The following is a 57671-nucleotide window of genomic DNA, read 5'->3' as shown; positions in this document are numbered from 1 at the left end:
TCCACGCCGTCAACGCTGCCAGCAGTGGCACCACGGCAAGGGCGAATAAGTGAGCCTTCACCTGGTCACCTCCGGTGCCAGGAGCCCCCTGGCGGGGACACCGTTCACCTGCACAACGAGCGAAACCCCCGATCGGTGTCCCCGATCGGAACAGAACGGCTGTTTGGGCCTCCGGTACCGGGGTAGGAACTGAGGGATCGAAACCGAGTACACCTACCGGGACGATCCGTACCCGCCGAAGGGCTGACATCGCGCCCGCCGTCGAGGGCAGGGAAAAGGGCCTCATTCTCGTACGTGAGTGAGGCCCTTTCCGTACGCCGGTGTTCGTGTTTCTAGGTCGGCCAGCTGCCGGTGACCCGGCGGACGCCGACGGCGCCGCCCCGGTCGACGGTTGCCTTGACCACCGCGAAGATCGCCCCCTGAAGGGCCGCCGCGGCGAGGATCTCGCCCCAGCCGCGGTCCTCGTCGGTGGCGTTCGGCGCGTCGTCGTCACCGGCCGCCGTCTTCCAGACCTGCTTGAACACCATGCCGGCAAGCGCACCGGCGGCGACGCCGAGCAGAATCCCCACCGGCTTGTACGCCAGCTTGTTGACCTTCTTGCCCATCGTGTCTGTCCTCCCTCGGGGTCGATCAGCGCCGTTGGTTCCGCAGCGCGGGCAGTACGTGCTCGGCGTACAGGTCGAACAGGCCCTGGTAGTGCGGACCGGTGTTGGCGACGTAGATCTCGTCGAAACCCGCCTTGGCGTACAGGTCGATCTGCTCCAGATGGGCATCGGGATCGCTGCCGCAGACGAACGCCTTGCGCACCATGTCCTCGGTGACCAGCTCGGCGGCCTGCTCGAAGTGCCGGGGCGACGGCAGCACCTGGGACAACTCACCCGGCACACCGGCGTTCGGCCACCGCTCGTACGCGATCCGCGCGCCCTCGTCCTCGGTCGCCGCGTACGCCGCCTTGAAACCGGCCTGGCACGGCTTGTCGCCACCACCACCGTCCCGGAACCGCTTGACCAGGTCGCCGTCGGGCGAGGTGCTCATGTAACCGTCACCGATCCGGGCCGCCAGGTCCACCGACTTCGGGCCGAACCCGGAGACGTAGATGGCCGGCGGCTGCTCCGGCATCGTATAGATCCGGGCGTTCTCCACTGTGTAGTGCTTGCCGTGGTGGTCGGTGAATCCGCCCTTCCACAACTCGCGGATCACCTCCACCGACTCCTCCAACATCTCCAGCCGTACGCCCGCGCTCGGCCAGGCGTCGCCGAAGATGTGTTCGTTGAGCGCCTCGCCGCTGCCGACCCCGAGCACGAACCGGCCCTCGTGCATCACCGCGCTCGTCGCCGCCGCCTGGGCGATGACCGCCGGGTGGATGCGTACGGTGGGGCAGGTCACAGCGGTGGTGACCGGCAGTGTGCACACCTGGCTCAGCGCGCCGATGGTCGACCAGACGAACGGGCTCTGCCCCTGCGCGTCCACCCACGGGTGGTAGTGGTCGGAGATCCACAGTGCCTCGAAGCCCGCCCGCTCGGCGCCTCGCGCCTGCTCCAACAGTTCGGCGGGGGTGTACTCCTCGCTGGAAAGGAAATACCCGATGCGCATCGTCCACTCCTTCGTGTTGCGAAACCCGTACGGGGATCAGGCGGTGACCGCGTCCACGGCCTTCTTCATCGCCTTCGGTTCGGTCGGCTTCCGGGGCGCCTTCTCCTTCATCTCCAGCATGCGTTCGCCGATCTCCTGGAGCTTCTTGCGACCGAGCCCCTCACGGACCTTGGGGAACCACTCCTCTTCCTCTTCCTCGATGTGGTGCGTCACGTTCTCGATGAGCACCATCGTCTTGGCGTCGAAGCGCTCGTCGTCGGGCTTCATCGCGGCGAGTTCGAGGCAGAGCACGTCCGCCACGTGGTGTTCCTCGTACGACTCCAACACGTCGTCCTCAAGGTCCGGCAGCAGCTCACGGGTCTCCGGGTACATGCACTCGTTCTCGATGTACGTGTGCACGGTCAGCGCTTCCAGAATACGGCCGACGATGTCACCCTTCTTCTTGGTGGCCTTTTCGCCGGCCTGTTGAAATTCGTTGAACAGTGCCCGGATCTCCCTGTGGTCCTGCTTCAACAAAACGATCGCGTCGGTGGACATCTGAGCCTCCTCTGGCTGGTCGAAGATGCTGCTACCCCCCGGCTTCCGACGGGAAACGTCGGCCGACGCCACCGACCCGGATAGCGCGGACACGACCCGCCATCGGGAGTCACGACGGCAGGTCGTAAATGGTTGTGCTCGGCTCAGGCGGTGGCTGCGACCGGCTTCAGGGACCGGAACCGGTCGGCCAGGACCCGGTCGTCGAGGAACCCGTCCGGGTCCGAACCGGCGTTCATCTCCACGAGGTCGAACCCGACCTGCTCCGATGCGCAGGTCACCGGCTCTGCGGCCGTATCGATGGGGCTTGGATCGACGGGGTGGGATAAGGTGTCGTGCCTTGTCGAAAGAACCTCATTACTCTCGGGGGAAGTTTTCTCGTGTCACGTTGGAAGAGTTCCGCAGCCCTGACCGTCGCCGCAGTCGCGGTGTTCGGCCTCACCGCCTGCGGATCGAAGGATGCCCCGTCGACCACGGAGCAGCAGCAGCCGAGCGGGCTGGCGCTGCTGGCCAGCGACGCCAAGGGCTCGCTGCAAAAGACGGCGGACACCGCCGGTAAGACCACCTCGCTCACCCTCACCATGGAGGGCAAGCAGGACGGCGACGCGGTCAAGGGCAGCGGTCAGGTGGTCCTCGGCGCCGAGCGCAAGGCCGAGGTCACGATCGAGGATCCGAAGGACGGTCCGACCACCGTACGGGTCATCGGCACCGCCTTCTACGTCCAGGTGCCGCCGGCGGACCAGGCCGACATGGACGGCAAGAAGTGGCTGAAGCTGGACGCTTCGGCCGGCGACGCCGGGGCCGACTCGTTCGCGGGCCTGATCGACGACATCGACCCGGCCGTGCAGATCAAGCCGCTGCTCGGCGCCGAGACGATCACCGTCGTCGGCGAGGAGGCGGTGAACGGCGTGCAGACCGTTCACTACACCATCGTGATGCCGACCGCTCCGTACCTGGCGGCGCTGCCGGAGACGGTCCGGGCGGAGACCGAGAAGCAGCTGACGAAGCTCGCCGTCAAGGAGGTCAAGACCGAGCTCTGGATCGACGAGCAGTACCAGGTTCGTCGCGGTCGTACGTTCATGAACGACGCCAACGACATCATCGTGAACTTCACCGACTTCAACAAGCCGGTGACCGTCGACGTCCCGCCGGCGGCCGAGACGGCCGACTTCGCCGAACTGCTCAAGGGCATCCAGGGCTGATCCACCGAACGACACGTACGGCTCCGGGTTCGCCCGGAGCCGTACGGCGTTTCGGGGCTCGGGTCAGGCGAGCTGGCCGCCGTCGTGCAGCCGGTCGAAAATGATCTGGTCGACCGGGGAGACCCGGTGGCGGTCGGCGTAACCGAGCCAGGCCAACTCCGCGATCTCGTTACTGACCGTGGGCACGCCCCGGTAGTCGGCGGCGTAGCAGGTCATCCGGACTGTCGTACCGTCGGCGTGGCCGTGCGCCCGAGCCTCGAAGGTGCCGACCGGGGTGACGCTCTCCGGCACGATCTCCACCCGGAGTTCCTCGTCGATCTCGCGGACCAGGGTGGCCAGATCGCTCTCGCCGGGCTCGCGTTTGCCTCCCGGCAGGTAGTAGACGTCCCTGCCGTGGCTGCGGGTGCTGAGAATCGCGCCGTTCTCGATCCGGATCCACGCGATCTTGTCAATGACCTTCACGCTCGGCATCCTAGGCTTGCGTCCCGCTCCAGACCGTTCGGACCCGGTCCGCGATCGACGCGGCCTGGACGAGTCCGGCGAGGGCCGCCGCCGGGCGTCGGGCGGGGTCGAACACGTTGGTCCCGATCGCGGCGCGGGCCTCGGCGTCCGGTGTCACGACGACATGTGGCACCCCGAGCGCCGCCGCCTGGGTCTGCGGGCGGTCGCAGCGGCGCAGGGCCGAGGTGGTGGGTGCGACCACGACCACCCGGCCGTGACCGGCGGCCAGGTCGACGTTGGCGACCGAGCGTACGCCGCCGTCCATGTACCGCCGTCCGTCGATGGTGACGGGTGGCCAGACCAGCGGAACGGCGCAACTGGCCGCGACCGCGTCGATCAGGGGTACGCCGCTGTCGGCGTCGAAGACGACGTCCGTACCGGTTTCGGTGTCGACGGCGGTCACCAGCAGCCGGCGGTCGGGCCACCGCCGGTCGGGTACCCGTCGTTCGATGACCGCGCGCCGTTCGGCTTCGGGCATGGTCTCCGCGCGTAGTGCGGCTCGGCCGAGCCAGGCGCGGCCGAGCCGCCGGTCGCCCGGCCACGCGGACGCGACCAGGAGACGGACGAGAGCTCCCGCACCGAGCCGGGCGGGTATCTCGCCGGGCTGGGCGTTGATCTGGGCGGCGTAGATGTCCGCCAGGGCGGTGCTGCCGGTCAGTTGCGCGGCGACCGCCGCGCCCGCGGAGGTGCCGATGACGGTGTCGGCGGCGGACAGGTCGACACCGTGCCGGGCGAGGCCGTGCAGCAGGCCGATCTCCCACGCGACGCCGGTGACGCCCCCGCCGCCCAGAACCAGGGCCCGCCCATCGATCAGCATCCACGCATCCTCTCACGGGCCCCGCGCCGGGAGCAGTCGAAGCCGGCTAAAGGCGGGTGGGTGTGAATTGCTCGGCGGATACCACGGGCAGTTCCGTGCCAACGGCATCCCGGAGGTAGGCGGAGGAACGGAAACGGGAACGGGTCCGGGATGGCCGCAAGGAACGCCGTCACCGTGGCCGTAAGGAACGCCGTCACCGTGGCCGGACGTCGCCGGGGCCGGTAACCCGAACATCCCGATGGCACTCCTGCGTCACGATAGCGACCGGCGTGTGGCAGAAAATGTTTTGATCCACTAATGTGGGCGTCCAAAGCAGAACGCGGTGCGCGATCATTGCCGAATGCTGTTGTCCATTGCGCGACCATGATCACGAGGAGTGACTCCGTGGCAAAGCAAATCATCACCGTGTTGACCGATGACCTTGACGGTGGCGACGCCGATCGGACTGTGGAGTTCGCTCTCGACGGCATCAGCTACACGATCGATCTCTCCGAGGGGAACGCGGGCAGCCTCCGGAAGCTGCTCGACCCCTACATCGCCGCAGGTACCCGTGTCGGTCGCGGTGGCGTCGGCCCCCGTCGCCCGGTGACGGGTGCCACGCCCACCCGCAGCGACCGCGAGGAGAACAGGGCCATTCGCGAGTGGGCCGTCAGTAACGGTCACGAGGTTTCGGAGCGCGGGCGCATCCCCGGTGCGGTCGTCGAGGCGTACAAGGCCCGCTGAGAACGTCTTCCACCTTTCCGGGGACGGCTGGTGTTCGCCTGCCGGCCCCGGCCTGCTTCCGATGCCATTTCAGCGCCGCTTCAGGGCCGGGTCAGCGCCTGTTGTGACGGTAGTGGCATGAATTTTCTCACCAAAGCACTCAGGATCTCGGTAGCCGTCGTCGCGCTCGGAGCCGGCACCGCCGTGATGGCGCCCGCCGCCAGTGCGCAACCGGCGGCTCCGCTCGCGATCGTCTACTACCAACTGGTCGCTCGACACAGCGGCAAGTGCATGGACGTCACCGATGTGAGCATGTCCAACAACGCGAAGCTCCAGCAGTACGCCTGCCACGGGCGGGGTAACCAATTGTTCACCCCGTACTTCTACGACGGGTATTCGCGCTGGACAGCGGCACACAGAGGCAGGTGCGTCACCGTCAGGGCCGGCTCACTAGCAAACAACGCCCAGATCATCCAAGACCCCTGCATCGGCGTACACGAACAGCAGTGGCGCCAAACCCAACCCCCACCCCACCCCGCCCCGGTTCTGTCGACGATCTTGCACTTGTGGTGCCCGAGTTGGGACACTCATCCTGATTTGTGTGCGACCACAAGTGCAAGATCGTCGCGCTGGTTGGTTAGGGGGTTCGGGGGGTTCGGGGGGTTCGGGGGGTGCGGCGGTAGGCCAGTAGGGCGGTGACTAGTGCGGTTAGGGCGAGGAGGATGCCGGCGAGGGCGTACGGGGGGTCGGTGTCGTTGCTTTCGCCGTCGGCGATCGGGGCGGCGGGGGCGGGGGGCGCGGTTGGGGGTGTTCCGGCGGGGGCCAGGGTGAGTACGGGGGCGGGGTGTTCGGGCTCGGTGCCGGGGGCGGGGTCGTCGATCCAGCGGACGGTGTCGCCGTCGGAGTAGGTCTGGAGTGCCTTGAAGACGAGTTGATCGGTCACGGGTAGCGGGCCGAGGGAGACCTCGAACTCCTGGAACTGGCCGGGCCTGATCCCGGCCCCGGCCCCGGCGGTCCAGGTGATCCTGGTGACGGCCTCGGTGAGCTCGACGCCGTTGACCGTCACCGGGTTGGCCAGTTTTGTCGTCTCGCTCTGCGCGGTCCAGCCGGCGACGGGCTTCAGTGACACCGACGCGATCGGCTGCTCGGCCGGAAGACTGATCTCCACTTTGGTGGTCTCGGCGCTGTCCCTCTCGTTGGGTACGCGGAAGGCCACCTTGGTGTGGCCGCCCTGGGCGGCGCTGCTCGGGTTCACCGTCACGTGCGCCGATGCGGGCAGGGCCAGGCCGAGGATCAGGGTGGCGCCGCCGGCGATCACCGTGGCTGCCCGCAGGAGCGGAGCGCGGTTCATGAGAGGGCCTTCTTCCGGTGGTGGCCGGGGCGACGGCGCGCCCATGGCCGGGCACCATCGGCGGCACCCGGTTGTTGGTCGCTGCGATGGTCGGGAAAGTTCCTCGGCGAGCGTGTCCCGGGCGGCCGGCCGGGTTACTTCGGCCGCGGTGGGCGGCACCGGGAACTTATGGCGTGCGGTTGTCGACTACTTGGGCGGATACCGGTCGCGTACCGGGGTCCGGCGACGTCACGGCGGGTGGGGACCTGCGGCGGCGCCTTCGACCAGGTTCATAGTCCGGTGTACGACGCCGGGCGCGAGTTCGATCGAGGAGCCGATGTCCATCACCTCCGCCCAGGCCGAGCAGCCTCGGCAAGCGCCGTCCCCCGTCACAGCGGAGGTGCCGGTACCGGCACGTCGCGCCACGGGGCTGGGCGCGCTGCTGCTGCGGCTGCATTTCTACGCCGGTGTGCTGGTGGCACCGTTCCTGGTCGTGGCGGCGCTGACCGGGCTGGCGTACACGATCACGCCGCAACTGGACGCGGTCGTCTACGGCACCGAGTTGCGCGCCGAGCCGGCGGGCCGGGCGGCGAAGCCGCTGTCGGAGCAGGTGGCCGCCGCCAGGGCGACCCACCCCGACGGAACACTGTCGTACGTGGCCGTCGGCGCGGACGACGCCACCACCCAGGTGGTGTTCACCTCGCCCGAACTGGGGGAAAAGCAGCACAGCGTGTACGTCGATCCGTACACGGCGGAGGTGACGGGGCAGTTGACCACCTGGTTCGGTTACACGCCGGTGCGTACCTGGCTGGACGACCTGCATCGCAACCTGCACCTGGGGGTGCTGGGGCGGCACTACTCCGAGTTCGCGGCGAGCTGGCTGTGGGTGATCGCCCTCGGCGGGTTGGCGCTGTGGTGGCGCCGCCACCGGGGCAGCCGGGGCAGGGCCCGCCGGTTGCTGCTGCCGGACCTCGCCGCCCGCAGGGGCGTGCGCCGTACCCGTGGCTGGCACGCCAGCACCGGCGTGTGGCTGGTGGTCGGCCTGCTGTTCCTGTCCGCGACGGGGTTGACCTGGTCACGGTACGCCGGAGCGAACTTCAGTACGGGTCTGGACGCGGTGGACGCCCGTACCCCGGAGTTGTCGACCTCGCTGACCGCGGACGGTGAGCCGCCGGCCGGCGGTGGGCACCACGGCGGGGGTCAGGCCGCCGCCCCCGAATCGGTTGATCCGGCCGCGATCGACCGGGTGCTGCGGGTGGCCCGGGACAACCGGCTGACCGGCCCGGTCGAGGTGGGCCTGCCCGAGGACGCGTCGTCGGCGTGGACCGTGACGCAGGTCGACGACACCTGGCCGGTGCACAAGGACCGGGCCGCGATCGACCCGGTCGCCGGTACGGTCGTGGCCCGCAGCGACTTCGCCGACTGGCCGCTGCTGGCGAAGCTGAGCAGCCTGGGGATCAGCGCGCACATGGCGATCCTGTTCGGCCCGGCGAACCAGGTCCTGCTGGCCGCCCTCGCGCTCGGCCTGCTCTGCGTGATCGTCTGGGGTTACCGGATGTGGTGGCAGCGGCGGCCGACCCGAGCCGACCGTCGCGCCCTCGTCGGTACGCCGCCGGTCGACCGTGGTGCCTGGCAGCAGCTTCCGTCCTGGGCGATCGCCGTCGGCGTGCCCGTTGTCTTCGCGATCGGCTGGGTGCTGCCGCTGTTCGGTATCCCGCTGCTCGGGTTCCTCGCCGTCGACCTGATCGTCGGGGCGGTACGCGGCCGGGGCTGACGGACGCCGCCCGTCGTAGACCTGTGCCCCTCATCGATGTCGGGACGCAGGTCACAGCGGGCGGCGAAATAACCGGGGAGGTTTTCCCCGTTTGACTCTTCGGGTGAAGCGGGGAAGATCTCCCCGGTTTCAGTGAGGAGCGTCGTCGTGGCTGGTACTGCCGTACAACAGCGGTTGCCCCGGCAGCGAGCCGACGCGTCCCGGAACTTCGACCGGATCATCGCCGCCGCGAGCGAACTCTTCGTCGAGCAGGGCGCCGAGGTGCCGTTGGACGAGATCGCCCAGCGGGCGGGGGTGGGTAACGCCACCCTCTACCGGCATTTCGCCAACCGGCGGGAGCTGATCCGGGTTGTGGTTCTCACCCTGATGTCCGGTCTGACCGAACAGGCGGAGCGGGCGTTGGTCGAGGAACCGGACGCCTTCGCGGCGTTGCGGCGATTCGTGCACGTGTCGGCGGACCTGCTGATCGGGGGGCTCTGTCCGATTTTCTCCAACTGGTTGGACCATACCGATCCCGAGCTGAAGCTACAGCGGGAGCGGATGGAGGACGTGTTGGAGACCATCCTGCGGCGGGCCAGGGAGTCCGGCCAGCTGCGTCCGGATGTTGCCATCGGCGACGTGATCGTCCCGATCGTCCAGCTCACCCGACCGATGCCCGGCACGGGGCGGGCAACGGTCGACCGGTTCGCCCACCGCCACCTGGAAATCCTGCTCGACGGGCTGCGTACGCCGCAGCGGTCCGTACTGCCGGGGTGCACGGTGACCCTGGCAGACCTGCGCAGCTCGGCCTCGGAGTGCATCTCGTTCGGCGGAGCCGATCCGTCCACGGAGCGGGGAGCGCGCTGACCGAGCGGCGCCCCTCCGGCGTCGACCAACCAACCACCACCGCCATGTACGGGTGACCTGCGTCCACAGGCTGCCGTTTCCATCCATATTTGCGAAAATTGCGGGGACCCTCATGTCCACAGAAGTAGAAGCTAATCCGAGGCGCTGGACAGCGCTGATATTCATCTCGCTGGCGCAGTTGATGGTCGTGCTGGACGCGACCGTGGTGAACATCGCCCTGCCGGCGGCCCAGCACGACCTGGGCATCTCCGACGGCAACCGGCAGTGGGTCATCACCGCCTACACGCTCGCCTTCGGTGGTCTACTGCTCTTCGGCGGCCGGCTCGCCGACATCGCCGGCCGAAAGCGGATCTTCACCATCGGCCTGCTCGGCTTCGCCGCCGCCTCGGCCATCGGCGGGATCGCGGCCAACACCGGCATGCTGCTCGGTGCCCGCGCCCTCCAGGGTGTGTTCGGCGCGATGCTCGCCCCGGCCGCGTTGTCGCTGCTGGCGGTCACCTTCACCGAGGCCAAGGAGCGCGCCAAGGCGTTCGGTGTGTTCGGTGCGATCGCGGGTGGTGGTGGCGCCCTCGGCCTGATCCTCGGCGGTGTGCTCACCGAGTACCTGAACTGGCGCTGGGCGCTGTTCGTCAACATCCCGATCGCCCTGATCGCCGCCGCCGGGGCGTACCTGGTGATCCGCGACGTGCCGGGTGCCCGTAACCGCAACCGGCTCGACATCCCCGGCGTGCTGCTGTCCACCACCGGCCTGGTCTCCCTGGTCTACGGCTTCACCCGGGCCGAGACCGACGGCTGGACCGCCAGCTGGACGCTGGGTTCGTTCGTCGCGGCCGCCGTGCTGCTGGCGGCGTTCGTGCTGGTCGAATCCAGGGTCGCGCACCCGCTGCTGCCGCTGCGCGTACTCACCGAGCGCAACCGGGCCGGCGTGTACTCGGCGCTGGGCATCGCGGTGATCGGCATGTTCGGCCTGTTCCTCTTCCTCACCTACTACCTTCAGGTGGTCAAGGGCTGGTCGCCGGTTGTCACCGGGGTGGCCTTCCTGCCGATGATCGTCGGCATGATCACCGGTTCGACCCAGATCGGTGCCCGGTTGATGAACCGGGTGGCACCCCGACTGCTGATGGGACCGGGCTTCCTGGTCGCCGGAATCGGTCTGCTGATCCTGACCCAGATGGAGGTCGACAGCTCGTACACCGGGCTGATCCTGCCGGGTCTGGTCCTGCTCGGCCTGGGCATGGGCACCGCGTTCATGCCGGCGATGAGCCTGGCCACCTACGGTGTCGAAGCGCGTGACGCGGGTGTCGCCTCCGCGATGATCAACACGTCGCAGCAGGTCGGCGGCTCGATCGGCACCGCGTTGCTGAACACCGTCGCGGCCAGCGCCACCGCGGCCTGGTTGCTCGACCGGGGTGGCAACCCGGCGCTGATCAACGAGGCGGCGGTGCACGGCTACGCCACCGCGATCTGGTGGGCGGTCGGACTGATGGGCCTCGCGGCGCTGATCGCGTTCACGTTCATCAACACCGGACGTCAGGACGGCGCAGGGGCGGCCGGGTCCGGTGCCACCGACGACGAGAACGCCGGGGACGTCCCGGTACCGGTGATGATGCACTGACCGGCCACGGGCGCGAGAGTGCGCCCGACCGACTGGCGGTCCTGCCCCACCGGCAGGGCCGCCAGTTTTGTCATCTCCGGCCCCACGCGGCGTCGTGCGCGGCGCGGGCTTCGAGCAGCTCCGGCAGGTGCTGCCTGCTCCAGGCGCGAGCGGCGTCGACCAGCGTCAACAGGCTGCGGCCGAGCGCCGTGAGTTCGTACTCCACCCGGGGCGGATTCTCGGCGTACGCGGTGCGGGTCAGCAGGCCGTCGCGTTCCATCGCCCGCAGGGTCTGGGTGAGCACCTTCGGTGTGATCGCGCGCAGGGGCAGCCGGATCTCACCGAACCGCCGTCGCCCGTGTTCCAGGCAGAGCAGCACCATCCCGGTCCACTTGTCACCGATCTGGAAGGGCAGGGCACTGCTCGGACACATCGGGTCGAACATCTCCGCGTCCAGTGGCTCGGCCATGGGCCGGACCCTATCCCGGTACCTTTGAAGTAACCAGTATCCCGTGGATACCGTCTCCGCACACGGAACCGACAACCAGGGACGGGACGGGATTATGAGCGACATCGTCATCTTCGGCGCGGGTGGCCGAGCCGGTCGGGCGGTAACCGCCGAGGCGCGCGAGCGTGGGCACCGGGTGAGCGCGGCCGTCCGGGATCCGCAACGGTACGGACACCTGTCGGCCGACGGGGTACGCGTGCTGCGTGGCGACGTGACCGACGTACACGCGGTCTCCGAGATCTCGCGCCACCACGACGCCGTCGTGCACGCGGTGTCCCCGGCATCCGGACCGGAGGCACTGGCCGCCCTCGACCACTTCGACGGACAGTTCTTCGTCCGGGCCGCCGACGCGCTGCAACGGGGAATGGCCGAGGCCGGCGTGCCCCGACTCGTCGTCATCGGTCTCTTCGCGAACCTCGACGACCGCGACGGGCATCCGATCATGGACGACCCCGCGCTCTTTCCCACCGCCCTCCGGCCGTTCGCCCGCGCCCACGCGGACGGCCTGGACCGGCTGCGGTCGACGGCCGGGGCGCTCGACTGGGTGATGCTCACCCCGCCGGCGATGCTGGACGCGGACGGCCCACGCACCGGCCGCTACCGGGTAGGTGGCGACACCCTGCCGTCGTCGGAGTCCGTGCGGCTCTCCTACGCCGACCTCGCCGTGGCGGTGCTGGACGAGATCGAGTCGCCCCGCCACCACCGCACCCGCATCTCCGTCCACAACTGACCCAACGGGCCGGAATTGGCCCGGTCGGGCGAAGGGTGAATGGTTGACGGTCAGCCAGCGGAGCGAATGCGTTTGTCGCAAACCTTACAAGCCTGGTAGTAGACCGGGGAGTCGAAGCCGCCGGGGCCGATGTCCACGTGCTCGGTGCCGCCGACCATCGAGGGCCCCATGTCGTGCCAGACGCGGTAGTTGGTGTTCTCCAACCTGCCGCAGTGGTCGCACAACGAGAATTGCTTGCAGGGGCCCTGGAACATCACCCGGCCGAGTTTGCTCTTGGCGGGGAAATCGGGAAGATCCGGCAGGGCGCTGAAATAGTGCCAGGTGAACTCGTGTTCCGGCCTGAACGTGACCTCCCGGCAGACGCGGCACGTCCGGACCATCCCGCAGGTCGCCTCGTCGCAGGGCGTACGCCGGTGCCACTCGTCGAACGAGTGCCGGGTACGGGTCCGGACGCTCGCGCATCCCGTGCAGGAAAACGTCTGATCGCAACGCTTCTCGGCGTCGTACGTCCATTCGCCGGTGTGCAAGCCGAGCCTGTGTCGGGCCTCGCTGAGAAAACTCATGTGCGCTCCGTGGGGTAGCGAACCGCCGAGGGCATGCCCTGCGGAAAGCATGGCAGCGTCGTCTCGCGACTGTCCACGTACGCCTGTTCAGATTGTCGACGCCACATGGCGACCGGCGAACGACTCTTCGGGCACGGCGTTCCGATTCACGACGGAAGCCGACCTCGATCCGTTTTCTCAACCGGCCCGGACGGCCCCGGCGAGCGCGTCGGCCGTGGCGGCGCGGGCCGGGTCCGGGTTGGCCCAACTCCAGTTGGGATGGGCGCGGTTGGTCAACAGGGCGAGGACCAGCCTGCGGCCGGGGTCGACCACGAGTGACGGGCCGGCGAAGCCGGTGTGGCCGAAGGTGCGGGGGCCGGCGAGGCGGCCCATGAACCACGGCTGGTCGAGCACGACGCCGAGACCGTGCGCCGAGGTGCGGTTCGGGCGCTCCGGGTCGACGGCGGGTTTGCCGGCGTTGGCATTGGTCAGCATCCTGCGTACGGTCGTCTCGGCCAGGATGCGTTTGCCCCGGTAGGTGCCGCCGTCCAGGAGCAGTTGCCCGATCGCGGCCAGGTCGGCGGCGGTGGCGAAGATGCCGGCGTGCCCGGCGATCCCGCCGAGGTGGTTGGCGACGTCGTCGTGCACGGTGCCGCGCAGCAGACCGCGTGAGGAGCGGGCGTCGGTGGCGACGAGGCGGGTGCTCTTCGCCGTGGCGGACAGCCAGCCGTTCGGGACGAAACCGGTGTCACGCAGGCCGAGCGGCCCGCTGAGGTTGGTCCTGAGGGCCTGGTCGAGGCGCTGCCCGGTGACCTTCTCGACGATCTTCCCGGCCACCATCAGGCCGACGCTGGAGTAGCGGAAGGTGTCGCCGGGGGTGGCGCCGGAGACCAGCGGGGTGGTCATCACCGCCTTCCACCGGGCGGTGTTGTCGGGCAGACCGGTGACCTTGGCGCCGACGGGCAGGCCGCCGGTGTGGGTGAGCAGCATGGCGACGGTGATCGCCGGCTTGCCGGTGCCGGTGAACTCGGGCAGGTACTCGACCACCGGGGCGTCGAGGTCGACCCTGCCCCGGTCCACCTGTTGGAGGAGCAGGATCGCGGTGTAGACCTTGGTGACCGAGGCCAGGTCGAAGATCGAGTCGGGGCGCATGGGCACCCGCTGACCGGCCGGCAGCAGCTTCGGACCGGCGCCGTAGCGCAGCGCCTCCCCGACGGCGGTGTGGACCGTGGTTTTGCCGTCGACCAGGACCAGGGCCACCGCGCCGGGGAAACCGGAGTGTTGCACGGTCTGCGGGGTCGCCGGCAGGTAACGCTGGAGAACCTTCGTCACCTCGGCCGCGTACGGCGCCTGGTTCGCGGCACCGGACGCGGCAGCCGGAGTCGCCCCCGCGCTCGGGGAGCCGTCCGGCGCCGGGCCGAGCCTCGCGGTGTCGCCCAGCGCGTCGGCGGCACCCGGTGCACCGGTCGGGCCGGTCGAGGCGGTCTCGGCCGCAGTGTTACCGGCGCCGTCGCCGCGACCGCAGCCGGCCACGGTCACGCCGGCCGTGGCAAGACCGGCTCCGAGCAGCGTACGACGCGAGACATGCATGCCGTGATGGTGGCACCAGCCGTCCGACCTGCGTGATCCGGGTCGCCCTGACCGTGGCCCCGATCAGGCGAGCAGGCGGATGGCGTCCTCCGCGCGGCCCTCGGTGTAGGCGGCGAGCACCTCGGCGAACAGGTCGGCGGGCAGGGTCCGTACGCCCAGCTCCTCGGCCTTGGTCGCCTTGGAGCCGGCGCCCTCGCCGACCACCACCAGGTCGGTGCGCTTGGACACCGAGCCCGACGACTTGCCGCCGAGCCGCTCGACCGCCTCGTTGCCCTCGTTGCGGGACAGGCCGGGCACCGAGCCGGTGACGACCACCGTCATCGGACTGCCGTCGGCCCGTTGCAGCGGCAGGACCGGGGCCGCCGGATCCGGCTCTGTCGGGTCGGACCCGGTGTCGGGGGCGGCCGGCGGCGCGACCCGGCCGGAACTGCCCGGCTCGGTCATGTTGACGCCCCGGGCGATGAGCTTGTCGATGACGGGGGAGAGGTCGGCCAGTTCGGCGGCGATCGTGACCGCCCGTTCCGGGCCGACGCCCTCGACCTCCTGGAGCTGCTCGACGCCGGCCAGGCGCAACGCCCCCATCTCGCCGAAGTGGCGGGCCAGGCGACGGGACATCGACCGGCCGGTCATCCGGACGCCGAGCCCGGTCAGCACCCGCGACAGCGGTTGGGCCTTGGACCGTTCGAGGTTCGCCACCAGCTTCGTCGCCGAGGTCTCGCCCATCCGCTCCAGCTTCGCCAGGGTCGCCGCGTCGAGGTCGTACAGGTCGGCCGGGTCGGTCACCAGACCGGCCGCCACCACCGCGTTGATGATTTTGTCGCCGACGCCCTCGATGTCCATCGAGTCGCGGGCGGCGAAGTACGCCAGCGACTCGGCCGCCCCGCAGGCCCGGCCCAGCGTGCACCGCCACCGCTTCTGGGACCGGTCGATCTCGCCACCGCAGCGCGGGCAGTGCGTCGGCGGCTCGAACGGCACCGAGTCCGCCGGCCGCTCGTCAAGCTTCGCCCCGGTCACCTCCGGGATCACCTCGCCCGCCCGACGGACGAACACGGTGTCGCCCGCCCGTACGTTGCGCCGGGCCAGGTCCTCGAAGTTGTGCAACGTGGCCGAGGTGACCACCACCCCGCCGACCTGGACCGGCGCCAACACCGCGACCGGGGTGATCAGCCCCGTCCGGCCGACCTGCACCTCGATCCGCAGCAACGTCGTGGTGCGGGTGTCGGCCGGGAACTTGTAGGCGATCCCCCAGCGGGGTGCCCGGCTGGAGAAGCCGGCCAGGTCACGGTCGGCCGCCGCGTCCGCCTTGATCACCGCGCCGTCGACGGCGAACCCGAGCTGCCCGCGCCGCGCGTTGAGCACCTCCACGGCGGCGAGCGCGTCGTCGATCGTTTCGCAGAGCGGCATGCCGGCCGGTGAACCGGCGGTGGTGGCGACACCGAGACCGCCGACGTACGCCATCTCCGCGGAGTGGCGCCCGTCGGCGCCCACCACGTCGCCCAGCACGCCGTACGCGTAGAAGGACAACGGCACCTCGTACGCCCGGTCCTGCGCCCGCAGGCTGCCGGCGGCGGCGCTGCGCGGATTGGCGAACGCCGGCTCGCCGTGCCCGGTGCGCAGCTCGTTGGCGCGCTCGAAGTCTGCGTCGGTCATGAAGACCTCACCACGGATCTCCACGGTGACCGGCTCGGTCAGCCGCTGCGGCAGGCCCACCACCAGGCGAGCCTGGGTGGTGACATCCTCACCCGCGCGCCCGTCGCCACGGGTGACCAGCAGGTTCAGTCGACCGTGCAGGTAGCGGGCCGAGACCGCGAGACCGTCGATCTTCGGCTCGACGGTGAAACCACCGGCCGGCCGGCCGAGCAGCTTCTCCAACCTGGCCCCCCAGGTGCGCAGCTCGTCGGCGCCGAAGACGTTGTCCAGGCTCAGCATCGGCACCGTGTGCTCGACGTCGCCGTTGATCCCGACCCCGGCGGCGACCAGGCCGGTCGGTGAGTCGTCGAGGCGCCACTCGGGCCGGTCCGCCTCGGTGGCACTCACCCGGGCCATCAGCGCGTCGTAGCTCGCGTCGTCCATCGCCAGGTCGGTGCCGTTGTAGTAGCTCACCGCCGCGGCCCGGATGACCTCGATCGCCGCGTGGTAGTCGGCCACCGTCTCGAAGGGTGCGGCGTGGCCGGCGTCGACGATCGGATCGACGGTGTCGATCATCTCGGTCACCTGGTCGCCACCGGAACTCTCCATCGACGTGGACCTCTTCCCCGTGTCGGTCGGCGCCGCGGGTCGGCGCCGGCTCGGCCCACCACCGACAACGCCCGACCGGGCGTCGCGGTGGATACTGGGCCAGCCTAGAGGCCGGGTACGACAGGTACGACCGACCGGCCAACGCCCAGCTCGCCCGGGTACGCGCCGAGCCCGGACCCGCCCCCGGCGGGCCGGATGAACCGACCCGACCCGAATCCGTAGTAGGGGAGACCTCCCCGGTCGAGCGCCGAGCGCCGACGAGCCGGGCGGGACGGGCCGGTTTCACGAGGAGAGGTCCCACGATGGGCGGTGGCGCGCAACGGTGGCGCGGACGGTCGGCACCGGTCCGTACGGTGCGTGCGTTGACCGGGTTGGTGCTGCTGGTGCCGCTCGGCCCGGCGGTGCAGCCGGCGGGCCCCGCCGCGCATGCGACGTGGGCGGTGACCGAACCGACCTCGCCGACCGACCGCTACTACGTGGTCGGTCCGGGGGTGGGCGCACAGAAGGAGTACCTGTACGCGATCGCGGTGCAGACCCTCGGTGACGGCAACCGGTATCGGGAGATCTTCGAGCTGAACCGGGACCGGCCACAGCCGGACGGCGGGCGGATGACCGACACGCTCGAACTGCGGCCGGGATGGATCCTGCTGCTGCCGCCCGACGCCGACGGGGCCGGCGTGCGGCTGGGCAGCCCACCGGCCGTACCGGAGCGGACCCGGGACGCCGTGGCCGAGCCGGCCCGCGTACCGCCGCCGCGGGCGGTTGCCGACAACTCTCGGGGCAGCTTCGCCGGTTACCTGCTCCGGCTGGGCGCCTTCGGGCTGATGGTGCTGCTGCTCGCGGTCGCCCTGGTCGCGCTGCGCCGCCGGCGGCGTACCCCGCTCACCGCCGCCGCCCCGGCCGAGGCGGTGGCGGGTCCGGCGGAGGTGGTGGCGGGTCCGGCGGGAGTGGTGGCGGGTCCGGCGGAGGTGGGGGAGGTGCGGGCGGAGCTGGGCCAGGGGGCGGACCGGGTCGAGGTCCGGCTGACCGGCGCCGGCCGGACGGGGGACGTGCCGGCGTACGGGTGGTTGCCCGCCGGTGAGCCGTTGCCCGGCGCCACGATGCCGGTGATCCTGGGTCGGCAGGAAAACCGGTGGCTCTGGGCGGACCTGGCCCGGACACCGGACGTGCTGACCATCACCGGGTCACCGGCGGCGAGCGCCCGGCAGGCGCTCGGCATCGTGGAGCAGTTGCGGGCGGCGGGGTTCGGCGTCACCGTCGTCGGCACAGTGCTCGGCGACGACGTACCGGACGGCTGTCGCCGGGTCGACACCTTCCCGCAGACACCGGGCGACGCGGGCGGACCGGCGGGTACGGCGAACGGGCCGGGCCTCGTGGTCAGCGGCGGACTGCGTGGCGCGGACCTGCGGGTCGCGCGGGGAATGGCGGCGGCCAGCGGCGGGCGGACGGTGCCGATGCTGGTCGGGAAGGTGCTCCGGGCCCGCTGGTCGCTACTGGCCCTCGATCCGGTGGCCGCGCCGCCGCCCGACGAGCGAGATTGAACCGGAGTGCCCGTCGTGCCGTAGTGCGGGCGGGCGCCGGTCGGCGCACGGTGCGGACGGATCGCGCCCGAGCGAAGGAGAATGCCGGTGGCGGTGCGGCGGCGGTCCTCGACCCGGCGACGGTGGTTCCCGGTCCTCGTGGTCGCGATGATGTTGACACTGCCGGCGCCGGCAGTCGCCGCCCCGGTCGCACCGGGGGAGAGCTACCTCAAGTACTACGTGGTGACCTCGTCGTACCAGGGCGAGCCGGAGACCCTGGAGCGGATCTCGTTCCGCTTCCTCGGTACGGCGCAACGGGCCGACGACATCTTCGCCCTCAACGTCGGGCGTCGACAGGCCGACGGCGGCACCCTGACCGGGCCCGGCCCGCTCGCTCCGGGCTGGTTGATCGTGCTGCCCTGGGACGCGGTCGGCGAGGGGGTCCGCTACGGCCTGCTCTCCGCCGCCCAACTCGGCACCGGACCCGGTCCCGGACCGGGAACCGGGTCAGCACCTGATGGCTCCGCCGGTTCCCCGGATGCCCCGCCGGTCGGTGGGTCCACGGCGGGCAACCCGGCCGGACAGTGCCCGGCCGTCAACCGGGTCACCGGTCCGGCGCGTACCGACCGTTGGCCGGATCCGGGGCCGGCGTGGGCCCGTACCGAGGGCGAGGGTGTCATGGTCGCCGTGCTGGACTCCGGCGTGGACGGCGGTCGGGCCGGGTTGACCGGTCGGCTGGCGGTCGGCGTCGACATCACCGCCGGCAGCGCGCGGGGCGACGTGGACTGCCTGGGTACGGGTACCGCGATGGCCGGGATCATCGCCGGACGCGGCGGCGAGGGCGGTGGCGGCATCGCCCCGGCGGCCACCGTGCTGCCGGTCCGGCTGGTCACCGACACCCCGCCGGCCCGGTCCACCGACGTCGAGACCGGCATCCGGGTGGCGATCTCGGCCGGGGCCGGCGTGATCGCGCTCGGCGGCCACGTCGCGCTCGACGACCCGGTGGTGGTGGCGGCGGTCGAATCCGCGCTCCGCCACGATGTGGTGGTGGTCGCCGGTGCGGCCACCGGTGACGGGTCCAGTGCCGCCGAGCACACCGACGACCAGGCGGCCACGACCGAGCCGTCGAGAGAGCCGGCGACGGCACTGCTGCGGGTCGGCGGGATGGGCGCCGACGGACAGCCGGCCACCGGCTACCGTCCGGGAGCGGTGCAGCTGCTCGCCCCCGGCGCGGGTACGACCGCCGCCGTTGGCACCCCGTACGCGGTCGCGTACGTGGCCGGCACGGCGGCGCTGGTCCGGTCCGCCTTCCCGAACCTCAGCGCCGCGCAGGTGGCCCACCGGATCAGGACGACCGCCGACCCGGTCGGGGCGAGCACACCGGATCCCGGCACCGGCCGGCGGGTGCTGGATCCGGCCGCCGCCGTCACCGCCGTACTGCCCGAGGAGGGGCGGCCGGCCGGGGCGGCACCCGACGACGGCGATCCGGGGCCGGTCCGGGTCGCGGTTGTCGTCGTACTCGTGCTGCTGCTGGCCGCCGCCGCGGCGGTGCTGGCCCGGCGGGCCCGCCGCCCGACCACCCCCGCCGACCGCACCCCCACCCCCGCCGACGTGCCGGTCGGGTCCGGTGCGCCCGGATCTCGGCAGTAGCGCCGAACAACCCGAGGGAGCTGTCATGGCGGTACGTGTCCGCAAGCGGCCGGTCGGGCGGGTGCTCGGCTCGGCGACCTGCACGGTCCTGCTGGTGCTCGGCCTGCCGGCCGGAGCCGGGTACGCCGCCGCCGACGAGCCGCCGGCCCTGCCCACGGTGACCAACAGTTGCGTCGGGCCGTCCCCGGTCCCGTTCGCCGGGATCCCCTGGCCGGTCGCCCGGCTGGCACCGCAGGCGGTGTGGCCGCTGAGCCGGGGCGCGGGCGTGACGGTGGCGGTGGTCGACACCGGGGTCAGCGCCGTGGCGAGCGGGCTGGCCGGTGCGGTGCTGCCCGGTCGGGACGTGGTCGCCGGCGGCCCGGCCGACCGGGACTGCCGGGGCCGGGGCACCGCACTCGCCGGGATCGTGGCCGCCCGCCCGGTCACCGGCACCGGGGTCGTCGGACTGGCACCGGCGGTGTCGGTGCTGCCGGTACGGATAGTCGACGGCCAGGGGCGGTTGCAGCCGAGGTACCTGGCCGACGGCATCCGGGCGGCGGTGGCCCTGGGAGCCGAGGTGATCCTGGTCGGCACCGGGGTCGACGTCGCCGACGCCAACCTGCGGGCCGCCGTCAACGAGGCGGTGGCCCGAGACATCGTCCTGGTCGCCGCGATCAGCGACCAGCGTGGGGCGAGCCAGGCCGGTACCCCGGTGGTCTGGTACCCGGCCGGCTTCGAGCAGGTTGTCGCCGTCGGCGGGATCGACGCCGACGGCAAGCCCACCGAGCCGGTCGTGGAGAAGTCCGGGGTGGACCTGGTAGCACCGGGGGTGGCGGCGGTCAGCGTCGGGCCGAGCGGCCCCGGGCACTACCGGATCGGCGGCGCCGCCGTGGCCGCCGCGTACGTGGCGGGTGCGGCGGCACTGGTCCGGTCGTACCGGCCGGCGATGACCTCCGCCGAGATCCGGGCGCGGCTGGAGCTGACCGCCGAGCACCCGCCCGGAGTGGCGCGTACCCCGGCGCTCGGGGCGGGCGTGCTCGACCCGTACGGCGCGGTTTCGGTGCTCGACCCCGGCCAGGCGGCACGGCCGGTCGCGCCCCGACCGGCGCCGGCGGTGTTGCCGGTCGTGCCCCCGGCGGACCCGGCGGTCGGCCGCGCCGCCGGAGTCGGCGCGGCCGTCGGCGTCGGTACGCTGCTCGCCCTCGCCGCCGCAGTCACGATCCGGGCCGGCCGGCGGCGTCGCTGGCGGGTACGCTGACCGCCCCCTGGTCGGCCGGCGGTTCCACCCACGCGGTCTGGATCAGGCGGCTGCCCCGGCGGGTGCAGAGCAGTGCCCGGCCCGGTGGCAGGATGCGCGGCTTGGTGTTGCCGAGCAGCGGGCCCTCCGACGGCGGGCAGGACAGCGCCACGTCCGGGCTGTTCGTCTCCTGCAACCGCCGGATCAGCGGGTCCATCGACATCCGCATCACCCCGGCGGCCCCTCGGGTCAACACCAGGTGGAAACCGATGTCGGTGCCCTGCGGCAGGAACGGGATCAGCGGTTGCAGCGGGCTGTCGTGCCCGCTGAGCAGGTCGTAGTCGTCGACCAGCACGAACAGGCGCGGACCGGTCCACCAGTCGCGGCGGCGCAGCCGATCCGGCGTGATGTCCGCGCCCGGCACCCGGCTGCGCAGCCCCTCGACGGCCTGCGCGACCGCCTCCCTGGTCGAGTCGGGGGAGACGGAGTAACCCAGGCGGTACTCCTGCGGGATCGACTCGAACAGCTGCCGGCGGAAGTCGACCACCATGATCCGCGCCTCCTTCGGCGTGAACCGTCGGGTCACCGCCGCCGCGAGGTGGCGCAGCAGGGCGGTCTTGCCGCTCTCGGTGTCACCGAGCGCGGTCAGGTGCGGCACCTCCTCGAAGTTGTGCCAGACCGGCCGCATCCGCTCCTCGTCCAGCCCCAACACCACCCGCAGGTCACCGTCGGGCGCCGGCAGCTCGGCCGCCGGCAACACCGCCGGCAGCGTACGGACGGCCGGGGCGGCCGGGCCCTCCCAGAAGTCGCCCACCATCGTGGACAGCCCACGGGCCCCGTCCGCGACCGTGTTCGGGTCGGCCAACCCGTCGATCCGGGGCAGCCCGCCGAGGAAGTGCGTCTTCTGCGCGGTCAGACCCCGCCCCGGAATGTGCGGCACCGTCGCCGCCAACCGGAGGTCGATCGCCGAGTCCACCGGATCACCGAGGCGCAGCTCCAGCCGGGTGCCGATCTGGTCGCGCATCCCGTGGTGCACCTCCGACCAGCGGGCGGTGGTCAGCAGCAGGTGCACGCCGAAGTTCAGACCACGGGCGACGACCTGCCGGATAGCGGCCTCACCCGCCTCGAACTCCTGCCGCAGCGTGAACCAGCCGTCCACCACCAGGAACACGTCCCCGTACGGGTCGTCGGTGATCGTGCCGTCGGCCCGGCGCCGCCGGTAGGTCGCCATGCTGTCCACCCCGAGGGTGCCGAAGCGCCGCTCCCGGTCGGCGATCAGGGCGGCGATCTCGGCCAGGGTACGGCTCACCCGGTCGGTGTCCAGCCGGCTCGCGACACTGCCCACGTGCGGCAGGTCCGCGATCGACGCCAGCGCGCCGCCGCCGAAGTCGAGGCAGTAGAACTGCACCTCGCGCGGGCTGTGGGTCAACGCCAGGCCACAGATGACCGTACGCAACAGGGTGCTCTTGCCGCTCTGCGGTCCACCGGCCACGCCGAGGTGCCCACCGACCCCGGACAGGTCGACCGTCATCAGCTCCCGGACCTGCTCGAACGGCTTGTCCACAAAACCGACCGGCACCACCAGCCTGCCGTTGCCCGGCCAGTCCGGCGCCCGCAGCCCGTCCTGTGGGTCCGGGGCGAGCGCGGGCAGCAACTGGTCCAGGGTCGGTGCCGCACCCAGCGGCGGTAGCCACACCTGGTGCGCCGGCGGCCCCTGGTCGGTGAGCTGGTCCACCACGACCGCCAGCACGCTCGCCGCGTTCGCCTCCGGCTCCACCCCGTCCGGGGCGTCCGGCACCACCGAGCCCTCCTCCGGCACCCGGTACGGCACGTGGTCCAGCAGGTACGGCACCACCTGCTGCTGCACCACCTCCTGGCGTACCCGCGCGGTTTTCGGCCGGTACGCCCCGGAGACGTACGCGGCCTTGAATCGGATCAGCGTCGACACGTGCGTACGCAGGTAGCCGTTGCCGGGTTGGGCGGGCAGCTCGTGCGCGTCCGGCACCCCGATCACCGACCGGGACTCCATCGCGGAGAAGGTCCGCAGGCCGATCCGGTACGACAGGTGCGATTCGAGCTGGGCGATCCGACCGTCGTCCAGGCGCTGGCTGGCCAGCAGCAGGTGCACCGCCAGCGACCGGCCCAGCCGGCCGATCATCACGAACAGTTCGATGAACTCGCGGTGCGCGGCGAGCAGCTCACTGAACTCGTCCACCACGACGAACAGCGTCGGCAGCGGGTCGAGCGGCGCACCCTGGGCCCGCGCCCGCTCGTAGTCCAGCGCGGAGCTGAAGCCGCCGGCCTGGCGCAGCAACTCCTGCCGGCGGACCAGCTCGCCGTGCAGCGCGTCGCGCATCCGGCTGACCAGCGCCGCCTCGTCGGCCAGGTTCGTGATCACGGCCGAGGTGTGCGGCAGCCGGTCCAGCCCGAGGAAGGTCGCCCCGCCCTTGAAGTCGACCAGGATCAGGTTCAGCGTTTCCGAGGAGTGCGTCGTGGCCAGGGCCAGCACCAGCGTACGCAGCAGCTCGCTCTTGCCCGACCCGGTGGCGCCGATCAGCATGCCGTGCGGGCCCATCCCGCCCAGGGCCGACTCCTTGATGTCCAACTCCACCGGGACCCCGTCGGAGTCGATGCCGATCGGCACCCGGAGCCGGTCCGCCGGCGCCCGGGTGGCCCACATCCGGGACACGTCCAGCCGGCTCAGGTCGTCGATGTCGAGCAGGGTGGCCAGGTCGAAGTCCGAGGTCAGCGCCTCGGCCGCCGGCTCGGTGGCGATGCTGAGCCGGTACGGCGCCAGGATCCGGGCCACCGCGCGCGCCTTGGCCACGCTCAACCCGTCCGCCTTCGCCAGCGGCGAGCGGGTTTCCCGCCCCACCGCGTCGTGCCGGACCATCTCCACCCGACCGTCGGCCACGTCCAGCCAGAGCAGCTCGCGCGGGGTGGCGCCGGGCGCGGTGCCCAGCTCGACCAGCAGCGCGTTGCGGTACCCGCCGGACGCCATCCGAGCGCCGGTCGGGATCCGCCCACCGTCGCAGATCACCAGCACGTACGGTTCGTCCCGGCTGGGCGTGGCACCCTGCTCGTACCGGGGGCGGGCGGAGAAGGACTCGCCGAGCAGCCGCTCGACCTCCTCGATGTTCTCGGCGACCAGCCGGGCCGAGCCGGCGGCGTCCTGGTCGACCGGGTGCTGTACGTGCGGCAGCCACTTGGCCCACTCCCAGGCGCCGGCACCGTCACCGCCGAGGCAGAGGGCGATCAGCACCTCCTCCGGGGCGTGGAAGGTGGCGAGCTGGGCGACCAGGGCCCGGAGCACCGAACGGCGTTCGTCGTCGGCGCCGGTGATCCGGATCTGGGCGAAGCCGCGCAGGAACAGCGCGACCGGTTGGTCCTCGATCGTGCTGTACGCCTTGATGAACCGCCGCAGCGACTTGGCCGACAACGGTTCCAGGTCCTCGATCGGCTTGGTCTGCATCGGGGCGATCCGGGTCGCCAGCCGCTGCCGCCCGGTGCCGACCCGCAGTTCCAGGAAGTCCGGGTGGGTGCCGCGCCGCTCCCACCGGCGGGTCGTCATCGCCACCGACCAGAGCGTGCCCGGCTCCGGGTGCCGCCAGGCGCTCGCGTCGCGCTGCTGCCCCACGTAGCGCCGGACCCGGCGCCGGTTCTGGGCCAGGTAGCGCAGGTAGTCGCGCCGGTCGCCGCCGAGCCGCCGCTTGCGGTCGCCGCCGCTCATCGCCATCTGGCCGACCATCATGCCGCCCATCGCGACGACCAGCAGCCCGGCCATCATCCAGGTCATCGGCCCGCCCCGGGACGGGCCGACGAACATCAGCATCATCACCCCGGACATCAGCATCATCGGCAGGAAGGTCATCGCGCCGCGCAGCCCGCCGGACTGGATCTCGGGCAGTTCGGGCGGTTCCTGGAGGCTGATCTCGCCGGACGGCATCTCCGGCCCGTTGCGTCGGGCCGGACGCCGGAACACGACAGTGGTCACCGCTGAATCACCTGTCCGGGGGTCGGGCCCTGCGCACGGGGCCGGCGCGCGGTACAACGGCCCGACACCGGTGTCGGGTCAACCGGTCGGCAAAAACCTCTGCCGGTCAACCGGCCGGCAAAAAACCTCGATCGGCGGTGAACCGACGCACGGGCGGTCCGTAGTGAGGGCGTGACCATCGTCGCCAGTGGAGAGATGTGCCGGTTGGTGGTGTGTGGACCGGACCGGCAGGTCGAGGTTGCCGTACCGGCCCAGGTGCTGGTCGCCGACCTGATGCCGGCGCTGCTGCACCACCTCGGCGAGAACCTGGCCGACACCGGCCTGCTGCACGGCGGCTGGGTGTTGCAGCGGCTCGGGTCGCCGCCGTTCGACGAGGACGGCACCGTCGCCTCGCTCGGCCTGCGCGACGGTGAGGTGGTCCACCTCCGGCCGCGCTCGGAGCAGATCCCGCCGGTCGACTTCGACGACCTGATCGACGGCATCGCCACCGGGGTCCGGTCCCGCGCCGGCCGGTGGCGCCCGGAGATGATCCGCTGGGCCGCGCTCGGCCTGCTCGCCGTGCTGTTCGGGGTCGGCCTCGCGACGCTGGTTCTGCCCGGTCCGCCGACACCCCGGGCGCTGACCGCCGCCGGTCTCGCGCTGGCCTGCCTGGTGACCGCGTTCGCGGTCACCAGGGCCGGCGGGGACCGGGTGTTCGGGCTGATCTGCGCGTTCGCCGCGATCGGGTACGCCGGGCTGGCCGGCGCCCTGGTGCCGGACCTCGACGCCGGCAGCATCGGGATCCGGGTCGCCGGTCCGGAACTGTTCGCCGGTGTGGTGGCGGCACTCGCGGCGGCCAGCATCGGCCTGGCCCTGGTCGGCTGGGCCGGTCCGCTCTTCGCCGGGATCCTGACCACCGGCCTGTTCGGCGCCGGTGGGGCCGCGCTGGCCGCGTTCGTACCGCTGGCCGACGATCGGGCCGCGGCGGTGGTCGCGGTCGCGGCGACCGTGGCCGGTACGGCGGCGCCGATGCTCGCGTTCCGCCTCGCCGGGCTGCGCCTGGCCCCGTTGCCGACCGAGCCGGAGCACCTCCAGGAGGAGATCGACCCGGAGCCGAGCGAACCGCTGCTCGCCCGCACCGCCGCCGCCGACCGCTACATGACCGGGCTGTACGCCGGACTGGCGATCGTCGTCGGGACCGCCCTGGTGCTGGTCGGCTCGGCGGGCGGCTGGGCACCGGCCACCCTGGTCCTGCTCGTCGCGCTGGTCCGGGTGCTGGCCGCCCGGCCGATGAACAGCGGCTGGCACCGGCTGGCGATGGCCGCCCCGGCGGTGACCGGACTGGTCGCGGTGACCCTGGCGGCGGCGGTCGACGCGCAGCCGTGGCCCCGGCTGCTGGCGCCGGTCGCGCTGGTGCCGCTGGGGACCGTACTGCTGATGGTGGTGGCCCGGATCATGCCGGGGCGGCGGATGATGCCGTACTGGGGTCGGATGGGTGACCTGGCCCAGACCCTGGCCACGGTGGCGATGTTCCCCGTCCTGCTGGCGGTGCTGGACGTCTACGGCTACGCCCGGTCGCTGGGGGGCTGAGGCGGATGCAGTCGCGTCGGGACCAGGTGCAGGCCCAGTCGTACGTGTTGGGCCGGTTGACCTCCGCGCTGGTGGCGGCGGAGCCGGAGGCGGCGGAGAACCCGCACCGCCGGCTCCTGATCGGCACCGTCGCCGGGACGCTGATCGCCGCGCTGGTGGTCGCCGGGTTCGCCGTCTACGGCTTCCTGCGGCCGGGCGGCGCCACCGGCTGGCGCAAGCCGGGCACGGTAGTGGTCGAGAAGGAAACCGGCAGCCGGTACGTGCTGGTCGACGGCCGGCTGCGCCCGGTGCTCAACTACAGCTCCGCCCTGCTCCTGTTCGGCAAGAAACCGGCGGTCACCAGCGTCTCCGCCGCGTCGTTGCGGTCGGTGCCGCGCGGCCAGTCGGTCGGCATCGTCGGCGCACCCGACGCGCTGCCCGGCCCGACCGCCCTGTCCGGGGTGAGCTGGACGGTCTGCGCGGCGGCCGGTCGGGACGCCGCCGGCACCCTGGCCACGGCCACCACCCTGGCCGTGAACCGGAACCCGGCCGGCCCGGCGCTCGGCCCCGACCGGGGCGTGGTCGCCCGCGCACCCGGCGGGGAGACCTATCTGGTGTGGCGGGGCCGCCGGTTCATGCTGACCCAGACCTGGCTGACCCGGGTGTTCGGCTACGACGGCGCGCCGGCACCGGTCGAGCCGGGCTGGCTGGACCAGTTGCCGGCGGGTTCGGACATCGGACCGCTGGCGGTGCCCGGCCGGGGCGGGCCGGGCCCGGTGATCGACGGCGCGCAGACGCGGATCGGCCAGCTCTTCGTGGCCCGGATCGCCGGTACGGCCGAACGGCACTACCTGCTCCAGCGGGACGGGTTGAGCCGGCTCACCCCGACCGGGGTCGCGGTGGTGTCCAGTGACCCGGACACCGCGCGGGCGTACGGGGCGCGGCCGGTCGTACCGACCGAGCTGACCGCCGCGGCGCTGGCCGGGCTGCCCGGGTCGAAGGAGGCGGTGCTTCCGGGGGACCTGCCGGAGACACCACCCGCGGTGGCGCCCGCCGGCACCGGTCGGGTGTGGTGCGTACGCCACGGCGACGCGGGCGGGGCGGTCACCCTGACCGCCGAAGCACCGCTGCCGCCCGGCTCGGTCACCGTCGGGGACGGCGTCGGGGTGACCCGTACCGCCCGCAGCGCCGCGGCGGTCGCCGTCGCGGCCGGCGTCGGTGGCCTGGTCCGGCTCGGCCGGCCCGGCCAGGCACCGGGTACGAGCTACTTCGTGGTCACCGACGCGGGGATCAAGTACCCGCTGCCCGATCCCTCGGTGGCGGCGGCACTGGGTTACCCCACCTCGGTCGCGGCGACGGTGTCGCCGGCACTGCTGGAGCTGCTGCCGACCGGGCCGCTGCTCGACCCCCAGCGGGCGCGGGGGTGACCGACACGGAGAACCGGTCCGGCAGCACCGATTCCAGCAACAGCCAACCGAACGGTACGAGAGGACGTGTGTGATGACCCAGCCGAACGAGGTAGACGAGGCCAGCATCCGGCAGTTGCTGGCCGCCTTCGAGGTCGCGATGGCCGACTGCAACGCGGCCGACCGCAGTGTCGACGCGGTTTCCGGCTCGACGCCGTGGCACGGCGAGGCGGCGGTCCGCTACATGCAGGAGTTGCAGAACTGGCGCGGTGGCCTGGCCCAGGTACGCAACGGCCTGGAGCAGCTGCGGGCGTCGATGACCCAGCACCTTCAGGTGTCCAGCAACGCGGAACTGGAATCGGCCGCGCACGCGAAGTGGTACCAGGGCTGAGCCCTCGGCTGTTCCATCGTGCCGGCGCCCGCCGGCACCCCGGTGACGACGAGCAATTCCGACGAGCAGCGAGGAGTGACGCATGGCGACCTACGGCCTGAACCCGGACGGCCTGCTGGCCAGCGGTGAGGAACTGCGCGGGGTGACCCGGTCGATCGAGCAGGCGCTGGCCGACCTCGACCAGGTGGTCAACAAGTTCATCACGGCGAACGTGGGTAACACCGCGGCGTCGTACCAGACGGCGCAGAACACCTGGCACCTGGGCATGGGCCAGATGAACGCCGCCCTGAACTCGGGTGCCTCCGCGATCGACCAGATCCGTGACACCTACCAGGTCGCGGACACCCAGGGCGCTGCCCTGTTCGACGGCGCGATCTGAGTACGACGGCCGGGTGGGCGGCCAACGCGTCGCCCGCCCGCAGCGGTGTCGGTGTTCAACTTCTCTTGAGGACGGTGAATCGTGCCGATCAGTGTTGACGAGGCGTTCCTGCGGCGGGTCGCGGCGGAGAACCAACTGCTCGGGGGCGAGGCTCCCGGCGCGGCGAACGGGCCGATCGACGCAATGATCATCAAGCCCGGACATCAGAACTTCGTGGTGGGGCAGAACCTCTCCGCCGCGATCAAGGCGCAGGGCGGGGTCGTCAAGCAGCGGCTGAACCAGCTCGGACTGCTCTTCACCACCCGTGGCCAGCAACTGCGCGGGTTCGTCGACACGACCGACGACGTCGAGTCGCTCAACGAGATGACGGTCGCCGAGTTCAACGGCCGGATCCCCAACTTCTAGCCCGTACGCACCTGTCGGCACCGGGCCGGCCGGACCGGCCACTGTCGCCGGTCCGGCCGCCCCGGCACCGGTGGCCCCTCGAAAGGACGACCCATGACCCAGCCATCACCGGGAATGAACTGGGTGCCGGCGCTGAAGGACATCCTGGGTGCGGACGACGACGTCGACACCACCCGGATCACCAGCCCCGCGTGGGTCCAACTGGACACCTCGTACTGGATCTCGGCGAGCAGGCAGTACAACACCGAGGGTGCCGGCCAGCGGCCGTGGGACCACTGGATGCCGGGCGACCCGGCGCACGCCGGCTGGAACCGGATCACCCTCTACCGCAAGCGCAACACCGACACGATCGAGAACTTCCAGCTCATCCGTGGTTTCATCTCGTTCTACGAGGGCGGCGAGACCGGCCCGGCCCGGCAGGCCCAGATGTTCGTCGCGATGAGCGACGAGACCACCTCGCAGATCCTGAGCAACCCGTTCCTGGACCCGCAGAGCCTCTACGACGCCGCGCACCTGTTCTACGAGGTGACGAACTGGTTGATGAACACCGGCCAGCCGAGGGTGCAGTCATTGGTCAACGAGATCGACCAGGAGTCGAACGGGTTCGAGGGCTCGGCCGCCGACGCCTTCATGTTCGCCATGGAGGACATCAACCGGACGATGCTCTACCTGAAGGAGAACATCACCGAGCCGGACGACTGGATCGAGTTCATCAACGGCAGCGGTGACGCGGTCGGCACCTTCAAGACCGCGATGGTCGACGCCTGGACCGCGTTCAAGACGTACGAGTTCTACGATCCGAACTGGCTGGTCGGGCAGATCGTCAAGTCGATGGAGCAGCAGGTCGACGCGTACGACGCCTCGGTCAAGTTCCCCGGCTTCTTCACCGGCGGCGACACCACCGGCGGGTACGACGAGGTGTGGAACTTCAGCTTCCCCGACCAGGGGCTGCCCGGACCGTACGACCTGATGCAGCCGGCGGCGTGGCAGCAGCTCGACACGGACGCCAGGACCCAGTGGAGCAACGAGTTGGCCACGCTGAACGCGGCCTCGTTGGCGGCCACCAAGGCGTTGATGGACAACTTCGCCACCACCACCGACAAGCTGCAACGGGTGATCCCCGACCTGTACCGGGGCACCTTCTACGTCCCGCCGCCGGACCCGTCGCAGCTGCCTCCGCCCGGCGGTGGCGACGGCAACTTCGGCATCAACTCCGGCGGCAACAACGGCGGTGGTAACGAGGGCGGGATCGACACCTCGGGGCTCGGTTCCGGCGGTAACAGCGGTGGTGGCAACGGCGGCGGTGGCAACACGGGCGGGATCGACACGTCGGGCCTCGGCTCCGGCGGCAACGGCGGCGGTGGCAACACCGGTGGCATCGACACGTCGGGTCTGGGCGGCGGTGGCAGCCAGTTCGCGTCCGGCTCGAACACCGGCGGCGGTGGCAACACGGGTGGCATCGACACCTCCGGCCTCGGCGCCGGTGGTGGCGGCGGTGGTGGCAACACGGGCGGGATCGACACCTCCGGCCTCGGCGGCGGGAACCCGATCGGTGGGATCGGCGGCGGTTCGAACTCCGGCGGCCTGAATCCCGGTGGCCTCGACCCCGGTGGCCTCAATCCCGGCGGCGGCGGGACGTCGATCGGTGGGATCGGCGGCGGTTCGAACTCCGGTGGCGCGGGCGGTGGGGTCGGCGGCGGGGTCACCATTCCCGGTCTGGGTAGCGGCGGTTCGTTCACCGGCGGCACCGGCGGCGGTTCCGTCGGTGCCGGCGCCGGACAGAAGCCGCCCGGCGCCGGTCTGGGCTCGGGCCTCGGTTCCGGGTCGGGTGTGGGATCCGGGGGGTCGGGCTCGGGCTCCGGTTCGGGTTCCGGCTCGGGGATCGGGTCCGGCTCGGAGGAGGGCGCCGGCGGTGGGCTCGGCGGGGGCTGGGCCGGCATTCCCGGCCTCGACGATCCGAGCCTGGGCGGCGGCTCGTACCCGGGCGGCCAGGCTCCCTCCCAGATCGATCCGGGCAGCCTCGGCTCGGGCAACTTCCCGTCGGCCGGGTCGGTGGTCGGGCCCCTCGGCACCCCACCACCGGGGTACGCCGGCGCCGGCGCGCTCAACGGCCTTGCGATGGGCGGCGGCCTGCCCGGCGGCGGTGGCTTCAGCGCCGGTGGATACGGCCTGGAGAACCTGCCCGGCGCGATCGTCACGCCCGGTGTCGGTGCCAACGGCGCGATGGGCGGTATGGGTGGTATGCCGTTCATGCCACCGATGGGCGGCATGGGTGGCATGGGCAGTCCCGGCAACGGGGACAACAAGGAACGCGAGCGGACCACCTGGCTGGCCGAGGAGGAAGAGGTCTGGGGCACCGACCCGGACTGCGCGCCGGCCGTGGTCGGGCGCGACGACAGCTCCGAGTACGACCAGTCGGAGAACCAGACCCGGCAACCGGCCCCGACCCGCGGCCCCCGGTCGCCGTACGGACCCTCGCGGGGCACCACCCGCGGCCGTTCCTGAGCGAGAGGAGTACCGCAGCCATGTCCAGCCCGTTGCACAACCAGATCGAGCAGGCGTACGCCGAACTCGAACGCAGCCAGGCCGCGCTCGCCGGTGTGCAGGAGGAACTTGAGGGCGCCCAGACCACGGTGACGTCGAAGAACCGGGCGATCACCGTCACCGTGGACAGCCGTGGCGACCTGGTCGACATCAAGTTCCTCACCAGGTCGTACCGGACGATGCCGTCGGCCGAACTGGCCACCCTGCTGATCGAGACGATCGGCGAGGCGCGGACGAAGGCGCAGGCGGCGGTGGCGGCGAGCTTCCAGTCCGTACTGCCGACCGGGATGTCCGCACTGGACATGATCAACGGCACGGTCGACTTCGAGGAGATGATGCGGGAGGCGATCCGGATCGCGAATGAGCCGTTCCCCGGTGACGAGCCGACCGAGCAGCCGAAGGCGGGAGGCGGCAGGTGACCGAGCCGATCATCTCCGCCGACACCGCCCGGCTGCGCGCCGAGGCGTTCGCCAGCTACCTGGAGCACATGAAGGGGGTGGTGGACGAGTTCGACGCGGAACGGGCCGCGAACACCCCGGTGGTGCTCAGCGTCCGGGGCGAGGTGGACGAGGCGATCGTCAAGGACCTGGACCGGGACCTGCCCGAGACGCTGTACGTCCTCTCCGGACTGCGCGATCTGTCCCTCGGTGACGGCTCGCGGGTGGAGGAACTGCGCACGCTGCTGGAGGCGTACGAGGCGGACAACGTCGACACCGCCGGTGGCTGGAGCGAGAGCGGCAGCGGCCCCAGCCTGACCATCTGACGGACCGGCGGGGCTCGGACAACGTACGGAGGTGAGCTGGCCGAATGGCCATCGAGGCGTCGGACCAGCTTGCCGGCTTCCTCAAGTGGGTCTCCGGGGAGGACTTCCCCGGGGCCAACGAGGATCGGCTGTTCGGCATGTCCCGGGCCTACTACGGGGCGGCCGACGGCGTCGAGGCCGCGATCCCGTTGCTGGTCAGCGCCGTGGAGTCGATCCGCGAGGGCGTCTCCGGGCAGGCCGACGAGGCGTTCGTGGAGTCGATGCGGGCGTACGTCGACGAGGAACCCGGTTTCCTCGCCGCCGCCGGCCTGCACATGCGCAAACTAGGTGCGAAGAGCCAGACCAGCGGCACCCAGGTGCAGTACGTCAAGATGACCCTGATCGGCGCGATCATCCTGCTGCTGATCGAGTTCGCGGTCGCGCTCGCCTTCTCGTTCTTCAACCCCGGCGCGGCGCTCAACTGGCTGGCCGCCCGGGTGGCGATCTTCCGCTTCCTGGTCCGTACCCTGCTCGGGCGTCTGCTGATGCACGTGGTGATGAACCAGATCATCGGCATCGGCCTCCAGGTGCTACTGGACCTGATCGTGCAGCGGCTACAGATGGCGATGGGCACCCGCGACCACATCGACACGTCGCTGACCAGGCAGGCCGCGATCGCCGGTGCCGTGGGCGGTGCCATCGCGACGGTCCTCGGCCCGGCCGCGAACCGGATCTTCCGCCGGTTCGGGGGCGAGGTCGCGGACGCAGTGGTGGACAACATCCCCACGCCGAAGCCGCCGCCGAAGTCCTTCCTCGACGCCCTCCTGACGCCGGCGCCGAAACCGACGGCCCGGCAGGCGGTGGTCGAGGGGGCCGAGGAACTGGTGGTCGAGGCCGGTACCGAGGTGCTCGCCGAGGGCACTGTCAACGCCATCAACGGCGAGGGCTTCAAGGTGACCGGTGCGGCGGCCACCTCCGGCATCCTCTCCGCCGGGGCCAGCATCGCCGGCACGAACGTCGGCAACGCGATCCGCCCCGGTCCGGACACCGACCAGAACGCCGACGGTGGCGCCGACCAGCCGACCAAGGCCACCCCGACGGACGTACCAATGCCGGTCCTCACCCCCGGCGGTCCGCCGCCGGGTGGTCCGAAGGCCGGGTCGAACAATTCGGGTACGTCGACCGACGACGACCCCGACGGTACGGTCGACCCCGCCCCGCCCCCCTACACCGCGACGCCGACTCCCGTCGACACCGGTGCGGGCACCGGCCCGACCAACGGCCCCGCACCGGTGGACTCCGCACCGACGGTCGCCCCGGTCCCGACGTCGAACGGCCCGGCCCCGACCTCCGGCGGCCCGGCCCCGAGCTCGACCGGTTCGAGCCTGCCGGGCGGCCCGGTGCCGAACGGTTCGAGCATTCCGCAGGGTCCGGTGCAGACCGGTTCGGACCCTGCGAGCGGCCCGCTCCCGAGCGGTCCGGTGTCGGACGGCTCGGTGTCCGGCGGTCCGACACCGAACCCCCCGGTCACCTCCGCCAACGGCTTCGCGCCGACCGTCGAGGGTGGCGATCCGGCCGGGCCGACCACCGTCACCGGCTCGGCCAACCCCTCGCTGTCCGCCTCGCCGACCACGTCCTCCGGCGCCACGGTGACCGGCACCCCCACATCGGCCACCCCCGCCAACCCGTCGTCCACCACGGCCGGCAACGGCGTCAGCAGTTCCACCGGCCCGACGCCGGTCACGTCGAGCGCGGTGTCGAGCAGCACCACGGCAGCGGCCATGAACAACACCCCGGCAAGTCCCGCCTCTACCACCAGTTCCTCCACCAGTTCCTCCACCACCTCCGCCTCGACCTCCACCGCCTCGACGGCTACCAGCACGACCTCCACGGGGACCACCTCGACCGGGACCACGGCCACCTCCAGTAGCACCCCGCCCACCGGCGCCGGGCCGCGAACGGGTCCGACACCGATCAGCTCCGGTGCGATCGGTTCCAGCGTCACCGTCCCGGGCGCCGTCGGTTCGAACACGACCGGACCCGCCGCCGTCGATCCAACCGGTACCCGCCCCTCGTCCACCAACCCCGCACCCATCGCACCCACCCGGACCAGCCCCGCCACACCGAGCCCCGACCCGTCCCCGAGCCCGTCCCCGTCCCCCATCCCGAATCCGATCCCGATCCCGAGTCCCATCCCGGATCCGGAGGCGATCGCGCGGCACAACCCGGCCGACCCGAGCCCGATCGCGCAGAGCAATCCGCGCGACCGGCGGGCCTGGAACCGACTGCATCCGCGTACCCGGCGCAGGAACGCACTCCGACTCCCGTCCGCCGTCCGGGGCGGACCGCTGCCGGTCACATCCGTGGCGAAGACCCGGTTGACCGGCCCTGCCCAGGTGACCGACCTGACCCGTGGCGCGGACGGGACCTGGTACGCCGACGGCGTACCCCTGGTCGTGCGGCCGGTGCCCGGCCGGGCCGGTGTCGGGCTGCTCTCCGACGCCGACTGGGAACTGGTCCGGGGCCGGCCGCTACCCGAGGGCGCGGGCGCGGCGGTGCTGGTGCACGGCGCGGGCGACCGGGTCCGGGCGGCCGTCCGACAGCCCGACGGTACGACCGCCGAGGTGCTGCTCGACCCCGACCAGGTGGCCCGGATCGTGGCCGGTGCGGCCCCGCCGGACGCGCCGCTGGCACTGGTCTCCTGTGCGCCGACCGGGCTGGCCGGGGGCTTCGCCCAGCGGCTCGCCTCGGCCCGGGGTACGGACGTGCTCGCCCCGTCGGGCGACGTCGTCGCCGGCACCGGCGACCCCGCCGCCGACCTGCTCTCGGTCGGCGGTGACCCGTGGCTGCTCTTCGTCCCCGACGGGTTGGGTGGCGAAGGCTGGGACGTGCTCAACGACGACGTCGACGGCCCGGCCCGGCCGTTCGACGGGATCGTCGCGGTCGCCGGCCCGGACGGTGGGCCGGGCCTGCGGCTCGGCCGCAAACCGGCGACGACCGAGCAGGAAGCGTCGACGTCGACGCCCAGGACACCGGAGCGGAAGAAGCTCGCGCCCTGGACCAGACCCGGGGCCTCCACCTCCACCGCCTCGCCGAGCATCGCCACGACGGAGACGCCGGCCACACCGACGGAGACACCCGACAAACGAGGCAAGGCCCCGGCTCCCGCCCCGCTACCGGACATCAGCGACCTGCTCGGTGTCTACGACCGACGGCCCGAGCTGTTGTCCGAGGTCGACGGCGCGGCCGACATCGACCGGTTGGTGGCTGACCTGCGGCAGTCGGTGCAGGCCCAGGTACGGGCGCGGCTGTCCAACCGGCTGGCCCGGATCACCTACGGCGGGCGCCCGGCGCTCACCGTCGACACCACGGCGATCGAGCACGCCCTGCGCAACGACCTCCAGTCGTTCTTCGCGACCGGCGGGCGGACGTTCGACGTCCGGGACGGGTGGCGGCGCTGGCACTCCGTCACCATCGCCCCGACCCGGTTGACCGACAGCCAGCAGTGGGTGGACCAGGGCGCGGACAAGGCGAAGTACGACACCCGGGGCGACACCAACATGGCGCTCAAGGAGAACGCGACCGCCTCGGACAGCCTCGCGCTCGCCCTGGGCGGCGCGATCGGCGGCCGGTTCGGGCCCGGCGGCGCGGTCTCCGGTGACCTCGCGTTCGCCCGCGCGGCGGAGACCGCCGAATCGAGTGGCACCCTGACCGACTCCCGCAACATCCGCAGCGGCGCCGGCTCCCACCTCGTGCTGGCCTCGGTCCGGTTCTCGGTCACGGTGGACCGGGCGGGTCGGCCACCGACGTCGTCGCCGCCGGCGTACGAGACCGACGCCGCGCACCGGCAGCGGATGGCCGCCCACCCGCCACCGCCGGGCGGGCCGACCGCGTCGATCGCCTTCCGGGCCCTGGACGACATCGCGAAAGCCCCGCCGGCCGTCCGGGCGGTCAGCTCCCGGCGGGGTCGGTTCGACGTCTCCACGCTGGTGGAGAACCTTTTCCCGGTACGGATCGAGGACGCCCGGATCGACCGTCGGGATCCGCACGGCAACCCGACCCCGACCACCACCTGGAACGAGGTCGCCGAGGATGTCCTGCGACAGCTTCGACCCACCGGTACGGTCGGCGAGGGCGGCATCGGCCGGGAACAGGTCCGTTCGCTGCTGAGCGAGTCGAGCGTGCTGGGTCAGGTGCCGCTGGCCCTCGAAAGCACGGCCCACTCACCCCTGGTGCTCAGCCCGTCGCGCCGCCAGGCGGTCGCCCTGGAGATGACCTCCGAGGTCACCGCGATGGAGGTGATCGAGGACATCCCGAAGTCGTCGTTCCGGTGGCAGCCGGGCGTCACGTCCGTCGGGCGCCAGCAGCACGTCAGTTCCGTCGGCGGGGGCGGCAGCGGCGCGTTCCGTTGGGGTTTCGGGATCGCGTACGTGCAGGCCCGGCTGAGTGCGGGTTTCCGGCGGAACACGACCACCAGCGTCAAGCAGAGCAGCACCAGCCGAACCGGGACCGAGTTCAAGGACGTGAAGAACGTCCTGGCCCGGGTGCAGGTCCGGCTCACCATCGACGCGTCGACCCGGGTCAACGCGTTCCAGCGGCCGTTCCGTCGGTCCCCACGGCCGATAGTGGTCGAGCTGACCATGCTGGCCCGGATGCCTCGGGACAAGGCCGACCAACTGCTCGCCGGACCACCACCGGCCGACGACGACGCGACCGGGCGGCGCGACAAGGGCAAGAGCCGGAAGGCACCGGACGATTCCGCCCTCGACCCGATCGCCGAGGTGGAGGACGGCGGCGACGGCACGATCCCGGACCCCGAACCGGATCCGCTGCCGCCGCCGTGGGCCAGGAGCGGGGGCAACTCCGTACCGACCGGGATGGGCGGGTTCCGCGAGGTGCACGACCGTACGGCGGCGTTGGTGCGGGGGATCGGTGGCGGTTTCCTGCCCCGGTTCCGGACCGCCGGTGCGGTCCAGGCGATGGGGTACGTGAGTTCGGCGAGCGAGCGGCAGAAGAACCAGTCCGAACTGGACCGGGTGCTCTCCGTACCGGCGCTGCGGCAGAACTACACCGCGCTGCTCAACGGTGGGGTGGCGGCGGTGCTGACCCGGACGAAGTTCTGGCACACGCGGCACGTGGTGGTACACGTCACCGCCCGGCACACCCGGGACCTGACCTACTCCGGGGTGGAGAAGGGCGTCGCCGTACGCAACTTCCAGTCCAACAGCGAGCAGGACGGGGCGGCGGCCGGGGCGCAGTGGCGGGCGGCGCTGTCCGTGGAGGGCGCCTTCATCAAGCGTTTCCCGGGGCTGGAGGCGAGCGCCGCGGTGATGCCCGGCGGCGCGGTGGAGGGGCAGCGGCGGTGGGCGCAGCAGGGCGGGGTGGACACGACCGGGCAGGAGAGCGCACTGCACGGCGGTACGCCCGACTCCCAACGCTTCGACGGTGACCTGGAGCTGGTGGTCACGGTCTACACGTACAAGAATCGGTTGGGTCGCAATCCACGGGCGCGGCTCGGGCTCGGCCACCGGGCCGGACCGCTGACCCCGACCACCGCGCCGAACGCCGCCTGGGACCGGAACCAGGTACAGGTCGGCGACCGGCTGATCAACCAGTACACGCTGACCACGAGCAAGCCGGTGAGCGTGCTGTTCGCGAACAGCGCGATCCCGCGCCAGGATCTCGACGAGCTCCCGGTCACCCGGTTGGACGCCACCGACGCGGCGGACCAGTTGCCGCTGCGTCGACGTACCATGGCCGACCTGTCGACGCTGCGGGACTTCGTGGACCGGCCGGCGCCCCAACCCCCGCAACCGCAGCCGCAACCTCCCCAACCGGTACAGCCTCCGCAGCCGCGTCCGGCGGTGTTGGACTGGCGGTTCGTGGAGGCGATGCCGGGCAGCGCCGAACTGATGCGGTTGGCCCGGGAGACGGCCCTGGAAACCCAGCAGTACGACGACGGCTCGTCCCGACGCCAGCTCGGCGGGCTGCGCGGCGACGTGACCCTGGTCGAGGGAATGCCGGTCTGGGCCGAGTTGGTGGACCGTTTCTCCACCACCCAGCAGGTCGCGAACCTGGGACCGATGACCGAACAGCAGTGGGACCTGGAACCGATCACCACCGAGGCGGACGGCGGGCGGCTGAACGTGTCGGTGGCCGCCCGGCTCACCCGACCGAGGCTGGCGCCGAACCTGTCCGAGGTCACCACCGAGAATGCGCCCGGTGGCGGGGTGCAGGTGTGGGGGACCAGGACCACGGAGAACCAGATCCAGGCGCGGGCCCAGTTCGGCGTGACCGGCCGCGAGACGAGCAACAAGGAGGACAGATACAGCGGTGGCGGCACCGGATCCGGCGGCTACCAGCGGATCGTCTACTCCCGGATGACCCGGCACCGGAAGAAGGTCAGCGGGTTCATCGAACGCAACGTCAACAACCGGAAGGCCAGGACCCGCTCGTACCTGGTGGTGGCCGACCTGCGGGCGAGCGTGGTCGCCGAGGTGACGAACCCGGCCGACCTGCCCAGGTCGTTGCTGCCGGAGCCGTTCCAGCCGGCCGGTTGGGAGCACCACAAGACGGTGACCCGCAGTGCCGTGATCGAGAACGCGGTCTACCTCTGGGTCAGCGAGGACGAGGCGGTCCGGCTCGGTCTGATCGGGCGGCTGCCGAACCCGCCGGTGCCGGTCGCCATCGCCCAGGAGGTGCGGGGCCGGGAGTTCGTGCTGCCGCCCGGACGTTCGCCCGGTCTGGGGTTGCAGACGTTCCACCAGGTGCCCTCGCTGGTCGCACCGGCCATCGCCGCCCTGCGGGCGGTGGTCGCGCAGGCGAACCCCCACCCGGTGTTCGCCCGGATCCTGGCGACCCTGACCGGCATGGGGCTGTCCGATCCGATGCTCAACCGGCGGCGGCTGCTCAACGTACTGTCCCGGACCGGGTTGCCCCGGCACTGGGCGGCGCTGTTCGACGGCGGGGTGTCGCTGCTCTACCCGGAGACCGGGCTGGTCAGCCAGCGGCTGTTCGACATCCGCCTGGTCGCCGTCGTCGACCGGCCGCCCGAACTGGTCCGCTTCGTCGCCGACCACAACGACATCGACGTACGGACGGTGGGCGTCGGGGGTGGGGGGAAGACCGTTCGCAGCGGGCGCGGTGACGCGGTCTTCGGGAACGTCGCCGGCTCGGCGATCCTGAACCCGGAGGGCAAGCCGGCGGCACTCGGCCTCGGGCACCAGTACGGCTACGGCTCGCTCGTGCTCAGCTCGAACAGCTCCGAGTCGGAGGTCCGGACCACCGACATCAGCTCCGGGCGCGGGGTGAAGGCGAGAACCCGGCTCCAGCCCCGGTTCGAGATCCGGATCTACTACCGGGGTCGACCCGTACGCGGCGGGGTGGTCTCCTTCCAGGCGCCGGTGACCATCGACCGGTGGGCCACCAACCTGCGGATCCGGCAGGCCGGCGCGGTGGCCCGGCCGCCCGCCGAACCCGGCGACCCGGGCGCGTACCAGCTTCCGGCGAACCAGCTGCCCGCGCCGGACCAGCGGACCGGTCGGCTCCGCTCGCCCGGCTGGCGGGAACGCAACGGGATCCTGGTGCCACCCCGGTTCGCGCCGGAGGACATCGACGGTGCCGGGGTGCTCCAGGCCGCGGTGAACAACATGCTCCAGGGGGTGTCGAACCGGCTGGCCCAGGCTGGCTACGCCGGCGCCCACCAGGTGCACCAGGGGCTGACACCGGAACTGCTGCTGCCGAACGCGGGCGACCTGCTGGACGTACTCGGGCTGGAGTTGCCCGAGGTGCCGAGCGCCGCCGTGTCGATGAAGGGGGCGGTGGTCCGGGTCCGGCTGGTGCCGGTGGCGGTCCGGCTGGCCGGGGTCGACGCCGGCGTGTACCGGGAGCACGTGAAGCAGGCGACCACGGCCGGCGGCAGCGGTACGAACGCGCTGATCCAGTCCACCCAGGCGCCCCGGCTGCTGCTCGGTCGCGGTTACCTGGGCGACCCGTACCAGGCGCTGGAGACCAGCGGCGCCGGTCCCTCCACCGGGGAGACCGCGGCGGCCGGCTCCGGTGAGGAGGGCGGGGCGACCGGGTTCGGCAACGTCAAGCCCGAGGGTCCGTCGGCCGCGGTCGCGTACGTCTGCCAGCCGGTGATCGAGGTGACCCTGCCCGAGCGGATCCGGGTGCTGCTGCCGGCCCGGCAGCGCGTCGACCGTCCGCTGGACCCGGTGACCGTGGTGCTGCGGATGGGGCTGGAGGACGCCCGCCAGGTGCTCGCCATCGACGACAGTGACGCCGTACGGCCGGGGATGCGGGACGCGTTCGACCGGATCGTGGCCCATGACCGGATGCTGCACGCCACCGGGGAGCGGTTCGTCGCGGCGACCGACGCCGAGGAGGCGGCCAGGTACCGGCTGCAAGGCGTCCGGGAGCCCGTGCTGCGGGACCGGCCGATGACCAGGCCGGAGGCGAGCGGGGCACGCGACGAGGCCCACGAAACGTGGCGGGAGGCGGTCGAGGAGCGGGAGCGGATCGAGGCCGAGTGGTGGGAGCTGCTCCAGACGCACTCCGAGCTGCTGGACGACTTCGAGGCCACGTACGTCGCCGTGCCGCACCACGTGGCATTGGTCGCGGACGACCTCGGCGACACCGACGGCGACACCGACATCGACGGTGACAGCGACGACGGCGACGGGTTGCCGCCGATCGACCGGGACGCGTCCCCGCTCGACCGCGACGCGTCCCCGACCGACCGGGACGCGTCCCCGATCGATCGGGACGTAGCGAGCACACTGACGCCTTCCCGGCGGCGGGACGGCGAACGGATGACGGAGGCCATGGTCCGGTCGAAGGCCGGCCCGCTCCCGGTCGACACCGGCCACCTGACCCGGCTGAGGAGGGACGCCGACACGACGCTCCGGCGGGACGCCGAGCGGAAGATCGTCGACCGCGAGGCCATTGGCAAGGTGCTCGGCATCGGGGGGATGGCGAACGTGATCGAGGACCCCGCCCCGCCCCATCCGATCCCCCGGTTCCCCCGGATAAGGGTCGGCGTCGGTCAACTGACCGACGCGATCATCCGTCCGTACGCCGGGCCGCTGCCCGGACGGCCGGCACTCATGGCCGAACTGCGCGACCGGGTCACCGCCGCCCTGAACAACGGACTGGGCGAGCAGTACGCCGCGCAACTCGCCGCCCGGATAGCGGCGACACACGGGGTCACCGACCAACCCATCGAATCCCTTGGAGAGCCGGCATGAGCGAAAGCGGGCGGATGGCCGCCTTCCACCACCTGCTACTGCGGGCCGACGGCACGATGCCCGACGAACTGGTCGCCGAAGCCCGTACCTGGCTCGCCGCCGGGATGCTGGTCGACGTCGCCCAGGCGATCGTGTTCACGGCCATGACCAGCCGGATCCCGCTCAGCCCGGCGGACATCGCCCTGCTCGGCGGGACCCTCGGCGAAGCCGGCGGGGACACCGACCTGCTGACCGGGATCGAGACCGCCGACGACGAGATCATGCCGCTGTACGGACTCGCACCGGTCGGCCCGGAGGTGCTGGCCGAGTACGGCGAGCGGATCCCGTACAACATCGATCTGACCCTGTCGGACCGCGGCCCGGCGGGTCCCGACGAGGTCGACGCCGCGCTGGCCGGCGCGATCGGCGACGGGCCCGGCCCGTTGGCCCTGTGGCGCTGCTGGCGCTACCCGGCGCTGGACACCCAGTGGCCGCCGGCCAAGCGAATGTACCTGGTGTACGCGACCGACCCGACCGGCGGCGACGGCCTGCCCGCGATCACCGCCCGCCTGCAACGCGTGCTGGTCGACGCGGGTGAGGTCGACCCCCTGGTCACCGTCTTCGCCGACCCCGACACGCTGCCCATGTTCCAGCGCACCGCACTCGGCTTCGCCGCCCTGCTCTGGACCGCCGAGCCACAACCCGAGATCCGGATCGCCCCGCTGTTCGACCCGCTCGTGGGGGACCAACCGCAAGCGGCGACGCTCGACCACGATGAGCGGGACCGCATCCTGCGGTATCTCCGGCACGGGGTGCCGCTCGTGATCACCACCACGCTGCTCGACGACGTGGTGGACCCGGCCCGGGGCGCGGCCGTACCGATGAGCTTCCGCACCGACGGAACCTGGGTGTGGAGCGACGCCGTCGCCTACTACCTCGACCGGCACGGGCTGGCACCGACGGCCGAGTTCACCGAACACATCCGCGCCGGCCGGTACGCCATGCCCGAGGTCGGCGTACTGAGCCTGCACCGGACGCTGGCCGCCGTACAGGCACCGGTCGCCGAATCCGCCGTAGACCCGGTCGGGCTGACAACCGGATGACCCGGGGATCGTCGTGAACCGGACCGGGGTGGCGTGCGTAGTGCAGGCGACCGGACAGTGAACAGCGCCATCCGCCGGGACGGCGGTCGGACCAGGGCCAGGCTGGGAAGGGGGCGGTCCGGTGACCTCAGAGCAGACCACGGCCCCGACCGTCGGGTCGGTGATCGCCGAGGCCGTCGGTGACGCGCTGCTGCTGCGTACCGCCGACGAGGACCCGGAACCGCTGATCCGGCTCACCGCCGCCCTGCCGGTCGAGCCCGACCGGGTCACCGTGCTCGGCACCGCCGCGGTGAGCGCCCTACCCGAACTATTCCCGCTCCTGCCCGAGATCCTCGGCGAACACCTCGGCGGCAGCGCGGCCGGCATCCGGCTACTCACCCTCGGCGCGTACGCCGGGCCGTTGTCGGTGGAACGACTGGTCCGCGACCTGGCGGACCGGATCGGCCAGGAGATCATCGTCCCCCTGGAACCCTGCACGGTGGATGAGTCGCGGCCGACCCCGACGCTCACCGGTGGGCGGGCCTGGCTCGGTTGTGTTCCCGGTGGACAGCCGTATCCGGAGCCGGAGTGGCCCGCCCGACCGCCGGCACCGATCCCCGACGCCGGGGGCGGTGCGGATGCCGACAGCGATGGCGCCGCCGTTGGCGGTGGGGTCGCGAGCGAGGACGCCTACCGGCGGGCGGGGGTCGGGGCCGACGGTTCGCTGGTCTGGCGTCCGGGCGCCGGGCAGCTGACCGGCTCGACCACCCCCCGCTACCTGCCGTACGGCGGCAGCCGACGCCGGCCCGCTCCGCCGGAACCGACCCCCACCCGTACGCCGGCAGAGCCGCCCCAGAACGACAGCCGCTCCCCGGACGACAGTCGTTCCCCAGGCGACAGCCGTTCCCGGAGCGCACTGGCCAGTCCGGACCGGGAGGTTTCCGGACGGTCCACACCGGCCGGCTGGTCGTTCCTGCCCGAGCACGCGCCGACGCTCGGTCTGCCGCTCGCCGCCGGCTACGTGGTCGAGGTCGAGATCGGTGCGACCGGTTTCCGGGTGGCCGGTCGTCCGGTGTCGCCGACCGGGTTGGCGAAGATGATCGTGGCGGCGAGGGGCGGCTCCGGTCGGCCGGTGGTGCTGCTCTGCTCCGGTACGTCGCCCGCCGGTCCCGCCGCCGACCTGCTCTTCGGCGGGCTGGCGGACGCGCTCGGCGGCCCCGTTCTCGGCGCCGACGCGGCCGTGTCGGTGACCGCGTACGGATTGCTCGTCACACAGGGGCAGTTCCGCCGCTGGACGCCGAGGAACGCCACGTCGCCCGCCGGTCCCCGCCACCGGCTGGTCGGCCGTGTCCTACCACCACCACCGGCCGGCGCACGCCGCCGCCCGCTCGGCCCACCGTCGACCGTGCCCGTGGCGTCGACCGTGCCCGTGGCGTCGACCGTGCCCGTGGCGTCGACCGTGCCCGTGCCGTCGACCGTGCCCGTGCCGTCGACCGAGCAGCCGTCCGTGTCCGGGGCGGACCTCAGCGAGCCGGCCGAGTCGGACCCGGCCCCGGTCGGTGAGGTCGGGTCGGTGGGTACCGAACCGGTGCCGGTCGAGTCGGTGGCGCTGCTGGACATGACCCGTTGGCGGGAGGTCCCGCCCGCGCTCGCCGTACACCCGGTGTCCACGCCACCGACCGAGCCGATTCCGACCGAGCCGATTCCGACCGAGCCGATCCTGACCGAGCCGCTTCCGAGCGACGTACCGGCGCTGTTGGTATTGGGCCGGGAGGCGCCGCTGCCGGTTCTGGCGGTGGTGGACCGCGGTGCCGCCCGGCCGGAGCCAACCTCGGTGGCACGCCGGCAACCCGGATCCGCCGACGGCATCCCGGCGACCCCGACACAGATTCCCATCGATACGCGCTTCGGTGACCCGGGCAGCCCGGCACTGCTCGGTGCGTCGGCCAACCACGACCTTCCGGCGCCGTACCGGGGCGAGCGGGCAGAGCCGGCCGGCTCGGGCCTTCCGGGCGCGGCGGTCAACGAGGTAGACGCCACCGCCGACCAGGCTGCGGCGGTGCGCAGGGTCGAGGCCGTCGCCGACCGCGCCGTACCCGTCAACCGCGCCGGAGCAGCCGTGCTGCCCGCCGTGACGGTGGTACCGCCGCCACGGCCCGAGGCGGAACCGGTCCCCGCACCCGAGCCCGTACCGGTCGGGTCGGCGCCGTACTGGCTCATCGAGCCGGCTTGGGATCCGGCGGACCGCACCCGCCTGCGGGACAGTCTGAACGGGCGGTACGACGCACACGTACGCGTCATCACCCGGACCCTGGCCGAGGAGCCGGGCATGCGTGCCGCCGGTGCCTCGGCCGAGATGATCGCCGGGCTGGTGGCGCTGCGGGCGTACCACGACGGCGAGCGGGAGCCGGTGAACCGGGAACTGCGCACCGGCGGCCCGGTGGAGGGCGCCGTCCGTACGGCCGGCGGCGGTTCGGCGGAGCGGGCCCGGCTGCTGGCCCGTGGTGCCGCGTACGGGCTGCGCCGGCTGCCCACCGTGCTCGGGCCGGTCTACGCGTCGGCGCTGGTGCCGCCGCCGGCACTCGCCGGCTACCGGCCCGGTCTGGACCTGGTCGAACCGGCGTTCCTCGACGTCGACCTCGCCGCCGGTCCGGCGCCGGAGGCGACGGTCCACTTCGTCATCTGGTCGGCCAGCGCCCGCCGGCTGGACCGGATCAGTCCCGGTGAGACGGCCGCCGCGCTGTTCCCGCCCGGCAGCCGGTTCGCGGTGCTCGCGGTCGACCCGCCGGACGACGAGCGGGAGCCGATCCGGGTGTTGCTGCGGGACCTCGCCGGCAACGGGGGTCGGGGCGACCGGGGTACGGACCGGCTGCTCGAACGGCTGCGCGCCGCCCGTACGTCCGGTCGCGCGGGCCGACCGCCCCGATGCCTGGAGTTCGCCCCCGGCCTGGACCGGTCGGGGCGGGTCTTTGCCATTCCGTCGCAGTTCGCCATGTCAGGTGCTACCGAGGCGCGGTCACCGGGCGGGCACAGTGGAGGTACGCGCGCGTGAGCCAGGACATGCTGTCGGTATCCCAGCACGATCCCAGTTGCCCGTCCAGGATTTCCGACGCGCTCGCGGCGGCCGGGCCGGGCGCCACCATCGTGGTGCAACCGGGGACGTACCGGGAGCAGTTGCGGTTCACCGGTGACGTGACCCTGGTCGCCGAGGACGGTCGCGGCACCGTGACGCTCCAGGCCGACGGCGGGGTGGCGGTGTTCGTCGGGGGCGGCTCGGCCACCCTGCGCGGGGTCGCGGTCATCGGCGGCAGTGACTCGTTCCCGGCGGTGCAGATCGGCGGCGGCACGCTGCGGATGACCGGCTGCGACGTACGCGCCGAGGGGATCGTGGCGGTACACGCGGTGGCCGGACGGTTGGAGCTGGACGACTGCGCGGTGACGAACCCGGCCGGCGCCGGTTTCCTCATCGAACAGCAGGGCGGCGGCACGGTCGGCAACACGACGATCGGCGACATCGGCGGGGCGGCGATCGTCATCGCCGGTGGGGCGGACCCGGAGTTCGTCGGCTGCACCGTCACCGGGGTACGGGGCGCCGGAGTGCTTTCCACCCGCGCCGGGCGGGGCACCGTACGCGGTTGCGAGATCAGTGCGGTCGACGGCCCGGCGGTGGCGGTCGAGCAGGACGGGGCGATCCGGGTCCTGGACACGGTAGTGCGGGACACCCCCGGCTCCGGGCTGGTCGCCACCGGCGGCCGCCCCACCCTGGAGGACTGCGAGTTGCGTGGCATCGGCGGTCACGGGCTGGTCTGGTCCGGCGGGGCCGCACCGGAACTGCGCCGCTGCCGGGTGACCGGCACCGCCGGCCACGGCGCCTACCTGCTCGACAGCGCGGCCGGCCTGCTCGTGGGCTGCGAGTTCGCGCAGACCGGTGCGGCGGCGGTCGCGATCACCGGCACCGCGGCGCCGAAGGTCGAGGGCGGCCGGATCGCCGGGGGCGACGGCGTCGCCCTGCTCTTCGACGGGTCGGTGACCGGCGAGGTGACCGGCACCGAGGTGGTGGGCGGCGAAACCGGGGTCATCCTCCGGGGCGGCGCCGACCCGCTGCTGGCGGGTCTGACCATCACGGGCAGCACCGGGTACGGGCTACAGTCCGTCGACGGCGGCCGGGGCACCGTCCGCCGGCTCAGGGTGACGGACTGCGCCACGGCGGCGGTCCGGATCGGTGCCGGGGCGACGCTGACCGTGGCCGACGCGCACCTGCGCGGCGGCCGGTTCGGGCTGCTCGTCGCGGCCGGCGGCACCGCCACCGTGACCTCCTCCGACATCGGTGACGCGCACGACGCCGGGGTCACCGTCGAGGCGACCGCCGAGGTCACCCTCCGGGAGACCCGGGTGCACCACAGTCGGGGGGTCGGGATTCGGTTCGCCGCCCGGTCGCGCGGACGGCTGGAGCGGTGCGACATCTTCGACAACGTCGGCGACGGGGTGTGGCTGGACACCGTCGAGCCGGTGTCGATGCCGGAGACCACGGTCCGTGGCAACGGCGGCCAGCAGGTACGCCACGGTGTGGCGGGCGCGGTGCCGGAACCGGTGCGGGCCGCTGGCGACCAGCCGGTGCGGCCGGAGCCGGCCGACGCCCCGGAGGCGGCCGGCTCGACACCGGAGTCGGTGCCGGCGCAGCGCCCGACCGAGGATCCGGTCACCCCGCTGCTGGCCCGGTTGCACGCCCTGGTCGGGTTGGCCGGGGTCAAGCAGGAGGTGGCCACCCTGGTCGGGCTGCACCGGATCAGCGCCCGGCGCAGCGCGGCCGGGCTGCCGATGCCGCCGATGTCCCGGCACCTGGTCTTCGCCGGTGCGCCCGGTACCGGCAAGACCACCGTGGCCCGGCTCTACGGGCAGATCCTGGCCGCACTGGGTGTACTGCCCGGCGGGCAGCTCGTCGAGGTCGCGCGGGCCGACCTGGTGGCCGAGCACATCGGCGGGACCGCGGTGAAGACGACGCAGAAGTTCACCGAGGCGATCGGCGGGGTGCTCTTCCTGGACGAGGCGTACGCGCTCGCCCCGGTCGAGGGCGGCTCCGGCCACGACTTCGGGCGGGAGGCGATCGACACCCTGGTCAAGCTGATGGAGGACCACCGGGACGAGGTTGTGGTGGTGGTCGCCGGCTACTCGCCGCAGATGCGTACGTTCCTGGCGTCCAACCCCGGTCTGGCCTCCCGGTTCTCCCGGACGGTCGAGTTCGACAGCTACACCACCGACGAGCTGGTGACGATCGTCGAGCGGCTGTGCAGCACCCACCACTACGCCCTGGAGTACGACACCCGGCTGGCCCTGGCCCAGCTGTTCGACACGATGCCCCGGACCGAGTCGTTCGGCAACGCGCGGGTGGCCCGTCGGGTGTTCGAGGAGATGATCGGGCGGCAGGCGTACCGGCTGTCGGAGGCGGGCGCGTCCTCCGGGGTCGAGTTGGCCCAACTGCTGCCGCAGGACCTGGGAGCGGCGGCTGCCTCGGCGGTGAGTGCCGGAGCGCCCCGCGCGGCCGAGGTGGACGCCCTGTTGGCACAGCTCAACAACATGATCGGTCTGGCCGGCGTGAAGCGTGAGGTGTCCGACCTGATCGACCTGCTGGCGAACGTACGGGCTCGGGTGCGGGCCGGTCTGCCGGTCCCGCCGGTCTCCCGGCACCTGGTGTTCTCCGGTCCACCCGGAACGGGCAAGACCACGGTGGCCCGGCTCTACGGGCGGCTGCTGACCGCGCTGGGTGTGCTCAGCGGCGGGCAGTTGGTCGAGGTGGCCCGCGCCGACCTGGTCGGCGAGTACGTCGGACACACCGCGCACCGGACCCGGGAGGCGTTCGACCGGGCGCGCGGCGGGGTGTTGTTCATCGACGAGGCGTACACGCTCGCCCCGGCGGACAGTCGGAACGACTTCGGCCGGGAGGCGATCGACACGCTGGTCAAGCTGATGGAGGACCACCGGGACGAGGTGGTGGTGATCGCGGCGGGGTACGACGAGGAGATGGCCGCCTTCCTCGCCGCCAACGCCGGCCTCCAGTCGCGGTTCACCCGGCACATCCACTTTGTCCACTACCAGGCCGACGAGCTGGTCGCGATCTTCGAGGGGCTGGCCCGGTCGAGCGGCTACGAGTGTCCCGGCGACACCCTGGTGGCGTTGCGGGCGCACTTCGAACGGGTGCCCACCGGCCGCTCGTTCGGCAACGGCCGGTACGCCCGACAGCTGCTGGACGAGGCGGTGACCCGACAGGCCGGCCGGCTGCGGTCGGTGGTCTCGCCCAGTGTGGACGACCTGCGGATCCTGCGCGTATCGGACGTCTCGCCAGTGGTGGGCGCCAATGTCTGACGGCTGATCCGTCCGGGTCGCCGACCCGGAAAGTGTTGCCACACACCAAGATTCATCTCCAAGACATTCACGTGTCTCCTTTCCTCCACCGTCGGTCAGAGCGGGCAACGGAACGTGGCGGCAGTCATCGGGCGCCCGCCCGACGGCGGTGGCGGTGGGGGAGGCAACCCGGTGGTCGCGGTGTGCAATGAGGCTGGTGCGACGGTGTCGTCCGCGACCGGGCGGGACACCGTTGACGCGTCCCAGCCGGACCGGCGTCTCACCGACGCCCGCATGGTGATCCTGTACGAGATGCACGCCGACCCGCTGTTCCGCTTCCTGCTGCGGCTGACCCTGGGCGCCCGGCACCTGGCCGAGGACCTGCTCCAGGAGACGATGGTGCGCGCCTGGCGGAGCATCGACGTGCTCGCCGCCGACCAGGAGTCCCAGCGCCGGTGGCTGTTCACCGTGGCGCGGCGGATCGCCATCGACGCGGCCCGTGCCCGGCAGGCCCGGCCGACCGAGGTGGGGGCGGTCGACATGTCACGGCTGCCGGCGACCAACGACGCGATGGAGGGCGTGGTCGCCGCGCACACCGTACGCGAGGCGTTGCCGAAGCTGAAGCCGGAGCACCGTACGGTCCTGATCGACCTGTACTTCCACGGCCTGTCGACCGGTGAGGTTGCCGCCCGGCTGGGCATCCCGGAGGGGACGGTGAAGTCCCGTGCCCACTACGGGCTGCGGGCGCTCCGGGCGGCCGTCGGGTCGACGAACGCCGACTGACCTCGGTACGGCCGACCGACCTCGACTCGGTGTTCCGCCGGACCGACTTCTACCCTTGGGCAGACGGCACCGATCGGTGCCCGCCACCAGAGCAGATCCGGCGGACCCCATGATCGACCCCGACCGCGAGCACCCGGGCCATCCGGCCGGGCTGTACCTCCTCGGCGCGCTGGCCGCCGACGCCGAGGCCGCCTTCGAGCGACACCTCGCCGGCTGCCCCTCCTGTCAGGACGAATGCGACCGGTTGGGTCCCCTGGTCACCGCGTTCGGGCAGTTTGACGCCAACGACTTCCGCGACGTCACACACGAAGCCCGCGACGTCACACACGAAGCCCGCGACATCACACACGAGGCCCGCGAAGCCACCGGCATGCCCAGCGACATCACCGGCGAGGTCTCGCCGCCGACCGGTGGCTCCCCACCGACCACGGCCTGAGCGCGGGGGAGCACGACGGTTCGATCCGGCGGGAGCGGGGCGATCCGGACGATCTGAGAGCGGGCCGCCGTCGGCGACTCAGCCGCGCCACCACTTCTGGTTGGCGTCGCCGCTGCACTGCCAGAGCTGCAACCGGGCCCCGTTGGCGCTGTTCCAGTCCTGGACGTCGACACACTTGTTCGCCAGCCTGTTGGTCAGGTCGTGGGCGCCGTTGAGGGTGAACCGCTGGGCCGGGCCACCGTTGCAGTTCGCGAGCTGGACCGTGGTGCCGTCGGCGGTCGACGCCCACGCCGCGTCCATGCACCTGCCGAACGCCCGGACACTGCCGTCGGAGGCGAACGTCCACCGCTGGTTCGCCGATCCGTTGCAGGACCAGAGCCGTAGCGCGGTTCCGTCCGCCGAACCCGGCGCGTGGATGCACTTGTCGGCGTAGCCGCGGATCGCGACACCGGACGGGGCCGGCTTGGTCGTCGTCGGGTTGGGCCGGGGCGGACTGGCCGGTGGTTTCGGTGCCGGCGGTTTTGGTGCCGCCGGGGCCGCCGGGGCTGGCGGAGCGGCCGGCGGCGGTGCGGCGGCGCCCAGCGGTGGCCCGCCCGGCTGGACGGCCGGCGGTCCGGCCAGGGGCGGCGCGGTCCCGGCGACCGGCGGCACCGCCGGATTGCCGGGCGGCGGTGGGGCCCCGTTCGGCGGTCCGGGGTTCGGTGGGCCGCCGAGCCGTGGATCCCGGGCGTAGTGGTCGGCGTAGCCGAGCACCATCGCGGTGTGCTCCCGCAGGCCCGGCGAGTCGGGCAGGCCGCCGGCCTGCTGGACCACGGCGCTACCCCAGTGGTACGCGGCAAGCGCCATCGGGTACGGGTCCGCACCCAGCCCGGACAGCTCGCGGGTGAGTACGCACATCGCCTGGCCGAGCGCGGGAATCGCCGTACCCGGGTCCCACGGGGAGGCGGCCGTGGGTGCGTACCGGGACCAGGACTGTGGCAGGAACTGGGCGACCCCCTGACCCCCGCCGGCGCTGAGCAGGTTCGGGTTGAAGCCGGAGGACGCCATCAACTGGGCCGCGACCCGGGCCGGGGTGACCGCCGCACAGACCCGGCCGGCGGCCAGCACCAGGGGCAGGTAGGCGTCCGGCACCGGAATCGGGGCGGTGCCCGGCGTGGGGACCGCCCCGACGGCGCGCGGGGTGGGGCTCGGGCTGCCGGCGGTCAGGTCGGATTGCCGCTCGTACCAGGTCGCGTACGCGGCCACGGTGTCGACGTACACCCTGGCCGTGGGCGGGACACCGCGTGCGGCCCGTACGGCCGGCAGCCCGGACCGGTACGCGGCCAGGGCCAGCCGCCACGGGTCCCCGTCGACACCGGCCTGGCGTACCTGTCCGGCCAGGTCACAGACGTGGTGGGCGAGGGCGACGATGTTCGCGCCGGTGTCCAGCCGGGGCGCCCTCGGCCACGGGGCCCAGGACTGCCAGCTGTTGTCGGTCAGCGCGGCGATGCCCGCACCGCCGGTGCCGTCGGCGCGCAGGTTCACCTCGAAACCGGAGGCGGCCATCAACTGCGCGGCCACCCTGGCCGGGCTCAGTACCGGGCAGGACAGTGCGGCGGCGGCGATGGTCGGCACCTGCTCCGCCGGCACCGGGATGGCCGGGCGGCCCGCCTCCCGCGCCGTCGCGTCACCGAATCCGGAGCCGGCCGCCACCGCGGACACCCCGACCAGCGCCAGTACGCCGACCACCGCCACCCCGCGCCGCAGTCGCCGTCCCCACCGCAGGTGCCGTACGGGCAGCCGGTCGATCCGTTCCGCGGCCCACCGGCCGAGGCGTCGTACGGCTTCGCCGCCAGCCGTTGCCCGCACGGGCACCTCCCTCTGTTCACCCGGACCCGAACCCCACAACGGTCCGTGCCCGCCGCCGGTTCACCGCCGTCCCCGCTTTACCGCCCCGACCGTCGCACCGGCATCCGCACCGCCACCCGCACACCGACATCCGCACCGGCATCCGCACACCGGCATCCGGCACCGGTGCCCGGCGGCGGGAGCCGGGAGCCGGCTCAGCGGCTCAGCCTTCGGTAGCGGCGGACCGCCAGTGGTCCGAAGATCGCGATGAGCAGCAGCGGCCACCCGGCGGCCAGCACCACCGGGTGCCGGGAGACGAAGGAGTCGCCACCCAGGCCGGGATTGCCGAACAGCTCGCGGGCCGCCGCCACGGTGGCCGAGAGCGGGTTCCAGATCGAAATCGCGCCGAGCCAGTCCGGCATCAGCTCCGGTGCCACGAAGACGTTGGAGAGCGCGGTGAGCGGGAACGCGAGCGGAAACACGATCACCGACACGGTCTCCGGGTTCGGCACCACCAGCCCGAGGTAGATCCCGACCCAGGTGAGCGCGACCCGCAGCAGCAGGATGAGGGTCACCGCGAGCAGCGCGTCGACCAGTCCGTTGCGCCACTGCCAGCCCACCAGCAGCCCGCAGACGACCAGGGTGGACATCTCCAGCAGGGCGCGCAGCAGGTCGGCCACGCTCCGACCGGTGAGCAGCGCTGACCGGCTCACCGGCATCGACCGGAACCGGTCCACGACTCCCTTGTTGACGTCGGTGGCGATGCCGGTGGCGGTCGCGCCGAGGCCGTACAGCATGGTCATCACGAACACGCCGGGCAGCAGGAACTCCCGGTAGCCGCCGCCGCCCGGAACCGCCATCCCGCTGCCGAACACGTACCCGAAGACCAGCACGAACATGATCGGGAGGGCGAAGTAGAGGATGACCTCCTCGGGTGCCCGGACCACGTGCGTCAGGTAGCGCCCGGTCATGGCGCGAGCGTCGGCGAACGCCCAGCGCAGCCGGGTCGGCGTGGTCGGCACCGGCGGCGCACCGCTCGGGGCCGGCGCACCGGTACGGGTGTCCACTGTGGTGGTCATCGTCGATCAGCCTCGTTTCCGGTCGGGCGAACCGGTGCCCGGACCGTCGGCCCGGCCGGTCGGTAGGCCGGCGGAACCGCCGGTGAGGTGCAGGAACGCCTCGTCCAGGGTGGGTCGACGCAGCCCGATGTCCTCGACCGCGACACCCGCGTCGACCAGGGCCCGCATCACCTCGGTGAGCGCGGCGACCCGGTCGGTGACCGAGGCGCTGAGCCGGCGGGTCTCGGGGTCACGGTCCGGGGCCCCGACGCAGACCCGCCCGACGATCCCGGCGGCAACGTCCAGGTCCGCCACGTCGTGCAGGACGACCTCGATCCGGTCGCCGCCGATTTTCGACTTCAGCTCGTCCGGGGTGCCCTCGGCGACCACCCGACCCGCGTCGACCACCGAGAGCCGGTCGGCCAACTGGTCCGCCTCCTCCAGGTACTGGGTGGTGAGCAGCACCGTAGTGCCGCCCCGGACCAGATCCCGGATCGCGTCCCAGAGCCGGTTGCGGCTGCGCGGGTCGAGGCCGGTGGTCGGCTCGTCCAGGAACAGCACCTCCGGGGTCAGGATCAGGCTGGCGGCGAGGTCGAGCCGGCGACGCATCCCGCCGGAGTACTCGCCCGCCGACCGTCCGGCCGCGTCGGCGAGCCCGAACTGCTGTAGCAACTCGTCGGCCCGACGCCGCGCGGCCCGCGTACCGAGATGGTGCAGCCGGCCGAACAGGATCAGGTTCTGCCGGCCGCTGAGGATCTCGTCGACGGCGGCGTACTGGCCGGCGAGTCCGATCCGGCCGCGTACCAGGGCGGCCTGCCGGGTGACATCGAGGCCGGCCACCTCCGCTCGGCCGGCGTCGAAGCTGAGCAGGGTGGCGAGGACGCGTACGGCCGTGGTCTTGCCGGCGCCGTTGGGTCCGAGCAGGCCGTAGACCGTGCCGGCGGGCACGGCCAGGTCGAAGCCGTCGAGTGCCCAGTTGGGGCCGTACCGCTTGCGCAGGCCCTCGGTCAGCACCGCAGGTCGGGTTGTTGTCATGAACCGAGCCTGCGATCCGGCGCTGACCGTTCACGCACCACCGGCTGACGGTCACGCACCGGTCATCGCCCGGCGACCACCCGGAGTGCCTGGTCGCGGCTCAGCGCGGCACCGCTGGCGAAGGACGGTACGTACACCGCGTCGCCGAGTCTCGCTCTCGTGCGTTCCTCGATCCGGGTGAGTTCGGTGGCCCCGGCGACCGGCACCCCGGCCAGCAGGGCGGTGACCGCGCCGAGCAGCACGGCGGCCCGCGCCGGGTCGGCGTCGTCGAGCTGGAGCCGGACCAGGCCGTCGACCGCCCCACCCACCGGGGGCAGGCTGGCGAGCCCGATCGCGGTGGTCAGGGCCTCGCCGTAACGGACCCGGGCGGCACCGGCGCCCTCGGTCAGCTCGGCTATCCGACCGAGCGTGACCAGGATTCCCACCCGCGTGCCGGCGGCACCGAACCAGCCGAGGGGGCACTCCGACAGCGCCGCGTCGCACAGCTCGCGGGCCTCGGTCAGGTCACCGCGCAGCCGGGCGACCTCGGCCAACCCGAGTCGGGCCGCCGCCCCCAGCTCCGGTGCGCCCGCCTGCCGGGCGAGTCGTCCGGACCGGAGGAAATCGGCGTACGCACCGGCGAGGTCGCCCGCGTGGATCCGTACGTCACCACGGGTGCGCAGCAGGTCGGCGATGTCCACGGTCGAGCCGAGCTGTTCGGCCAGGGGCAGCGCCTCGGCCAGCGAGGCGAGGGACGCCGGGTGGTCACCGCGCCCGCTGGCCAGTTCCGCCGTCGCGGTCAGCGCCAGCACCGTGCCCCAGCGGTCGCCGAGGTCACGCAGGCCCCGCAGGGCTCGGTCCAGCTCGATTTCGGACCGCTCGACCTGCCCGTTGAACAGCCAGGTCAGGCCCAGGCCGACCGAGGTGAGCGCGCGCACCCAGGGATCCGCGCCGAGCAGTCCGCCGTTCTCGTCGATCATCTCGATCATGGCCTCGGCACCGTCCGTCGGCGGTCCGGAGGCCATCGCCGACAGGAACAGTAGGAAGGGCTGTCGGGGTGGCCGGCCCAGGGTGTGCCGCACCCATTCCGCGGAGTTCAGCCCGATCGGCGGCTGCCGCCGGGAGGAGTTCCCCAGCGCGGCGTTGAGCAGGCAGAGGGCGTACTCCTCGGTCAGCCCCGGCGGCGGCTCGGCGCCGACGGTGTCGAGCACCTCCTCGGCCCGCGTCGCGGCCTCGCCGCGCAGTCCCCGCAGCCACCAGTAGAACGACAGGGCGGCGACCAGCCGGAGTGCGGTGCCCGGATCGGCCTCGCGGGTGGCCCGGCGCAGCGCGGCGTGCAGGTTGTCGCGTTCGGCGTCCAGTCGTCGGAGCCAGTCCAACTGTTCCGACCGGCGAAGATGCGGGTCCGCGGTCTGGGCGACGGCCAGGAACCAGTCCGCGTGCGCCCGGTGCAGGCGGTCGGCCTCGCCGGCCTCGGCCAGCCGTTCGGCGCCGTAGGCGCGCACCGTGTCCAGCATCCGGTAGCGCCCGTCGTGGACCTCGACCAGGGACTTGTCGACCAGACCCGCCAGCACCTCGACCAGGTCGTGGTCGGGCAGCCCACAGACCCCCTCGGCGGATTCCACAGTGGCACCGCCGGTGAAGACGGTCAGCCGGCGGGCCAGCACCCGTTCGGTCGGTTCGAGCAGGTCCCAGCTCCACTCGACCGCCGCACGCAGGGTCCGGTGGCGCGGCAGGGCGGTGCGGCTGCCGCGGGTCAGCAGCCGGAACCGGTCGTCGAGTCGGGCCGCGATGTCCGCCGCCGGCAGGGTCCGCAGCCGGGCGGCGGCCAGCTCGATCGCCAGCGGCAGCCCGTCGAGGGTACGGCAGATGCGCAGTACGGCGTCGACGTTGGCGGCGGTGATCGCGAAGTCCGGTGCCACGTCGACCGCTCGTTCGGCGAACAGCCGTACGGCCGGGTAGTCGCGGGCGTCCGCCGGGCCGCACTGTTGCGGCGGCAGGGCCAGCCCGGTGACCGGGCACAGTGCCTCACCGGTGAGCCGCAGCGGCTCCCGGCTGGTGGTGAGGATCCGCAGCCGGGGGCAGGCGTGCAGCAGCGCGGCGGTCAGTCGGGCCGCCTCGGCGACGACGTGTTCGCAGTTGTCCAGGACCAGCAGCAGTGGACGGTCGGTGAGCGCCGCGACCAGCCGGTCGGTGGTGTCCCGGCGGTGTTCGGCCGGGGCCCGCAGTCCGGCGTCGCGCAACCCCAGCGCGCCGAGTACGGCCTGGGCCAGGTTCGTTCCGGGGCTCGCCGCAGCCAGTTCGACGAAGCAGACGTCGGCCTGCTGGTGGCCGGCGGCCTCGATCGCCAGCCGGGTCTTGCCGGCGCCGCCCGGACCGGTGAGGGTGACCAGCCGGGCCTCGTCGAGCAGCTTGCCGACCCGGCGCAGCTCCTCCTCCCGCCCGACGAAGCTGGTGAGCTGGCCGGGCAGCCCCGCTCGGGTGGCCGGCGCGGGTGTCGGGGCCCGGTCGGCGCGGAGCACGGCGAGGTGCACCGCGGCCAGTTCGGCCGAGGGGTCGGCACCGAGTTCGTCGGCGAGCGTACGGCGGGCGTCCTCGTACGCGTGCAGCGCCTCGGCCGGTCGCCCGGCCTCGTACAGCGCTCGCATCAACAGGGCGCGCAGCCGTTCGCGCAGCGGTTGGGCGGCGACCAGTTCGCGCAGTTCACCGATCGGTGGTGCCCGGTCGGGCAGCCCGAGTTCGGCGTCGATCCGGTCCTCGACGGCGTCGAGTCGCTGCTCGTCCAGCCGTGCCGCGTGCGCTCGACCGGCCGGGGTGTCGGCGATGTCGGCGAGCGGTTCGCCGCGCCAGAGGGCGAGTGCCTCCCGGAGCAGGGCGGCGGCCCGAGGCCGGTCACCGGCGCTGAGCGCCGCCCGGCCGGCGGTGGCGAGCCGGTCGAACCGGAACGCGTCGACCTGGTCGGGTTCCACCGCGATCCGGTAGCCGCTGCGGTGGAACTCGACCAGCGGGTGGGCCGGGTCGGGGCCGGGCAGTGTCTGTCGCAGCCGGGAGACCTGGGACTGGAGAGCGTTCGCGGCGCCGTGCGGGGGCGTCTCACCGTAGAGGCCGTCGATCAGCCTCGGTACGGACACCACCCGGCCGGCGTCGACCAGCAGCAGCGTCAGCAGGGCACGCAGGCGGGCGCCACCGACGGCGATCTGTTCCCCGTCGGTCCGGAGCACCCGTGTCGGGCCCAGGATGCCGTACCGCATGACGCCCATTGTCGCCCACCGCGCCGAGGCGCTTCCGGACCCCGACCATCGCGCGGCGGGGCAAGTCACTGCTTCCCGACCACTCGCCCGATCTTGGTGCAGATGCCGCTGAATCAGCGATAAGTATGTCAATATCTGACGTTCTCCGGTCAGTATTGACGAAGATCCGTAAGGAGCAAAGACTGACGCCCGCACTTACGTGTGGCGCCGGGTCGACCCCCGTACCCGGCCCGAACACGCTCGCTTTTGGAGGACCTCAGATGAGGAGTTCCCACCTCGGCAGGGTGGGCCGGACAGCGGCCATATTCGCCCTGCCGGTTGTCCTGGCGCTCGGCGCCGGCCCGGTCGGCGCGCAACA

The 57671-nt window shown here is 72.4% G+C and carries 41 protein-coding genes (1 of these 41 only partly in view); 25 read left to right on the top strand and 16 right to left on the bottom strand.

The window, feature by feature from the left end; genetic code table 11:
- Window positions 1-332: 332 nt before the first annotated feature.
- From OG792_RS17940 to OG792_RS17925, 4 genes are all read right to left on the bottom strand, one after another.
- A complete protein-coding gene (locus OG792_RS17940; protein WP_329111005.1) occupies window positions 333-605 on the bottom strand; it encodes a DUF4235 domain-containing protein in 273 nt (90 codons plus the stop codon).
- Window positions 606-630: 25 nt separating this feature from the next.
- The gene (locus OG792_RS17935) at window positions 631-1593 is read right to left on the bottom strand and encodes a TIGR03557 family F420-dependent LLM class oxidoreductase (protein ID WP_329111003.1); all 963 of its coding nucleotides are present in this window, start codon (window positions 1591-1593) and stop codon (window positions 631-633) included.
- A gap of 36 nt (window positions 1594-1629) precedes the next feature.
- Window positions 1630-2130, bottom strand: coding sequence for a hemerythrin domain-containing protein (locus tag OG792_RS17930; RefSeq protein ID WP_329111001.1), 501 nt, complete (start codon window positions 2128-2130; stop codon window positions 1630-1632).
- A gap of 143 nt (window positions 2131-2273) precedes the next feature.
- The gene (locus tag OG792_RS17925) at window positions 2274-2408 is read right to left on the bottom strand and encodes a hypothetical protein (RefSeq protein WP_329110999.1); all 135 of its coding nucleotides are present in this window, start codon (window positions 2406-2408) and stop codon (window positions 2274-2276) included.
- A 99-nt stretch (window positions 2409-2507) separates the two neighbouring features.
- Here OG792_RS17925 and OG792_RS17920 point away from each other — a divergent pair, with 99 nt between their 5' ends.
- Window positions 2508-3329 carry a hypothetical protein gene (locus tag OG792_RS17920; RefSeq protein ID WP_329110997.1) on the top strand — a complete coding sequence of 274 codons (822 nt, stop codon included), beginning with the start codon at window positions 2508-2510 and terminating at the stop codon, window positions 3327-3329.
- 63 nt (window positions 3330-3392) lie between these two features.
- On the opposite strand, the gene OG792_RS17915 is transcribed toward OG792_RS17920, so the two are convergent.
- Together OG792_RS17915 and OG792_RS17910 are read right to left on the bottom strand one after the other, a co-directional pair.
- Window positions 3393-3791 carry an NUDIX hydrolase gene (locus tag OG792_RS17915; protein ID WP_329110995.1) on the bottom strand — a complete coding sequence of 133 codons (399 nt, stop codon included), beginning with the start codon at window positions 3789-3791 and terminating at the stop codon, window positions 3393-3395.
- Between the two features lie 10 nt (window positions 3792-3801).
- Window positions 3802-4647: a patatin-like phospholipase family protein gene (locus OG792_RS17910; RefSeq protein WP_329110992.1), complete on the bottom strand. Its 846-nt coding sequence runs from the start codon at window positions 4645-4647 to the stop codon at window positions 3802-3804.
- Window positions 4648-5031: 384 nt separating this feature from the next.
- Between OG792_RS17910 and OG792_RS17905 the strand changes: the two genes are divergently transcribed.
- Both OG792_RS17905 and OG792_RS34720 read left to right on the top strand, forming a co-directional pair.
- Window positions 5032-5370, top strand: a complete 339-nt coding sequence (locus OG792_RS17905) for a histone-like nucleoid-structuring protein Lsr2 (RefSeq protein WP_329111311.1) — start codon at window positions 5032-5034, stop codon at window positions 5368-5370.
- Window positions 5371-5487: 117 nt separating this feature from the next.
- Complete coding sequence (locus OG792_RS34720) at window positions 5488-6048, top strand: RICIN domain-containing protein (protein ID WP_442932430.1); 561 nt, start codon at window positions 5488-5490, stop codon at window positions 6046-6048.
- On the opposite strand, the gene OG792_RS17900 is transcribed toward OG792_RS34720, so the two are convergent.
- Window positions 5987-6700 (bottom strand): YcnI family copper-binding membrane protein, encoded by a 714-nt coding sequence (locus OG792_RS17900; protein WP_329110990.1) that lies wholly within the window; start codon window positions 6698-6700, stop codon window positions 5987-5989. The two genes, OG792_RS34720 and OG792_RS17900, sit on opposite strands and share 62 nt — an antisense overlap.
- Before the next feature lie 316 nt (window positions 6701-7016).
- On the opposite strand from OG792_RS17900, the gene OG792_RS17895 reads away from it, so the two are divergent.
- From OG792_RS17895 to OG792_RS17885, 3 genes are all read left to right on the top strand, one after another.
- Window positions 7017-8453 (top strand): PepSY-associated TM helix domain-containing protein, encoded by a 1437-nt coding sequence (locus OG792_RS17895; protein WP_329110988.1) that lies wholly within the window; start codon window positions 7017-7019, stop codon window positions 8451-8453.
- Window positions 8454-8600: 147 nt separating this feature from the next.
- Window positions 8601-9299 carry a TetR/AcrR family transcriptional regulator gene (locus OG792_RS17890; protein ID WP_329110985.1) on the top strand — a complete coding sequence of 233 codons (699 nt, stop codon included), beginning with the start codon at window positions 8601-8603 and terminating at the stop codon, window positions 9297-9299.
- Window positions 9300-9411: 112 nt separating this feature from the next.
- A complete protein-coding gene (locus OG792_RS17885; RefSeq protein ID WP_329110984.1) occupies window positions 9412-10914 on the top strand; it encodes an MFS transporter in 1503 nt (500 codons plus the stop codon).
- Between the two features lie 70 nt (window positions 10915-10984).
- Here the strand turns inward: OG792_RS17885 and OG792_RS17880 are convergent, their stop codons facing one another.
- A complete protein-coding gene (locus tag OG792_RS17880; protein ID WP_329110982.1) occupies window positions 10985-11362 on the bottom strand; it encodes a winged helix-turn-helix transcriptional regulator in 378 nt (125 codons plus the stop codon).
- Between the two features lie 94 nt (window positions 11363-11456).
- On the opposite strand from OG792_RS17880, the gene OG792_RS17875 reads away from it, so the two are divergent.
- The gene (locus OG792_RS17875) at window positions 11457-12131 is read left to right on the top strand and encodes an NAD(P)-dependent oxidoreductase (RefSeq protein WP_329110980.1); all 675 of its coding nucleotides are present in this window, start codon (window positions 11457-11459) and stop codon (window positions 12129-12131) included.
- A gap of 50 nt (window positions 12132-12181) precedes the next feature.
- On the opposite strand, the gene OG792_RS17870 is transcribed toward OG792_RS17875, so the two are convergent.
- From OG792_RS17870 to ligA, 3 genes are all read right to left on the bottom strand, one after another.
- Window positions 12182-12694, bottom strand: a complete 513-nt coding sequence (locus OG792_RS17870) for a hypothetical protein (protein ID WP_329110978.1) — start codon at window positions 12692-12694, stop codon at window positions 12182-12184.
- Window positions 12695-12871: 177 nt separating this feature from the next.
- Entirely contained in the window at window positions 12872-14263 is a 1392-nt protein-coding gene (locus tag OG792_RS17865; RefSeq protein ID WP_329110977.1) for a serine hydrolase domain-containing protein, read from the bottom strand.
- A gap of 63 nt (window positions 14264-14326) precedes the next feature.
- Window positions 14327-16501 (bottom strand): NAD-dependent DNA ligase LigA, encoded by a 2175-nt coding sequence (gene ligA, locus OG792_RS17860; protein WP_329110975.1) that lies wholly within the window; start codon window positions 16499-16501, stop codon window positions 14327-14329.
- Between the two features lie 362 nt (window positions 16502-16863).
- On the opposite strand from ligA, the gene OG792_RS17855 reads away from it, so the two are divergent.
- From OG792_RS17855 to OG792_RS17845, 3 genes are all read left to right on the top strand, one after another.
- The gene (locus tag OG792_RS17855; protein WP_329110973.1) at window positions 16864-18042 is read left to right on the top strand and encodes a LysM peptidoglycan-binding domain-containing protein; all 1179 of its coding nucleotides are present in this window, start codon (window positions 16864-16866) and stop codon (window positions 18040-18042) included.
- Window positions 18043-18129: 87 nt separating this feature from the next.
- On the top strand, window positions 18130-19671 hold the full coding sequence (locus OG792_RS17850) for a S8 family serine peptidase (protein ID WP_329110971.1): 1542 nt from the start codon (window positions 18130-18132) through the stop codon (window positions 19669-19671).
- 25 nt (window positions 19672-19696) lie between these two features.
- A complete protein-coding gene (locus OG792_RS17845) occupies window positions 19697-20908 on the top strand; it encodes a S8 family serine peptidase (protein ID WP_329110970.1) in 1212 nt (403 codons plus the stop codon).
- On the opposite strand, the gene eccCa is transcribed toward OG792_RS17845, so the two are convergent.
- Window positions 20865-24833 carry a type VII secretion protein EccCa gene (gene eccCa / locus OG792_RS17840; protein ID WP_329111310.1) on the bottom strand — a complete coding sequence of 1323 codons (3969 nt, stop codon included), beginning with the start codon at window positions 24831-24833 and terminating at the stop codon, window positions 20865-20867. The two genes, OG792_RS17845 and eccCa, sit on opposite strands and share 44 nt — an antisense overlap.
- Window positions 24834-25052: 219 nt before the next feature.
- On the opposite strand from eccCa, the gene eccD reads away from it, so the two are divergent.
- The 14 genes from eccD to OG792_RS17770 all read left to right on the top strand — a co-directional run bounded on the left by eccD (window position 25053) and on the right by OG792_RS17770 (window position 50163).
- Complete coding sequence (gene eccD / locus OG792_RS17835; protein WP_329110968.1) at window positions 25053-26450, top strand: type VII secretion integral membrane protein EccD; 1398 nt, start codon at window positions 25053-25055, stop codon at window positions 26448-26450.
- Between the two features lie 5 nt (window positions 26451-26455).
- A complete protein-coding gene (gene eccB / locus OG792_RS17830) occupies window positions 26456-27856 on the top strand; it encodes a type VII secretion protein EccB (protein WP_329110967.1) in 1401 nt (466 codons plus the stop codon).
- A gap of 73 nt (window positions 27857-27929) precedes the next feature.
- The gene (locus tag OG792_RS17825; RefSeq protein WP_329110966.1) at window positions 27930-28226 is read left to right on the top strand and encodes a hypothetical protein; all 297 of its coding nucleotides are present in this window, start codon (window positions 27930-27932) and stop codon (window positions 28224-28226) included.
- An 82-nt stretch (window positions 28227-28308) separates the two neighbouring features.
- Entirely contained in the window at window positions 28309-28605 is a 297-nt protein-coding gene (locus tag OG792_RS17820) for a WXG100 family type VII secretion target (protein ID WP_329110964.1), read from the top strand.
- 81 nt (window positions 28606-28686) lie between these two features.
- Window positions 28687-29010 (top strand): hypothetical protein, encoded by a 324-nt coding sequence (locus OG792_RS17815; RefSeq protein ID WP_329110963.1) that lies wholly within the window; start codon window positions 28687-28689, stop codon window positions 29008-29010.
- A 93-nt stretch (window positions 29011-29103) separates the two neighbouring features.
- Window positions 29104-31515: a hypothetical protein gene (locus OG792_RS17810; RefSeq protein ID WP_329110962.1), complete on the top strand. Its 2412-nt coding sequence runs from the start codon at window positions 29104-29106 to the stop codon at window positions 31513-31515.
- Between the two features lie 20 nt (window positions 31516-31535).
- Entirely contained in the window at window positions 31536-31973 is a 438-nt protein-coding gene (locus OG792_RS17805; protein WP_329110960.1) for a YbaB/EbfC family nucleoid-associated protein, read from the top strand.
- On the top strand, window positions 31970-32317 hold the full coding sequence (locus OG792_RS17800) for a hypothetical protein (RefSeq protein ID WP_329110959.1): 348 nt from the start codon (window positions 31970-31972) through the stop codon (window positions 32315-32317). The genes OG792_RS17805 and OG792_RS17800 overlap by 4 nt, the downstream gene beginning before the upstream one ends.
- A 44-nt stretch (window positions 32318-32361) precedes the next feature.
- Window positions 32362-41544, top strand: a complete 9183-nt coding sequence (locus tag OG792_RS17795; RefSeq protein ID WP_329110958.1) for a WXG100-like domain-containing protein — start codon at window positions 32362-32364, stop codon at window positions 41542-41544.
- The gene (locus OG792_RS17790) at window positions 41541-42626 is read left to right on the top strand and encodes a hypothetical protein (RefSeq protein WP_329110956.1); all 1086 of its coding nucleotides are present in this window, start codon (window positions 41541-41543) and stop codon (window positions 42624-42626) included. The genes OG792_RS17795 and OG792_RS17790 overlap by 4 nt, the downstream gene beginning before the upstream one ends.
- Window positions 42627-42747: 121 nt before the next feature.
- Window positions 42748-45657: a hypothetical protein gene (locus OG792_RS17785; RefSeq protein WP_329110955.1), complete on the top strand. Its 2910-nt coding sequence runs from the start codon at window positions 42748-42750 to the stop codon at window positions 45655-45657.
- On the top strand, window positions 45654-48965 hold the full coding sequence (locus OG792_RS17780) for a right-handed parallel beta-helix repeat-containing protein (RefSeq protein WP_329110954.1): 3312 nt from the start codon (window positions 45654-45656) through the stop codon (window positions 48963-48965). The genes OG792_RS17785 and OG792_RS17780 overlap by 4 nt, the downstream gene beginning before the upstream one ends.
- 204 nt (window positions 48966-49169) lie before the next feature.
- Window positions 49170-49727, top strand: coding sequence for a sigma-70 family RNA polymerase sigma factor (locus OG792_RS17775; RefSeq protein WP_329110952.1), 558 nt, complete (start codon window positions 49170-49172; stop codon window positions 49725-49727).
- A gap of 109 nt (window positions 49728-49836) precedes the next feature.
- Entirely contained in the window at window positions 49837-50163 is a 327-nt protein-coding gene (locus tag OG792_RS17770; RefSeq protein ID WP_329110951.1) for a zf-HC2 domain-containing protein, read from the top strand.
- A 78-nt stretch (window positions 50164-50241) separates the two neighbouring features.
- Here OG792_RS17770 and OG792_RS17765 read toward each other — a convergent pair whose 3' ends face one another.
- The 4 genes from OG792_RS17765 to OG792_RS17750 all read right to left on the bottom strand — a co-directional run bounded on the left by OG792_RS17765 (window position 50242) and on the right by OG792_RS17750 (window position 57313).
- Entirely contained in the window at window positions 50242-52011 is a 1770-nt protein-coding gene (locus OG792_RS17765; protein ID WP_329110949.1) for a ricin-type beta-trefoil lectin domain protein, read from the bottom strand.
- 194 nt (window positions 52012-52205) lie between these two features.
- Complete coding sequence (locus OG792_RS17760) at window positions 52206-52961, bottom strand: ABC transporter permease (protein ID WP_442932482.1); 756 nt, start codon at window positions 52959-52961, stop codon at window positions 52206-52208.
- A gap of 114 nt (window positions 52962-53075) precedes the next feature.
- A complete protein-coding gene (locus OG792_RS17755; RefSeq protein WP_329110947.1) occupies window positions 53076-54083 on the bottom strand; it encodes an ATP-binding cassette domain-containing protein in 1008 nt (335 codons plus the stop codon).
- A 62-nt stretch (window positions 54084-54145) separates the two neighbouring features.
- Complete coding sequence (locus tag OG792_RS17750; RefSeq protein WP_329110945.1) at window positions 54146-57313, bottom strand: BTAD domain-containing putative transcriptional regulator; 3168 nt, start codon at window positions 57311-57313, stop codon at window positions 54146-54148.
- 260 nt (window positions 57314-57573) lie between these two features.
- Here OG792_RS17750 and OG792_RS17745 point away from each other — a divergent pair, with 260 nt between their 5' ends.
- Window positions 57574-57671: the 5' end (the start) of a M14 family zinc carboxypeptidase gene (locus tag OG792_RS17745; protein WP_329110944.1), read on the top strand. 2344 nt of this gene lie beyond the right edge of the window; only the first 98 of its 2442 coding nucleotides appear in the window; the start codon lies at window positions 57574-57576; the stop codon falls past the right edge of the window.

Source organism: Micromonospora sp. NBC_01699, from assembly GCF_036250065.1.
Taxonomy (GTDB): Bacteria; Actinomycetota; Actinomycetes; order Mycobacteriales; family Micromonosporaceae; genus Micromonospora_G.
This window is presented reverse-complemented; position numbering and strand designations above follow the sequence as displayed.

What these genes read in the sequence shown, in the direction of transcription:
- OG792_RS17820 (WP_329110964.1), top strand. Translation starts at nt 28,309, where the DNA reads ATGGCGACCTACGGCCTGAACCCGGACGGCCTGCTGGCCAGCGGTGAG.
- OG792_RS17755 (WP_329110947.1), bottom strand. Translation starts at nt 54,083, where the DNA reads ATGACAACAACCCGACCTGCGGTGCTGACCGAGGGCCTGCGCAAGCGG.
- OG792_RS17870 (WP_329110978.1), bottom strand. Translation starts at nt 12,694, where the DNA reads ATGAGTTTTCTCAGCGAGGCCCGACACAGGCTCGGCTTGCACACCGGC.
- OG792_RS17900 (WP_329110990.1), bottom strand. Translation starts at nt 6,700, where the DNA reads ATGAACCGCGCTCCGCTCCTGCGGGCAGCCACGGTGATCGCCGGCGGC.
- OG792_RS17885 (WP_329110984.1), top strand. Translation starts at nt 9,412, where the DNA reads ATGTCCACAGAAGTAGAAGCTAATCCGAGGCGCTGGACAGCGCTGATA.
- eccCa (WP_329111310.1), bottom strand. Translation starts at nt 24,833, where the DNA reads ATGCCGTCCGGCGAGATCAGCCTCCAGGAACCGCCCGAACTGCCCGAG.
- OG792_RS17810 (WP_329110962.1), top strand. Translation starts at nt 29,104, where the DNA reads ATGACCCAGCCATCACCGGGAATGAACTGGGTGCCGGCGCTGAAGGAC.
- OG792_RS17930 (WP_329111001.1), bottom strand. Translation starts at nt 2,130, where the DNA reads ATGTCCACCGACGCGATCGTTTTGTTGAAGCAGGACCACAGGGAGATC.
- OG792_RS17760 (WP_442932482.1), bottom strand. Translation starts at nt 52,961, where the DNA reads ATGACCGGGCGCTACCTGACGCACGTGGTCCGGGCACCCGAGGAGGTC.
- OG792_RS17805 (WP_329110960.1), top strand. Translation starts at nt 31,536, where the DNA reads ATGTCCAGCCCGTTGCACAACCAGATCGAGCAGGCGTACGCCGAACTC.
- OG792_RS17750 (WP_329110945.1), bottom strand. Translation starts at nt 57,313, where the DNA reads ATGCGGTACGGCATCCTGGGCCCGACACGGGTGCTCCGGACCGACGGG.
- OG792_RS17845 (WP_329110970.1), top strand. Translation starts at nt 19,697, where the DNA reads ATGGCGGTACGTGTCCGCAAGCGGCCGGTCGGGCGGGTGCTCGGCTCG.
- OG792_RS17770 (WP_329110951.1), top strand. Translation starts at nt 49,837, where the DNA reads ATGATCGACCCCGACCGCGAGCACCCGGGCCATCCGGCCGGGCTGTAC.
- OG792_RS34720 (WP_442932430.1), top strand. Translation starts at nt 5,488, where the DNA reads ATGAATTTTCTCACCAAAGCACTCAGGATCTCGGTAGCCGTCGTCGCG.
- OG792_RS17795 (WP_329110958.1), top strand. Translation starts at nt 32,362, where the DNA reads ATGGCCATCGAGGCGTCGGACCAGCTTGCCGGCTTCCTCAAGTGGGTC.
- ligA (WP_329110975.1), bottom strand. Translation starts at nt 16,501, where the DNA reads ATGGAGAGTTCCGGTGGCGACCAGGTGACCGAGATGATCGACACCGTC.
- OG792_RS17825 (WP_329110966.1), top strand. Translation starts at nt 27,930, where the DNA reads ATGACCCAGCCGAACGAGGTAGACGAGGCCAGCATCCGGCAGTTGCTG.
- eccB (WP_329110967.1), top strand. Translation starts at nt 26,456, where the DNA reads ATGCAGTCGCGTCGGGACCAGGTGCAGGCCCAGTCGTACGTGTTGGGC.
- OG792_RS17895 (WP_329110988.1), top strand. Translation starts at nt 7,017, where the DNA reads ATGTCCATCACCTCCGCCCAGGCCGAGCAGCCTCGGCAAGCGCCGTCC.
- OG792_RS17875 (WP_329110980.1), top strand. Translation starts at nt 11,457, where the DNA reads ATGAGCGACATCGTCATCTTCGGCGCGGGTGGCCGAGCCGGTCGGGCG.
- OG792_RS17935 (WP_329111003.1), bottom strand. Translation starts at nt 1,593, where the DNA reads ATGCGCATCGGGTATTTCCTTTCCAGCGAGGAGTACACCCCCGCCGAA.
- OG792_RS17940 (WP_329111005.1), bottom strand. Translation starts at nt 605, where the DNA reads ATGGGCAAGAAGGTCAACAAGCTGGCGTACAAGCCGGTGGGGATTCTG.
- OG792_RS17865 (WP_329110977.1), bottom strand. Translation starts at nt 14,263, where the DNA reads ATGCATGTCTCGCGTCGTACGCTGCTCGGAGCCGGTCTTGCCACGGCC.
- OG792_RS17910 (WP_329110992.1), bottom strand. Translation starts at nt 4,647, where the DNA reads ATGCTGATCGATGGGCGGGCCCTGGTTCTGGGCGGCGGGGGCGTCACC.
- OG792_RS17880 (WP_329110982.1), bottom strand. Translation starts at nt 11,362, where the DNA reads ATGGCCGAGCCACTGGACGCGGAGATGTTCGACCCGATGTGTCCGAGC.
- OG792_RS17790 (WP_329110956.1), top strand. Translation starts at nt 41,541, where the DNA reads ATGAGCGAAAGCGGGCGGATGGCCGCCTTCCACCACCTGCTACTGCGG.